This window comes from Achromobacter sp. 1014246743, assembly GCF_059760725.1.
In genome coordinates this window covers 1-56652 of sequence record NZ_JCBANA010000037.1, presented here as the reverse complement: position 1 = coordinate 56652, position 56652 = coordinate 1, and the positions used below count along the sequence as shown (strand labels likewise).

Sequence of the window (56652 nt, the reverse complement as noted above, 5' to 3'; positions counted from 1 at the left end):
GATCAGCCACGCACGCTGCTGACCGACACGACGATGCGAGACGCGCATCAGTCATTGTTGGCAACGCGCATGCGGACGTACGACATGGTGGCGGTGGCGCCCCACTATGCGCGCCTCCTGCCCGAACTCTTTTCGCTCGAATGCTGGGGCGGCGCAACCTTCGACGTCGCGCTGCGGTTTCTCAAGGAGGACCCCTGGGACCGGTTGCGAAAGCTCCGCGCCGCAATGCCCAACACACTTCTGCAGATGCTCTTGCGCGGTTCCAACGCCGTGGGGTACACGAACTACGCAGACAACGTGGTTCGCCACTTCATCCGGCAAGCCTGCAAGGAAGGCGTGGACCTGTTCCGCGTCTTCGATTCGCTGAACTGGATGGACAACATGCGGGTCGCAATGGATGCGGTGATCGAGAACGGCGCCTTATGCGAAGGAACGATCTGCTACACAGGAGACATCTTCGACGCATCCCGGCCCAAGTACGCGCTGCGTTACTACGTTGACATGGCGAAACAGCTGGAGCTCGCGGGCGCGCACATCATCGGCATCAAGGACATGGCGGGCGTTTGCCGGCCGCCCGCCGCGCGCGCGCTGGTCCGGGCGCTGAAAGAGGAAATCGGCCTGCCCATCCACTTTCATACGCACGATACGAGTGGCGGCGCGGTCGCGAGTGTGCTTGCCGCCGCCGAAGCCGGTGCAGACATCGTCGACGGCGCCATGGATGCGATGAGCGGTCTAACGTCGCAGCCCAGCTTGGGCGCCATCGTCGCCGGCCTTGCCGACACTGCGCACGACACTGGCATCTCGTACGATCGAATTGCCCCATTCTCCAGATACTGGGAAGGCGTGCGCCGATACTACGCGCCCTTCGAGGCCGATATGCGCAGCGGAACCTCTGACGTCTACCGCCACGAAATGCCCGGAGGCCAATACACCAATCTGCGCGAGCAGGCGCGTTCCATGGGATTGGAAGCGCGCTGGGACGACATCGCCCGAAGCTACGCAGAGGCGAATCTGATGTTCGGCGATATTGTCAAAGTCACGCCTTCATCCAAAGTCGTGGGCGACATGGCGTTGTTCATGGTCGCAAGCGATCTGAGCCCCTCGGACGTGCAAGACGCCGACCGAGATATATCCTTCCCTGATTCCGTAGTGTCGATGATGCGCGGAGAACTGGGTTACCCTGCAGACGGCTTCCCGCCCGCCTTGCAGCAGAGGATACTGAAAGGCAAATCGCCGATCGAAGGACGCGCTGCCGCGCATCTGCCCGAGGTCGATCTGGAAGCCGAGCGGGCGCTGGCGGCCGATGCGACGGGATTCGACATCGACGACAGCGATCTGGCGAGCTGGCTCATGTATCCCAAACTGTTTTCCGATCACATGGCGAATCGGCGCGAATTTGGTGATGTGTCGGTCATTCCGACGCCGGTCTTCTTCTACGGATTGTCCGAGCAGGACGAGCTCGCCGTGGATATCGACCAGGGCAAAACGTTGATCGTTCGCCTCTTCGGCCATTCTGACGAGAAGGACACCGCGCAAACACGGCTTTTCTTCGAACTGAACGGCCAACCGCGGCCAGTGCTGATTACGCGTGGCGGAAAGGATGCAGCCGCGGGTCAGGTCCGCGCCAAGGCACTATCCGGCAGCCGGACGCAGGTCGGTGCCCCAATGCCAGGCTCGATATCCACGATCGACGTTCGCGTCGGACAACGAGTCACCAAGGGAACGCCTTTGATCACGATCGAAGCGATGAAGATGGAGTCTGCAATTTGCGCCGAACGAGACGCGGTAGTTAGCGGTATTCTGGTCTCGGTCGGCGATCGCGTGGACGCGCAGGACTTGCTTCTGGCGTTGGAGGAGTGAGAGCCAGACTTTTTTTGTGCGTTCTCGTTCCAGCCCAGCTCTTTTGGGCTGCATGCAGCCAACTCAATGCCGCGCGCAGGTCAAACTCAACAAGCCGGCCAGTATTTTTTTTGCGCGCGGCATCTAGCGAGAGAGCCATCTGATCCGCCAGCCCGATAGGAAGGTCCGCTATGCCAAATTCGGCCCGACCGCGGGCCAATGGCAAATGCGACATGGACTGGGCCACACCGAGGTGCAAGGACCTGCGCAATCGTCCTTTTGAGCGCGGGTCAAAGGTCCTCTGCGCACTGCGCACGAACCGACATCAAGGCTCAAATTGCGCGAAATTCGGTATGGCCAGCACATGTAGGATTGCCGCTCCCCCATTCCGGCTAATAGCGCGAGTCCCTCGGCTTGCCTTTGGGGAAGTCCTTCTCCTTGCCCGCGAAGTCCGGGCGCGGCATGTGCGTGAAGTACTCGGCCACATCCACGGCGTCCTGATCGGACAGCACGCCGCCCTCGCCCCAGTTGCCATGCGTGTTCACGCCCATCGGCATGCTGTTGCGGATGAAGGCGGCGGCTTTGTAGGTTCGCGCCAGCCCCGCACCGATGTTGAAGGACTCATCGCCCCACAAGGGAGGGAACACGATATCACCCTCGCGGTCCTTCTTGCCTTCGCCATTGGCGCCGTGACAGGCCGCGCACTGCGTGGCGTACAAGCCCTTGCCGCGCACCGGGTCCGGCACGAGCTTCGTATCGATAGGCCAAGCGTTATCGATCTGCACCTTGGCACCATGCGGCACGTCCTGCGCCAACCACTTCATGTAGGCAACCATCGCCTGCATTTCCACCGAGTCCTTGGCCAGTGGCTTGCCGTTCATCGAGCGCATGAAGCAGCCGTTAATGCGGTCCTCCAGCGATACCACGCGGTTGGCGCGCGGGTTGAACTGCGGGAAGGAATTGACGGTGTTGATATAAGGCGCGCCCATCGGCTTCTTGCCCTCTTGCACGTGACAGCTGTTGCAGTTCATGCTGGCGCCCGTGTTCTGCGGCAGCAGCCGGCGCGTTTCGTTCAACAGGCGCTTGCCGTAGTTGATTTGGTCCGCATTGGGCGCCTTGGCGATCTGCGTGTCGGACGGGATCGTGTAGTCGGGCAGGCGCTTGCCGTCCCTGTCCAACACCGGGAAGGTAGAGCGGGCGGCGAACTCTGTTGGCGAGTCTGGCGCGGCGCTGGCCGCCATCCAACCGCCAGCGGCAAGAGCCACCGCCAGCACGACGGCGATTTGAGTGCGCTTATTCATGCTTGCCTCCTGCAACGATGTTGGGCTTCTTGCTGGCCAAGAATTCGCGAGTCCGCTCCACGTCGCGCTCGCCGACCGGCGGAGCCTGGTTCGTCCATGCCGTGCGGATGAAGTTGATGACGTCGGTCACGTCCTGATCGCTCAGGTGCTTGAAGCCCGGCATCGCAAACGCCATTAAATCCTGGTCGTTGGACGGCATCTTGCCGCCTTCCAGCGTGATTTGAATGATGGACTGCGGGTTCTGCGCGAAGATGGCCGAGTTGCCCGCCAGGGCCGGGAAGATGCGCGGCATTCCTAGACCGTCCGTCCGATGGCAGACCACGCATTGCTCCATGTAGATTACTGCGCCGCGTGAGGTGTAGCGGCCGTCGCGCAGGGCGGCAGTGGTGCTATCGGCCTTGGGCGGTAAGGTGACCAGCTTGCCGCTCGCGGCGGGCAATTGCTTCAGATAGGCCGCGATGCTGCGCAGGTCCCCGTCAGTGAAATAGCGGGTGCTGTGATCCACCACGTCGGCCATGGCGCCGAACGCGGCGACCTTGTCCGTGCGCCCGGTCTTCAGGAACAGAACGATGTCGTCGGCGCTCCAAGATTGCAGGCCCTGAGCCTCGCCACGCAGGCTCTTAGCGCGCCAGCCGTCAATCACAGCGCCGGTCAGGAAGGCGTCGCCGTCGGCCATGGACAGCGCCTTTTCCTGAAAGGCCAAACCGCGCGGGGTGTGACAGGCGCCGCAATGGCCCGGCCCTTCCACCAGGTAGGCGCCACGCACAAGCTTTTCGTCGGCGCCGGCCGGGGCCGCGAAATCGCGCTTGCCGGCAAACAGCAACTGCCACCAAGCCATCGGCCAGCGCATGTTCAGCGGCCATGGAATCGTGGAGTCGGCGCTGGGCTGGCTGGCGGGTTCGACCTGCGACATAAAATACGCGTATAGCGCCTGGACGTCCTTGTCCGGCATGATGGCGTACGACGGGTACGGCATGGCCGGGTAAAGGGGTGTGCCATCCTTGCGGATGCCGTACTGCACGGCGTTCTTGAAATCGGCGTAGGTGTAGGCACCGATGCCTGCCAGCTTATCGGGCGTGATGTTGGACGAATAAATGGTACCGACCGGCGTCTGCATCGCCAGGCCGCCCGCAAAGGACTTGTTGCCGGGCACGCTGTGACATGCCACGCAGTCGCCTGTGCGCGCGATGTAGGCGCCGGCTTCAACCAGTTGCCGGTCGTGGATGTCGACGACTGCCGTGGGGGCGACTTTGCGTTTCGCGGTCAAAATCTGGGCACCACCGATGGCCAAACCGGCCGCCACCAGCATGCCCACTACGACCTTGATCCCAAACTTCCTCATTACTACTCTCCATATACGCTGGGCAGCGAGCACGTCGCGGAGCTCGTACGTCCGCCCAAGCTTTTGTGGAGATTTTAAGCCTTTTAGTAATATGCTTATTACGCTAAGGAATATATTCCAAGGACATGTTTGATTTCTCGCAAGTTGGACGCAGGCGCACGACAGATGCCGACCCACGCTGGGGACGCTTCTCAACACGATACCATCTCGAGGTCGCCAGGCCTGTCGCTGACGGCCAAGCGCACCGCCGGAGCGCCCACGACATACAAATCGCTCCATCAAGCGCAGTCGCCCATCCTAGTGAACTAGCGCTTAGCAAATTTGGCTATCAACGGCCCTGAGCCGACAGTCGTCATCCCGCCCACAAGGAGAGATGCGTGGCTGGCCACCCCCGTGACCGATTCAACGGTCGACTGCGTGATGAATTCCTTAACGTGCATGAATTCATCACGCTGCAAGACCTGCAGCAAAAACTGCGAGCTTGGCAGGACGACTACAACCATCATCGACCCCACGGCTCACTCGGTCATCTGACCCCGCGTGAGTACGTTCAAAAGTGGTCAGTGCTACCAAAAGAGGCAGCCACTCTCCAGTTTTGAACTGTCCAATTTACGGGGGAAGGTCAGAAGCAGCCTTACTACATACACGGCGATGGCCCGCTCTACTTCGCCGCACTGACCGCCTGGTCGCTTGGTGCACCATTGGATGCCGCACATGGCTTTGCAATCGTGACCAACGATACGAAGGGTGAGATGGTGGACATCCACGCGAGGCGTCCGGTGGCCTTGCCGCCAGCGATCGCGCAGCGCTGGGCTGATCCAGCAATCTCGACTGCCGATGCCCGCGATCTGCTCCACGAAGGCGTACCCGAGGACGCCTTCACCTGGCATCCCGTGCGACAGGAAGTCGGCAACTCGAAGTATCAGCTGCCGGACGCCATCGCACCAATCTGATGGTCAAGACCGCGGCTGGTGGTCAAACAGGGCGAGCGCGGCTTCAAACGATGCGCGCATGCCGACCAGCCGCCCCGAGTCCCCTCGGCTGTGCCGTAGCTCGTGCTGATAGCGGCCCTCGACCCAAATGCGGCAAATGGTCCATCGAGGCGGTCCCGCCCAATAGTAATCATCCATACGCCGCAAATCTTCGGGATCGCTCATGGCCGTGGCCCGGAGTTGTCCCTTGGAAAAGGGGCTCTATGGCGCGGATGCTAGGCTTATTTAAACTGTATATTCATACAGCAGTACAGCTTCATGCCGTTCAAGCCTCCGCTTCGCATCGCCCAACTGCGCGCCAGTGACGCCGATCTCCTGGCCCTCCTGCAGGAGGTCAAGCGGTACCGCTCGTTCATATTGCGCACGCAATTGTCCGGTGGATTCAAACTGCCGTCCGGGGTGCTGGCGCCGGTTTACGACGAGTGGTTCGAGATACTGTCAGCTGAGCCCTGCGTGGCCGAGCAGGAGGAGATGGTCCGGGAGCTGCTGGAGGCCCCGGACAAACTGCGCTACGGCATGAGGCCGCGCTAAGACTACCCCGCCCAGTGCAGTGGCACCATTGATTCGAACGCCGTTTCATTGGCATACTGGACCCCCGCAACTTTTGGAGACCGAGGTCATGCTCAAGGATATCCAGAAGGAGGGCGCGGAGGCAGCCCGCAAGGGTTTGAGCCTCTTAAATTGCCCGTATCTAAAGGCGGACGCTATGCCAGGCCACTCCGGAGAAGCTCCCGGCGAGTGGCTTGAGCGAGTGAATGCCTGGGAAGAGGGCTGGAAGAGAGAGTCGGCGCAACGCGCGGCCAAACGATCCGCCAGTCCGTTTGCTGTGCCAGTCGCCAAGAGGTGACCGATCAGCTGCTTTCTGTCCAAGTAACTGGCCAGCAAAACAGCGCCCCAAATGGGGCGCTATCGTTTTGGCAGATGCTTGCAGCGCGCTTAGCGGCTAAACACCAGCCACGCCGTCGCGCAAAATGTCCCCATGGTGTTTAGCTGCTAAACGATGCCGACGTGCCGCTCCGTCGGCACGCTAGTTGCTGCGAGCTTGGGTCCAACACGAGAGGAGAATTTCATGTCGGACAATCTGCAAAATCGGGGTCCGCAGGACCGGTCGCGTATCAACGTGAACGAGGCCCACGAGCTGCGTTACTGGACCAAGGAGTTTAGCGTGACGGAAGACCAGTGGCGGAAGGTTGTACAAGCTATCGGCGTCTCCGCATCGGCCGTGCGGGAACACTGAAGAAACAAACCGGCACCAAGCGTTCCTGACAGTTGTGACGGAGCAAGAGCGTGGACAACGGCCGCAGATTCGTCGTTTATCGATCCTTCATCCGTCGCGAACGATTTGAGCTTCAGTTGGAAATCGGCGACGTCATGAAGCGGTGGACGGTAATCAACGGAGTTCCGCTCGACTCGCAGGCGAGACGCATTGCGGTGGAACAGACACCTAGTCCAGCCGTTGGAAGGAGTCGCAAAGGACGCGGTGTATTACTCCGTCGCAGCGGGGAACCGGTGCACGAGTGGGACACGGGCTGCTGGTACCCGGTGGGCGACGCCAGCGGATACGAGATGGGACATCTACGATTTACGCTTCGGGGCGCCATTTTGCGCGGTCGCTGGGCCCTCGTCCGCATGTCTGGCAGGGGGCCAGTCCTGCGGCCTCCGTGGCTGCTGATTTTCACGGCCCCTTGACGGGCAGCGGGACTGAACAATGGCGACCCGGCGGCGAATTGGGAAAGCCCGTGCGACCGGCCGCTCCGACAGCGGAGCAGCGGCCGCGGCATCAGAATTTCCCGGCCTCGAGGCAGATCTGCCACCTTCCCTAAAACCTCAACTGGCCACCTTGGTCGACGGCGTTCCCAGGCACGGAGATGATTGGCTTTACGAAGTCAAGTTTGATGGCTACCGGATGCTCGCCAGGGTCGAAGGTTCGCGGGTACAGCTGTTCACGCGAAATGGCCACGACTGGAGCGCAAAGGTTCCCCACCTGGTGGCGTCGATCCAGCAAATGCACGTTCCATCCGCGTGGATCGATGGCGAAATCGTCGTACTGGCCGATAACGGCGTGCCAAGTTTCCAGGCGCTGCAGAACGCCTTTGATGGAAAACGCACGTCGAACATCATCTACTACGCCTTCGACCTGCCTTTCATTGCCGGACGGGATATTCGCGGCGAGCCACTGCAACTACGACGTGAGCTGCTTGCCCAGCTGGTCGCGGCGGGCCAGGACGATCACATTCGGTTTAGCGAGGCATTCAGCGCTGCTCCTGCGGACCTGGTCGCATCCGCATGCCGCATGGGACTCGAGGGAATCATGGCCAAGCGCCAATCGGCTCGATATGTCTCGAGTCGCACGGACGATTGGATCAAGATCAAATGCGCCCAGCGGCAAGAGTTCGTCATCGTGGGGTACACCGCGCCAAAGGGTGGCCGCGTCGGGTTCGGCGCCCTTCTGCTCGGCGTCTACGAGGCGGCGGGAGGTCTGCGGTATGCCGGCAGCGTGGGCACGGGTTTTGACGACCGTGGTCTTTTGGATCTCCACAAAAAGCTCACCGCGCTGAACCAGAAGGCAACGCCTCTCAGCGCCGGAAAGCCGAAATCGTTGCGGGACGTGCAGTGGGTAGCGCCAGTCCTTGTGTGCGAGGTGTCGTTCGCAGAATGGACCGAGGGCGGGCATGTCCGGCACGCGACCTTCCGCGGCCTTCGAACGGACAAGCCAGCACCTGCGATTATCAGGGAGCGGGTAATGCCGGCCAGCTCGGTCGAACCGAAGACCAAGCCGCCGGCACCGGCGCCGGCACCGTCAACGCCGGCCCAGCGGCCACCATCCATGCGAACAAAGTCTGGCAAGCTATCCAATCCGGATCGCGTCATCGACCCGTCGACCGGCCTGACGAAGCTGGACCTCGCACGCTACTACGGCCTGGTGGCGCCCCTGCTCGTGACGCACTTGAAGGCCCGGCCTGTCTCCTTCGTGCGTGCGCCGGTCGGCATTCAAGGGCAGCTATTCTTTCAAAAGCACCTTGACGCCCCGATCTCGGGCGTTACCGCCTTGCCAGAGGGGCTTCATCCTGGCCACCCCGCCCTGCTCGAAGTGCCTACGCCAGCCGCAGTCATGTCGGCCGCGCAGATGAACGTGATCGAATTTCACACGTGGAACGCTGTGAAGAATGCGATCGAGAAGCCCGACAGGCTGATCCTGGACCTGGATCCCGGTGAAGGTGCGTCCTGGCCAGCAGTCCAGCAGGCTGCGCAGCTTGTGCGCGTCCTCCTGCACGGACTCGGCCTGGAGGGGTGGCTGAAGACCAGTGGTGGAAAGGCTCTCCACGTGGTGGTGCCATTGCGAAAGCAATACGACTGGAACGTTGTAAAAGGCTTTTCGGCGGCCATGGTGCGCCACCTGGCCAGGACACTTCCCCAGCTTTTCGTCGCCAAGAGCGGTCCAAGTAATCGCGTGGGCAGGATCTTCGTAGACTATCTTCGCAACGGTTTCGGCGCCACCACCGCCGCCGCATGGTCGGCACGGGCTAGACCCGGGCTGGGCGTATCTGTGCCATTGTCTTGGGATGAGCTGGGCGACGTCACTGGTGCGCGCAATGGACGATTTCAAACATCCAGAATCGGCTTGACGTGGCCAACTCAGCGTGGGACGACTACACGCCCCAAACGATTAGTAAGGCGATGAATGCGATCGGCTACAGCCCGGAGGGGACAAAGGGTTAGCTCGCCATCAGAACGCCCATGCTGCATCATTAGCACTGCTGTTTTGAGGTTCTGTATCTAATGGTTGGCTGATGGGAGCCGGTGGGTATGTGGGTGAAACTCGGGAAGCCGGTGGGCACACCCTGTGGTCAAGCGCGTGGTTAGGCGGAGCCTGTCCACCGTTTGTCCATCAGCGGTTGTCCATGGGCCGAGCGCAGCGAGCCGAGTGGTCGCGCAGCGATCATCCACATATCCACGGGGTCGATGGACGTCTTTGGACTTGATGGTTTAGCGGCTAAACACGTGGCACAACTGTCCAAGTGTGCTCTCCGCGCTTACTAATTTGGCTCTTGATCGTCTCCGTCGGGGCGGTTTGCCCCAGGGATTCGACTGACTGGCTAATTTGCGGGCGGAGCACCTGTCTGATTTCGGCTAGAAGCGGTCTCTTATCGGCCATCTACCGCCGTTGGCCGCTGGCCACATAGAGACACTCAGACTGAGGCCTCCCTCGGACAACGGACGTTCACATGCCCACGGGATAAGCCGCACGTCATCAGCGAAGGCTGCCGGTGGCTCATTGATTTCAACGGTATCCGATGTATGCGGCTGAACAGGCACCAGGGCACATCGTGGTTCTACTGCCCGTTGACGTCTTTAGATAGCTTAAGATGCGCTTTTTTACCCTTCGAGGCGCTATGTCAGAACTTGCATCCCAGTCGACGTCGATCCAGTCCGTGTACGCGATGTTTCGCGAGGACAAGCTGTTCGTGAATCGTCGCTATCAGCGAAAACTGGTTTGGACGCTGGAAGAAAAACAGCGCCTCGTGGAGTCGATCGTAAAGCGGTATCCGATTCCCGCGATCCTGATCGCCGAGCGGAAATCTGGAGATGGCTATGAAATCATCGACGGTCTCCAGCGGTTACATGCAATTGTCTCGTTTATTGAAACCGGATTCTCAACGCTGGATGGTAATTATTTTGACGTGAAGCATTTTCCGACCGCAAAGGCCCATGCTGACGCTGGTCTGTTTTCCATCGCCGACAGTCAAAACTGGATTAGCCAAAAGGATGTAAGCGCCGTTCTCGACTACACGCTTGCACTTTCGGTCATGAGAAATGCGACTGACGACGAGGTGAATGATGTCTTCGGACGCATCAATACTTACGGACATCGTTTGAGCGACCAGGAACGCCGCCAGGCTGGCGTCGAAAACGAGTTCTCAAAGATGGTTCGACTGATGGCCTGCAGTGTGCGCGGCGACGCCTCTGCAGACATACTCCCTCTTAAGTCGATGCCGAGTATCAGCATCGACCTACCCATGGTGAAGCACGGTTACGAGGTCAAGGCTGACGAAGTAGTGTGGGTCGAGCAAGGCGTGCTTCGCTCAACAGACCTGCGGGATAGCATGGACGAGCAATGCATCGCTGACATCGCAACATGCATTGTTGGCGGTCAACTGGTTGAACGCTCGAAGGATGCGCTAGATGCGGTTTACGACTCGACAACCGCCGAGAGCGAGAGGGTGAACAACGCGCTTGAGGTATACGGAGCCGACAAGTTTTCCCAAGAATTTAAGTTCTGTCTCGACCAAATACTCACCGTTTGTAATGCGGACGGCCCGGCAAAGCTCCGAAACATTATCTTTACGAAGGGAACCACCAACGCCTTCCCAGCGGTTTTCGCGATTATCCTCATTGCTTTTCACGAGTTGACCGTGAAAGACGGCATGATCATCTCCGATCAGTCGGCTGTAAAGAAGGCTCTTACGGGGCTGTACAATCGCATCGACACAAGTCGAGCCGCTACCTCGCCGGCCGAACGGCGTAAAAATATCGACACGGTCAAGGGCCTGATTGCCGGCGGCTTCATCAAGGCTGACGTGGTCAAACTGATTTACGGCAACCACGCGACAGTGGATATCGAGTCAACCATCCGCCGATCGGAAATCGAGCTGTCTGACTATGAATTGAAGCAGGGCATGTTAATGCTCAGCATTGACCGCAAAATTGATAACGCGTTGATTGAGAAAGTGCTCAAAACCTTGTGTGCCATCGCCAACAACGGCCCGCAGCGCGATGGGAAGGTTTTGGTTGGAGTAACCGACAAAGACGCCGACGCGGCAAGGGTCAAACAGTTAGACGGCATCGAACCAAAAAAAGTCGGTAAGCGCTATGTAGTCGGCGTAGCGCGAGAAGCAAAAGTGCTTGGGCTGTCCCTCGAAGACTACTATACAAAGTGGAAGGACGCGGTAAAAAAATCGCCGTTGTCCCCAGCTCTTCGCGACTCAATTCTTTCGCACATCGACTACAACTCGTTCTACGGGCTGGGGGTGATCGTATTCACGGTGCCGCCGCAGAAAGAGCTCTCGTACTATGGCGAAGATGTCTACTGGCGCAACGGCGACTCGACTGAGATCGCAACGACCGCCAAGCAAGTGGCGGGGCTTGCACAACGCTTCTGATTCGTCACAATCGAAGGCAGTTGGGGCAATAAGACCCGGACGAACTGGGAGTCAAGGCCCCCTGTTTTTTATTGGCCCTATCCGACTGAAGGTGGCATGCGTGTCGAGCAGCAATCGGGCTGCCAATATCGCAGAAGTAGGAAGCGAGAGCTTGAACGACAGCAACGGGCCGTCCCCGGCCCTTCGGCAACGGCGGCTCGCGGCCACGAACGATCAGTCGGCCCGGGGGGAATCCAGCCGCGCCTCTGCGCTATCTTCTCGAAGATAGTCTTGGTCACTTCCTTTACTGCTGGCGCCACATAGGTGCCGAAAGTTGACAGAGAGATAGAAGACAATGAGCGAATGGGAACGCATATTCGGCGCGGGCGTCTCCGCCGAAGCTGTCATCAGTGGGATCAACGCTTCGTGGAGCAGGGAAGAGAGGGAAGCAGCCAAAGAGGCGAAGCAGAAGCGGTTCCTGGCTTCGATGGCGTATGGGGGAGATGAGAGCGCGAAGGCAGCGCTCCTCAAAGAGCTCAAAGACGCTTCCATATCGGACCACTTGCCTGTCGCAGACCGAAACGTCGCAACCCTCCTTCGTTCGCCGGCAGGTGATTTCTCCACGCTGGTCGCACGCTACCGGATCCCAGAGCCACTTGCTGCGCTAATAGACGAGATTTTCGTGTCGATCAGGCAATCAGAGTGGACCGAACAGAAGGGGTATCTTCAGGCCTTGGACTGGCTCATCAAGTGCTTCGATGCAATCAAACCCGGCGTGGATCTACGCTTCATCGTCGCTCGGTTCGCGGCGTCAACGGCTGCAACCGGAATGGCTTGCATGAGAAAGAAACAAGACCTGGCGTGTTTACGCGTCGCGCAACCTGCCTTTGATATTCTCTGCGCGCGTGCAAGAGGCGTCCTGGTGCCAAAGACAATGGTCGCTTTAGCGATACGGGCCATTGAAACCGCCTTAGGGGGCACCCTTGAAGACCCGTATGCGTTCCAGCCATATTCCGAGCTCGGCCGCCATCGTGGTGCACTCGCAACAATGGCTTTTGCTCTGGCCGAGATGCCAATCACAGCGGCGACCATTGCGGCTGAGACAGATTTTTCACCGAGAATTACTGGCGATATTTCGAAATACACCTTCTGGCACTTGCATTCGCAGGAGCTGCTGAAGTTACTTGAGGAGGCACCCAGTACGCGTCTCGCGGTCATCAACCTTGATAATACTGGCGAAACACTAGATAGCTTGTTCCATGTTGCGGGGTAGCGGACGACTCTTTAATCTACCGTGCCGAATTTCGGGACGATTTCATCGGGGTAATCCCCCCGCAAAAGTGATGAGGTCAGAAGTAGAATTTTCTCGTTGAGGAGTTCTACCGCATGAAGAAGTCGAGATTTACGGATGCTATCGGTATGTCGCCAAGACGGACGCCGAGAACGAGGAGATCGCCAACTGGCTGCTACGTCTGACAGACAACCACCGCAACTGGGGCTTTGGTCTGTGCTTCCTGTATCTGCGCAATGTTCGAGGCTTCGGCTGGAACCATAAGCGTGTGTACCGGATCTATCGCGAGCTCGAACTGAACCTGCGGATCAAGCCGCGTAAACGGCTAATTCGGCAGACGCCCGAGCCACTGACCGTGCCGACCAACGTGAACCAGGTATGGTCGATGGACTTCATGCATGACCAGCTTGCCGATGGGCGCAGCATCCGCGTGTTCAACGTGATCGACGACTTCAACCGCGAAGCGCTGGGCATTGAGGTTGACTTCTCGCTGCCATCCGAGTGCGTGATCCGCACGCTCAAGCAGATCATCGGCTGGCGGGGAAAGCCCTTGGCCATTCGGTGCGATAACGGGCCCGAATACCTGAGCGCGGCAATTGTCGACTGGGCCGGGGCATGGGGCATAAAGCTCGAATATATCCAGCCGGGCAAGCCACAACAGAATGCCTACGTCGAACGGTTCAACAGGACCGTGCGCTACGAATGGCTGTCCCAATATCACTGGGAAGATCTGGAACACGTACAGCGCGTCGCCACACAATGGATGTGGTCCTACAATCACGAGCGCCCAAATATGGCTCTGGGCGGATTTACCCCAAAACAGCGGTTAGCCATGGCCGCGTAGCGTTCCTACTTCTGCCAATCGCTAAAAATGGGGGGATTACCGTAGATATCTGCTCAGGGTCGGAAGTCGCCTGTCGCGCGTCGGAGGGCGGCGACCGGCCAGAAACCGACCATCGCCTAATATCGTCACACAGGCTCAAAAATAAAACGCGAAAGGGATTTGTATGAGTAATCCATGGTGCTATCTGCTGCGCAGATACGGCGAGGAAATAGGAATGCCAACGCGGGACGAGATCGCGGTAGCCGTAAGAGAGCTATACGAAGAAACCTTGCTGGGCATGACTGAAGGCGACTACGAAGAACACGGGGATGGCTCGCTGCGATACGGCTATGACGAAGGGCCAATGTACGAGCTTCAAATTACACGTGGTGGGATTGCACGCTTGACCGAGTGGGCCGATCAGGAGTACGAGACGGAATTGTGCCCAATGAGAGAGGTTGAAGCGCTTCCGCAGGAGAAAGCAGTCCTGTTATGGGAACTCCTAGCTTCGGGAGAAATCGAGGCGGTTCGCTCTCACTTCCAGGTGGCTAAGCGGCCACTATGAGTCGTCATTGGCCAGTCATCAAGGGCGCCTCACGGCCAGAAGCGGCCGTTCCGTGCCTATCTCGTTAGTGCCAAAAGTGAAAGCCACAACTAATCTCGGTCGCCTGCGGGGTGTTTGACAGGAGCTGAAGCAAGACAATTGGATCGTGGCCACGGTGCGCAACGACCATGACTGGCGTGCATCGCCCCCTCATGTCTGTCCTTGGCGACGGGTACCTCCTGCGTGCGATGGTGCACCCGTATTAGCCACCGGGTCACAGGTCTCCTGCCCCAGCCGGTTCACCTCGGGTAGACCGCCTCGCTGCTCGCGCTGCCCGCGCCACCGGGGGGCAGCAGCAGGCAAACATTTCGGAACGTCAATCAAACGCGCTGCTGCCGCACCCACTGCTGCACGCTTTGACGCTGCCACTGCTGGGCGGCATAGACTTTGAGGCGTTCAGGGACGGCGTCACCGTTCATGATCAAGCGGTGGAGCATCAGCGCCAGTTCGGTATCCACGATGCACCAGCTGCCAAAAAGGTTTGCAGCCCGCGCGGGCAGCAGTTGCTCGGCCACCTGGAACAGTTTGTCAGCAGCTTCGCGCGCGGCGGCGCTCAAGGGCGTCTCCGTAGGTTGGATGAACACAGTGTCCATTCCGCGCTCGTTGCGAATAGGCATAAGATCGCTGCGCAGCCAGGCCTGGACCTGTCGGGCACGGGCGCGCAATTTTGCGTCTTGTGGGTAGACTGCAGCATACGCGGGCGGTGCGAAAACGTCTTCCAGATATTCGCTGATGGCGCTGGACTCCGACAAAGTGAAACCCTCGTGCACCAGCATGGGCACCCGGGCCGTCAGGGACTGCTGACGATACGCGGCTTGCAGGTGTTGCCGAGCAGCCAGGTCAACACGTTCGGTGGAGAACGCAATGCCTTTCTCAAGCAAGGTGACGTACACGGAGAGCGCGTAGGGGCTGGTGAACTGGTGGTCAACAAATAGGGTCGGCATGTTCTGCGGCACGGGAGGATTCCAAAGATAAATCGTAGGTGAAGTCTATGGGTGCGGCCGGCGTGCGCAAAACGATTTATCTTTGACACCCTTGCCAAATAAATTCACATAAACCCATGTCAGATCTACAACGGTTGCCCAATCTGCTGGCCTTGCGCGCCTTTGAGGCCGCCGCCCGGCATCAAAACTTTTCCCGCGCCGCCGATGAAATCCACGTCACCCACGGTGCGGTCAGCCACCAAGTCAGGGCGTTAGAGCAAGACCTGGGTGTCGCCCTGTTTACCCGTCATGGCAAGCGTTTAACGATCACCCAGCAAGGTGCGCAGTTCGCGCAAACGGTGCGCAACGCATTGCAGGACATCGTGCAGGCGACCCAAGCGATACGCGAAGAGACCCGGCAAAAGCGAATCACGGTGTCGTCCATCCCTTCGTTTGCCGCACGCTGGCTGGCTCCGCGCCTTGGCAAATTTATTGAACAGAACCCGTGCACAGAGTTGGTTTTGCAGACCAGCGGACAGCTGCAGGACTTGGTGCGCGACGGTATTGATGTGGGCATACGTTTTGGCCAGGGTCAATACCCCGGCTTGGCGGTGGAGCGCCTGATGGGCGACGCGTACTACCCGGTTGCAAGCCCTGGCTACAACCAGGGGCGTCTGCCGAGCACCCCACGGCAGCTCAAACCAGCGCAACTTCTGCGCTCGGATGAGCCCTGGCTGCCTTGGTTTCAGGCAGCGAATCTGAAGCTTGCCGAGCCCACCGGAGGCGTTCGCTTTCAAGATCTGTCGATGCTGATCCGTTCGGCCGTGGCAGGGAACGGCATTGCGCTGGTGCGGCATGTGGTGGCGATGCAGGAGATTGCCTCGGGTGAGCTGGTGCGGCTGTTTGACGTGGCGGTCAAAAGCCCATCGCACTACTATCTCGCCTGTCCGCCGGAAGCACTACACAAACCCCACGTACAGGCGTTTCGGCAATGGTTGATGGAGGAAATCGCGATCTTCAAGACGCAGACTGGCCAAGCGGTGGATTGAACAGGGCGGTTGAGAACTACCATCCGTTTTCGGCACGTGCCCATTAATATCGGTTGATCGCATGTATCGCCCACCGCTTTCCAAGAGGATCCAACGTGTTTTCACATATTTTCGTGAGTGTGACTGACTTCGAGCGATCGCTGCGTTTTTATCGCGCTGTCCTGGAGTGTCTTGGGGTGGAGATGCGCTTTTGCGACGCCGACATACCCTGGGCTGGCTGGCATGACACACGCGGCACACGCCCCTTTTTCGTAATCAGCAGACCATACAACGGCCTACCGCAGCACCCGGGAAATGGACAGATGATTGCCTTTGCTGCAAAGTCTCGGGCAGTCGTTGATGCGGCCCATCGAATCGCGTTGGAGAACGGCGGAACCTGCGAAGGCCAACCCGGCGTACGACCGCAATACCACGCCAATTACTATGGCGCCTATTTCCGCGATCCAGACGGAAACAAGTACGGTGTCGCTTGCCATTGCCCGGAGACGGCAGATTACTGAGTATCGGCCAGGTAGCAATTCAAGAGGCAGCTTCCGCCCGACGTTGTGAGAAAAGGCGAGATTCCAGAGCAAACCGGAGTTTTGATTCGTCCTGGCCGGCGAGCGGTCGCTTGCGGCCAAGACGAGCCATTCCTAGCTTAGAAGTCTATACTCGGCGCCCCGCCAATTTGCGTAATAAGCCAGGGCCCATGAAAGCAAGAGAATTACTCATCGCTACGCTAGGAACGTTGGTTTTGACCCAACCGTCACCATCCTTCGCTCAAAACATCAACGGGAAGACCCTCTACACGCAGAGATGCGCGATGTGCCACGGTGCAGATATCAAGGGCACAGGGCCATTGGCTAAGAAAAGCAACCCTCCCACGCCTGACCTCACAACTGCTGCGTTCAAGAAGCGGCTCAATGATTATCCTGGCGTCATTGTCTCGTCGGTAATACTTCGTCCGAACGGAGACCTGATTCCGAGAACGTTGAGAGAGAACGGCGTAAAGCTGGCGCCGCACTCCTGGACCGTTCAGGATTTTCGCGATTTGAACAAGTACATGAGCGAGGTGATTTCCAAGAGCCGATAACGGCGCGTTGACCGCCTGACCGCTTCGGGTCGAGGCTGTGTGAAAACTCTTTGACGCCGCTACGGAGATCTAGATAGAGTTTGGTATCTCGATCCCGGGAGTCGACATGCCCCGATTCATCGAAGGTCAGGACCGGCAGCAGGTAGCGTTGATCCCGGAATGCCTGGATGACTTCATCGCCAACGACAACCCGGTGCGCATAATCGACGCATTCGTCGACGAGCTCAACTTGGAATCGCTGGGATTTGAGAAGGCGGCGCCAGCAGCTACCGGCCGCCCGTCGTATCACCCGGCCGTGCTGCTGAAGATCTATATCTACGGCTACTTGAATCGGGTCCAGTCCAGTCGTCGACTCGAGCGAGAGTGCCAACGCAACGTCGAACTGATGTGGCTCGTCGGCCGTCTGGCGCCAGACTTCAAGACCATCGCCGATTTTCGCCGTGACAATGGCTCGGGCATTCGCAACGTTTGCCGGCGGTTTGTTGCCGTATGCCGAGATCTCAAGCTATTCAGCCAAGCCCTGGTTGCCGTTGATGGAAGCAAGTTCAAGGCAGTCAACACGCGCGACAAGAACTTCACGGCTGCCAAGATAGACAAACGTCAGCAGCAGATTGAGGAGAGCATCCATCGCTATCTGGCGGCGCTCGACACAGCCGACCGAACGCAACCTGTCGAGATCGAGGCCAGGACCAATCGGCTCAATGACAAGATCGAACGTCTGCGCAAACAAATGCGCACGCTTGATGACGTCAAGGAGAAGCTCAAAGACAGTCCAGACGGTCAACTGTCGGTGACCGACCCGGATGCCCGCTCGATGGCCACCAGCGGCCGGGGCTCGGGGATGGTCGGCTACAACGTGCAGATGGTTGTCGAAGCCAAGCACCATCTGATCGTCGCGCACGAAGTGACGAACCGAGGACACGACAGGGACTCATTGGCATCGATGACACAAGCCGCGCGGCAGGCGATGGGCAAGAAGCGACTGCGTGCGATTGCCGATCGCGGCTACTACAGCGCGCCTCAGATCAAGGCATGTGCAGAGACAGGTATTGATGCGATCTTGCCCAAGCCGACGACTTCCAATGCCAAGGCCGAAGGCCGCTTCGACCGTTCGGACTTCATTTACATCGCGAAGGACGACGAGTACCAGTGCCCTGCGGGCCAGCGCGCCATCCATCGGTTTACGCGGGAGGAGAATGGTCTTCAATTGCGACGCTACTGGAGTAGTGCCTGCCCACAATGCGCGATGAAGGAGCGATGCACACCTAGCGCGTATCGGCGCATCAGTCGATGGGAGCATGAGGCCGTGCTTGAGGCGGCGCAGCGCCGTCTAGACCGAATGCCAGATGCGATGAAGGTGCGGCGGCGCACGGTGGAACATGTGTTCGGCACGTTCAAGCATTGGATGGGCTATACGCACTTCCTAACTCGTCGCTTGGGCAATGTAAGCACGGAAATGAGCTTGAATGTACTGGCCTATAACCTCAAGCGGGTCCTGCGCATCCTGGGCTTCCAGCAAACGATGAAAGCGATGCTGTCGATGGGGGGATGAGCCCTTCTTGTGACCAATAACGTACCTCAGGCCCTATCCGGGCCGACCAAACGGCTTTGAGTGAGCCCTGCATCGAAAAATGAAGTGAATACCGCCCAAGTTGATGCGGTCCAGGCGATTGCGCTGTGGCAGTCAGGACGAAAAGCGTTTCCACACAGCCTCGGTCGACAACGGTCATTCCTAACGGGTGGCCGAGCCGGCCAAGTGCAACCTGACACAGGACGCACGATGAACGCGACCACCTCTCTCTCGCCGGGCTCGATCCTTGCCGGGCCTTGATAGTTGGCGGGCGCCGCTGCGCCGCCCATTACCACCATGGAATATTCCGGCCAATCATCTATGCTGAATGACCATCCAGAAACCGCTCGGCATCCAACGCCGCCATCGACCCGAAGCCGGCGGAGGTAATCGCCTGACGGTAGTGCTGGTCGGCCACGTCCCCAGCGGCGAAGACGCCCTCAATGGATGTCTGAGTCGCATTGCCGCGCAGGCCAGAGCTGATTTCCAAGTATCCGTTGTTCATGGCCAATTGGCCGTCAAACAAGCTGGTATTAGGACTGTGGCCAATCGCCACGAAGAGCCCATGAGCGTCGATATCGCGACTACTGCCATCCTGCACAGATTTGATGCGAACTCCCGTCACACCCGCGTCGTTGCCAAGCACTTCGCTAACCTCGTGGTTCCACACCATCTCTACCTTGCCTTCGACGACTTTCTTGAGTAGCTTGTTCTGAGTAATCTTCTCCGCCTTGAGCCTGTCGCGTCGGTGTACCAGGTAGACCTTACGGGCGATGTTGGCCAAGTACAGCGCTTCTTCGACCGCCGTGTTGCCACCGCCTACTACCACCACGTCTTGCCCGCGATAGAAGAACCCATCGCACGTCGCGCAGGCCGAAACGCCGCGCCCCATGAATGCCTCCTCCGACGGGAGGCCCAGATACTTGGCGGTCGCGCCGGTAGATATGATCAGCGCATCAGCGGTGTACTCGCCGCTGTCGCCTGTAAGCTTGAACGGGCGCTGTGCCAAATCCGCGGTATGGATGTGGTCAAAGACCACCTCGGTCTCAAAGCGCTCGGCATGGCTTTGCATACGGGCCATCAGATCCGGACCCGTCAGGCCATGCATATCGCCAGGCCAATTGTCGACCTCGGTGGTGGTCGTCAACTGCCCGCCCGGCTGCAAGCCCGTAATCAGCAGTGGCTTCAGGTTGGCACGGGCCGCGTAGACCGCAGCAGTCCAGCCTGCGGGACCCGAGCCCAAAATAATCAGCTTTCGATGGTTCTTCATACCGTCGTTCATGATGAGTCCTTTCTCCTGAGTTCGTATTTGCGCAAGGGGCCAGTCCGTTTCCAATCGGCGTTTCTGACGGATCAGCCCCGCAGCCCATGAACTGCCCAGGCAATCAGCCGGGACGACCGCTTCCCCCCCTATCAGTCCTCGCACCACCGGTATAGGTCAACGCGCCCAGCACGATCGCAACTAGCAAGAGCGCGGGCACGTCACCCAACATATGCCCCATGTGCGACCCAGGGCTGTAGGACTGAACCGCCATGATCAAGCCGTGCACGACACTCGACCATATCGCGAAGTCGATCAGCGACCGATTCGCCATCGGATCGCGTGAAGCGCGGATCAGCAACACCCCGAGCGTTGCGTACATGCCCACAATCATCATGAAGTAGTGAGAAGAGGCAGGCGGCCCTTCATGCCACATCCATCCCGACGGCCATACGACCGCCAGCGGATAAATCAAGCAAAATATGACCCCGATAACAAGAAGGGCGATCTTCAGAAGTTTCAAACGGGACGTCGACATTTTTTTCTCCGGTAGCCGAGCGTATTAACTCACTCGGGTTTTAAGATCCATTCACGCGGCAGGGCATACGCCCGATTACGCTTAAGAAACCAAGGCGTAAGCCTCTTGCTGCTCCTGACTGAACTTTGTCTGCACCCAGCGTGAGATCTCACGTGCGGACAAATTTCCCAGGAACCGGCCAAGTTCCCGGCCGTACTCGCCATACAACACGATCATCGGCACAGCTGCGACCTTCAACGAGTTCAGCAGTTGGGAATCCGTGGCAGCATTGACTTTCACAACTCGAACCTGCCCGCCAAAATCTTCAGCAGCCTTTTCAACTGCGGGCCCCATCGTCGTGCACGGGGGGCACCACGGCGCTCCGATGTAAAGCAAAATCGGAACGTTGCTCGAGCGTGCCAAACGGTTAAATGCCGTGGCATCCAGCTCCTCTACTTTCCCGACCCAAGATGGCACGGTCATGTTCATCGCCTCACCTTTTCAACTGGCAGCTGGCCTCGCTGAGGCCGGCCGCCTGGCTATGTGACTAACGCGTCTTATACGAATGCAGCCAGTTCCGCACGCAACGCCTGCTTCGGCATCGCTCCGAGGAGCTCCTTGGCGACATTCCCGTCCACGAAGACCTTTAATGCCGGGATGGACCGTACGCCATATCGCCGCGCCAGTTCGGGATGCTCGTCGATGTCAACCTTGACCACCTGCAGCTTGCCAGCGAGTTCGTCGGAAAGCTCCTCCAATGAAGGGGCGATGGCTCGGCAAGGCGGACACCAAGGCGCCCAGAAATCGACCAAGACCGGCGTCTTGCTCTGAATGACATCAACTTCGAAATCACTAGTGGTGGTGTTACGGGTAGCCATTTGGAACCTCCATAAAACGCGATTGCTTAATGCACTGATTAGTTGATTGCAGCGAGACTTCCGCTGGACTCGAAAGTCGGGTAATCGGTGTAGCCCTTGGCTCCAATCACCCCGTAGAACGTGGACCGGTCAGCCTCTGCGAGTGGCCACCCGTTCTTCATGCGCTCCACCAGATCGGGGTTAGCGATGTATGCCGTGCCGAACGCGATCAAATCAAGCTCTCCTTTTGCAAGCTCAGCGTCGGCCAGATCCTTGGTAAAACCACCAGCGCCGATCAGAGTGCCCTGGTACGCCTTGCGGAAGGCGGCACCAAAGCCAGCGGGCGTGCCCGCGGCCGAAATAGTCGTCTGATAGTTCAGGTGGACAAATGCCAAAGTTCTATCGTTCAAAGCTGCAGCCATGCTGGCCCACGCTTCTTCCTCGCCGTCAAAGGCCTCCATGTCATAGATACGGCCGAACGGTGAGACACGCACACCCACCTTTTCACCACCGATCGCGTCCGCCAGTGCATCAAGCGTCTCCAGCAAGAAGCGTTGACGATTGGCGATCGAGCCGCCGTATTTATCGGTGCGGGTGTTCATTGCGCTACTCAGGAACTGATCAAACAAGAAGGCGTTGGCCGCCATCACTTCGACCCCATCAAAGCCTGCATCCATGGCGCATCGAGCAGAGGCAACAAAGTCCTGGATGACGCGACCCACTTCGTCTGTGGAAAGCGCGCGCGGCTTGCTGGGCAAAACCGGACCTTCTTTGCCCGGCTCTACCCATGCATAAACCATGGTCGACGTCGCCGGCACCTCGCCTGAAGACACCGGCGCGCCATTGCCCGGCTGAGTGGAATAGTGAGACAGACGGCCTACGTGCCAAAGCTGAGCGAAGATCTTGCCGCCCTTCGCATGCACAGCGTCAGTCACCTTGCGCCATCCTTGGACCTGCTCGTCGGTGTACAAGCCGGGCGTATACAAATAGCCGCGGCCTTCCTCGGAAACTGGCAGACCTTCCGTAATAATCAAGCCCGCCGACGCGCGCTGTGCGTAGTAGAGAGCAGTCAGGTCATCAGGGATGTTCTCGGGCGTCCGAGTCCGTGTCATCGGCGCCATGACGACACGGTTGGCCAGTTGCAGACCGGACAGGTCGTAGGCGGTAAAAAGTTTGCTCATGATGCGTTTCTCGATTGGGATGCAACCCCGTTCGGAGCTGCTGGTTGCAATGCGTGTGTGATGCAGTCCGGCCTTAGCCTTCCAAGACTTCCAGCGTGGAGACGACCCGAATGGCCTTGGAGAAGTTGGCGCGGTTTACCGACGTCTTGCTCACCACATCGTGAAGTTCCTCCAGGCGTTCGCGCGGGGCGTCGGCGTGCAGGCGAACGACATAGCTCACTTCGTCATAGCCGGGGTTCACGGTTTCGTCCAACCCGAGGAACCCGCGCAGATCCAGCTCGCCTTCGGTCTCAATCTCCAGGCTGTGCACCGTGATTCCCATCGCCGCGGCGTTGACCACGTAGCCGACCGTCAAGCAGGCATTAAGCGCTGCCATCAACAGTTCTTGCGGATTAGGCGCGGAGTTCTGACCGAGCAATTCGTTCGGTTCATCAGCCGCGATTTCGAAGTTGCGTTCGTACTTCACTCCACTGAGCGAATAGTGGCTTACCGTTGCGACTGAGCGGGTCTGGCCGGCCCATTTCGTCTTGACGTTGAAGCGGGCATTCCGCTTTGAAGCATCCTCGGCTATGCCTTTTGCGAACTGCTGAAGCGCGGCGACATCGATACCATTGGGCATGTTGGTCATTTCAATATTCCTTTCTGATTACGCGTATGTACGCAAGAGGTCGCGCGGTGCCGGATGGCGCCGTTTGATCCAGTTGATTGATGCGATAAGTTCAAGTGGTGAATTAGTGGGAACAGCCATCAATGCCGCAGCTCCCACCTTCTGCGGCACCGGTAATTTCTTCGGCCGCCTCGCGCGCGGCATCTAGAATTGCTCGCTCGAAAACACTGACGTCTCGCGCACCCGACACAAAGACGCTGTCGTTGAATAGGAACAACGGCACACCATTGGCAATGCGGCTCGCCCTACTCTCGTCACGTTGAATTTCGGCGGCGATACGCGCGGATTCGAGGTCAAATGACGTGTCGGTAACGCCAACTTCTTTGGCCAAAGCAATCAGCACATCCCGATCAAAAATATCGAGTCCGTCTGTTGTGCCAGCCTTGTACAGGCGCTCCATCAACCGCTGCGCGAGTAGTGGATCGCCAATGTTCTTGAGCAGCGCATGCGCTTTAGTCGTGTCTCCAAAACGCATGGCGTCGAAGTTGTAGACGAGGCCTTCCATAAGACCATTGGCGCTGACCGCCTCCATCATCCGATCCGCAGCAGCGGCTCCGCCAAGCTTCTGCTGCAGGGCGGTCTTGTAGTCCATCGGAAGCACGCCCTTGGCAAGACGGTAGGCACGGTTGCTCACCTCGACCTGGACCTGGCCGGCCAACGACACAACCGCCTTTTCAAAACGCTTTTTTGCAATCCAGCACCACGGACATACAAAGTCAGACCATACTTCCACGTTCACAGTTTTCATTGATATTTCCGTCCTACCAAACGACAACCCTACCATGTAGTAGGTAGGCTAATAGGTTAAAAAAATGGCTGCATTTATCCCTCCAGGGGTCGACGCAGCATTCTCAAGCGTGTTGGGCTATCACTTGAATCACACTTAGGTTCAGCGGCGCGTCTTCCCTGGTGGCCCAGTTGATGAAGCAGGAACCTTCCAGAAGGCTCAGCAGTAAAAACGCCTTTTCCTTGGCTCCGCTGCCCTGCGGAATTTCTCCAAGATTGATGCCCTCCTTCAGTATCCTGGCCAGCCAAGTCAACTGCATGTCAAAGAACCGATGCGTCAGCCGCTGCAGATTCGGCGGCAATGCAGACACCTCGGCCGCAAGCGCCCCGCAAAGAGGTAGCAGGCCGCCATCGGTACTGGACCTGAAAATTTGAAAAAAGCTCTCCAGACGGCCCATAACGTGGCGATGCTGAGTCTGTATCCGTTCGAGCTCGGTGCTTACGCGGGCAATGTAGGTCTCGACGATCACTTCGCCCAGGTCTTCCTTAGTGGGGAAATGATGGTGGATGCTCGCCTTGCGAATGCCTACCGCGTCAGCAAGATCAGCGTAGCTGAACGCGGTATAGCCTCGGGTACGCATTAGGGCTTCTGCGGTCTGAAGCAAAGCCTCTCGTGTGCCGGTAGCCATATCCTTGCCTTTTTCGGTCCTAGTATTTTTGAATTCTACCTACCAGTTGGTAGGCTGTCAACACATTGTGGGTGGAAAAACCACGTTCCGTCCCAGCGCCTGATGTGACCCGCAAATAATTCATAGCACACCAGCATTCTTTGAAGAGCTGCGCATTCTGCACATGATCCAATAGTTTCATCAGCGCAACAGATGCAGCGCGGTCCTGACGGCCGGCTTATGTCGCAGTTCGACAACCTGCGGCCAGGCGCGCCCACATCGGCGCCCGTACTTGCCAATGAAGCGCCTTTGATATTTGGATTCAGCGTTGGAGCAATCATGAAAGTACAGCCGGACCGCGCACGTCAATTCTGCACAAATGTCCTATTGGCCCTGGACACTCCAGAGTCGACTGCTCGCACCATCTCGTCTCACTTGGTGGAGGCGGACATGAAGAATGTGCGATCGCACGGAATGATTCGTCTCGTGCGCTATGCCGAGCAGATTGAAAGCGGCTACATCGACAACAAGGCTCCGATAGATATTCGCCAGGTCGCGCCTGGGATGCTCCATATCGATGCAAACAGGAACTGGGGGATTGTTGCATTGGACGCCATGGTGCCCGAGCTTGAGAAAGTAGCCCGGGAAAATGGAGTCGCCGCCGGGGCGTTGGTCAACTGCGCGCATACCGGAAGAATCGGCGCGTTCAGCGAAGCACTGGCGCGCCGGTTCATGTGGGGCATGGTCTTCGGCGGCGGTGCGAATCGGCACCTGCACGAGGTCGCCCCGCATGGCGGCGCCAAAGGGGTGTTCGATACAAACCCGTACGCCTTTAGCTTGCCGATGACGAGAGACAGCATGGCAAGCGCTGACTTCGCCACCGCAGCAACGGCGCAGGGCAAGGTGCTGGTCTATCGCACGAATCAAAAGCCGTTGCCACCGGGCTGGATTATCGACAAGACCGGCAAGCCGTCCGTGAATCCTGAGGACTTGTATGACGGTGGCGCATTGCTGACGTCAGGAGAGCAGAAGGGATCAGCCATGGCACTTATTGCCGAACTATTCGGAGAGGCCGTCCTAGGCACTCCCCATGAACTTAACTGGTTCGTCATTGCTGTCGACCTGAGCCGCTTCACCGACCAATCGGCATATTTTTCGCAAGCGCTCTCTCTTCAGGCCAAGATCGAAGATTGCCCACCTGCCGCAGGCGTCGACAAAGTCCGATGGCCGGGTCAGCCTGAAGTCGAAAGCGAAACTACCGCTTCGAGCGATGGCATTGAGTACTCATCGTTAGAACTTGATCGGCTGGCAACGCTCGGAAGCCGACTCAACATCGTGTTGTGAGTGTCGTTGTTCCAACCTGGTGCATGCACCAGGACTACCTGCGGTGACGCAGATAAACAGGGGAAAAATATGAAATCCATCAACAAGAAACTCGTTGGCTTCGCCCTCGCGACGCTTATGGTTGGCCCCGTCTCGTACGCACAGTCTGCCGACACTCTTTCCAAAGCCAAGACGGCTGGTTTCATCGTGCTTGGGGTAAAGGAAAACACAATACCCATGACCTACCGAGTGGGGAGCGGATACACGGGCATGCAGACGGAGCTGTGCGAAAAGTTCGTAGCCAGCGCGTTGCCCGGTGTAAAGGTCCGCTATATGAGCGTCACCGCGCAGAACCGCATCCCTCTTCTTCAGAACGGCACCGTCGACATCGTGTGCGATGCGGCCACGAACACCGAAGCGCGAGGGGAACAGGTGGCATTCTCCTACACGGACTACGTATCACTTGTCCGATACGCAGTTAAAAAGGAATCGGGCATCAAGGCCGTCGAAGATCTCAAGGGTAAGACCGTCGCAACGTCGGTTGGCACTACCGTCGTGCAAAACCTTCGAGCGCTTAATAGCAGCAGGAACCTCGACATGAACCTGGTGTTGACCAAAGACCACGCCGAAGGGTTTCTGTTGTTGCAGTCCGGGCGTGCGGACGCGTACGTGATGGACGACAACACCTTGGCCGGCAACATTGCGAACATGGCCAAGCCGGAACTGTACGAAATCGTCGGCAGTCCGCTCAGCACCGAACCCCTAGCCCTGATGGTTCGCAAGGATGACCCCGAAATCAAGAAGGCCCTGAACACTTATGTTGCTGCGTCGATGAAGTCCGGCGACATGGAGAAGCTCTACAACCGTTGGTTCATGAGCCCAATTCCGCCGCGCAACACCGCCATCAATCTTCCAATGAGTCCGGCTACGCGAGCGGCTTACGAACAACCCAACGATCGCCCTGCCGAATCTTACGTCGCCAAGTGATTTCAGCAATGAGATCCATGTAAAGGCAAGGTGAATCATGCAAGCGTGGCATTGGGAAGTATTTTTAAAAGACCCCGGCGGCAACTACGGATCGTATCTCCAATGGTTGCTTTCGGCTTGGGGTTGGACGATTTCCGTGGCGGTATGCGCCATGGGGATCGCGCTGGTGATCGGGACAATTGTGGGCATCTTGCGCAGCGTCCAGAATCGCTTGTGGGCCGGGGTGAGCCAGGCATGGATCGAACTATTCAGGAATATCCCGCTCATACTCCAGGTTTTCCTGTGGTACCAGGTCATGCCGGTTCTGGTTCCCGAGCTGCGCCGTACTTCCGGCTTTGTTCTCGTCATCGTTGCGCTCGGTCTGTACACATCATCGCGGATCGCGACCCAGGTTTTCTCCGGGATTCGCGCTGTGGCTGTTGGACAGAAGTCAGCGGCTACTGCATTGGGTTTGACGCAGCTCCAAAGCTACCGGTACGTCATCCTGCCGGTTTCATTTCGGGTCATTCTGCCCGTACTGACGACCGAGATGATGAGCGTGGTCAAGAACTCGTCTGTGGCGTTCGCGGTATCCGTTGGGGAACTGACGATGTTCGCGTTGCAGGCGCAAGAAGAAACGGCTCGAGGCACTGAAATCTACTTGGCCGTTACCGGGCTCTATGCACTCAGCGCAATCATCGTAAACCGGCTGATGCTCCTGATTCAGGCCAAAGTAGAAGTTCCTGGCGTGGCATCCGGGTCGCGTCGCATGAAGGAATCGCGATGCTAAACATCGATCTGAGCTTTTTTACCTGGCAGTACTTCAGCGAGTATGTGCTACCCGGCATCTATTTCAGCTTGGCGCTCACTGTGGTCGCCGCAATTGGCGGCCTGTTCTTCGGTGTCGTGCTGGCGCTAATGCGACTATCACCGTCAAGGCTCCTGGCTGGCATTGCCGGCACCTACGTCGACACGATGCGCAGCATCCCTCTTGTGATGGTGTTGCTGTGGTTTTTCCTTCTGGTGCCGCCAGCGGCGTTTGATTCGCTGGGCAGTTTCGCCTCTCAGCATCGATCAGAGGGATCGGCGTTCATCACATTCATCGCGTTCGAAGCCGCGTTGTACTGCGAAGTAATACGCGCGGGCATCCTTTCCGTTCCGGCGGGGCAGCGGCAGGCAGGACAAGCGCTGGGTATGTCGTACTTGAGAACGATGCAAGCGATTGTCTTGCCGCAGGCGCTCCGACGCATGTACCCCGTGCTATTGACACAGACGATCATCCTTTTCCAGGACACGTCACTTGTCTACGCGATCGGTGCGTACGACATGCTCAAGGGCTTCGAGACCGCGGGCAGCAACCTTGGGCGTCCTGTGGAAGCTTACATCGCAGCAGCCTTGATGTACTTCGTCATTTGCTTCTCATTTTCGCGCCTGGTGCAAAGACGCTTTTCCGCTGCCGGCGCGCCAGCCCCCGTTCGATCTATTTTTTCTCCGAAGCCGAAAAGCGTATGAATCACCAATATGTTCAAAGCGGGACTGTCGATCGCAAGGAGACGCCGCAAGGCGCCCGAGTCGCGTATAGCCGCAAACTAGAGTCTTGCCTAAGCCTCGATGACTTTGAGCTCGCGGCAAAACGACATCTGCCTACGCCCTTCTACCAGTATGTCTCCGGAGGCACCGAAACGAACCAGTCGCTACGCTCGAACCGTTCCGTCTTTTCGGACTTCGAACTGGTGCCTCGGTTTATGGTCGGCGTGGACAACGTCGACACCAGCGTAGATCTGCTCGGCCATCGGTATAGCCTTCCATTCGGCATCGCACCCATGGGAGTAGCTGCGCTTTGGGCCTATAGGGGCGACACGGTTCTGGCTTCGGCCGCTGCCGTCGAGAACATCCCGATGATGCTTAGCGGTGCTTCGCTCATACCATTAGAAGACGTGCGGCAGGCTAACCAGCGCGCGTGGTTCCAGATGTTCTTCCCAAGTGAGGATGCGGGGATCGTGGCCCTCACCGAGCGCGTCAGGGCCGCTGGCTACGAAACGCTGGTCATCACCGTGGATTGTCCCGTGAATGGAAACCGCGAGAACAATGCACGTGCGGGCTTTTCAACGCCTGTACGCCCAAGTCTACGCCTGGCATGGCAAGGAATTACCCATCCGCGTTGGACGGCTGGTACGTTTCTTCGTACGCTTTTCACACACGGGATGCCGCATTTCGAGAACAACCACGCTCATCGCGGCGTGCCAATTTTCTCTGCCTCCGCACAGCGAGACCTGAGCGCCGCCGCGCACGCTGATTGGAGGCAGGTCAAATTGGTACGCGAGCTGTGGAAGGGCAAACTAATCATCAAGGGACTTTTGGATCCTCGCGATGCGGCGATGGCGGCCGCCTGCGGAGCGGACGGCGTCGTCGTTTCCAACCACGGGGGCCGTCAACTGGACGGCGCCGCAGCTCCGCTGCGGGTGCTTCCCGGCATCGTCGCAGCTTGTCCCGGTATCCCGGTCATGCTGGATAGCGGAGTCCGCAGAGGCACTGACGTAATCAAAGCACTCGCGCTTGGCGCAAAGTTTGTGTTCGTTGGCCGTCCCTTTGCCTATGCCGCGTCTGTGGGTGGGCGGGAAGGTGTGCTTCGCGCCATCCAACTTCTAAAAGAAGAAGTCCAACGTGATATGGCGCTTGCTGGCCGCCGGTCTGTCGGTGACATCGACAAATCGGTACTGTATCCGCTACGTGGCTACAGCCATCAAGTTTGATCGACATTTGGAATGAGATCTACCCTGCTATGACGACGGTTATCGGCATTGAAAACGTATCGAAGTGGTATGGCACTACGCGGGTGCTAAATGGTTGCTCCACCACTATCGAAAAAGGCGAAGTGGTGGTGGTATGCGGCCCGTCCGGTTCGGGAAAGTCGACGTTGATCAAGACGATCAACGCGCTGGAGCCTATTCAAGAAGGCACGATCACGGTCTGTGGCGTCAGTCTGCAGAACTCGTCAACGGACCTTTCCGCACTACGCTCGAAGGTGGGCATGGTGTTTCAGAACTTTGAACTTTTCCCCCATTTGACGGTGGTGGAGAACCTGACCCTGGCTCAGGAAAAGGTGCTTAAGCGCGATAACGCCACTGCGACCACGCGCGGGCTGAAGATGCTTGATCGCGTCGGACTCATCCAGCACAAGGACAAGTACCCCAGCCAGTTGTCCGGCGGTCAACAACAACGCGTGGCCATAGCTCGTGCACTGAGCATGGACCCCGTGGTGATGCTCTTCGATGAACCCACCTCCGCCCTAGATCCGGAAATGGTCAACGAGGTTCTCGATGTGATGGTCTCCCTTGCACAGGAAGGGATGACAATGGTGGTCGTCACCCACGAAATGGGGTTCGCACGGCGAGTTGCCGATCGGATAATCTTTATGGATGTCGGCGGCATGATCCTGGAAGACTGCAGTAAGGGCGATTTTTTCAGTTCGACAGGAACCCGCAACAAAAGGGTAAGCCTGTTCCTTGAACAAATCTTGCCTCACTAAAGCCGACACGCGAGTGCTCGGTACGGCTATGAAGTTGGCACACCGCCCCGGCCACTGCTGAAAGATAAATATCTTTGGTTTGAGCCGGAGCGCTTCCATGAAGAGCGGCTCGAGCGTAGAGTGGTCCAATGACCACTTTTCCAATTCGTTTTGCAGCTTGGAGTGCAACGAATGATCCAATACCTGCAGACGTTCGTGGCGGTGGCCCGACTCGGAAGTTTTTCAGCAGCAGGCGACCGACTCGGATTGTCACAGTCCGCGGTCAGCACGCAGATGCGCAAGCTCGAAGAGTCAATTGGCAACGAGCTCTTTGACCGGCAACGACGAGGCACCGTCCTGACTCACGCGGGCCGCCGTGCTCTTACCGTTGCCGAACGCATAGTTGGTCTCTACGACGACATGCGAAATGGTCTTGAGGACGCATTGCTAAGCGGTACCTTGCGAGCGGGCTCGATCATGACGGGACTGCTAGGAGAGGTCATAGACGCTGTGGTGGAGTTTCGAAAGCGTTATCCCAACACAGACGTCCATCTGACCCCCGGCTCATCGGCGGAGCTTTTGGCAATGGTCGAAAAGCACATTCTTGACTGCGCGCTCATCGTAAAGCCGCCCTTTCCGGTGCACGGCTTACTCTCATGGCGCCCCGTGCGGAATGAACCCTATGTTCTGTGGGTGCCTCAGTGGAGAAAGGACAGTGATGTAGGCGAACTGTTGGCAACACAGCCGTTCATTCGCTATGACCGCCGATCACATGGCGGCGCGTCAATCGATCATTTTCTTAAACAGCGCAAGCACTCCGTCAAGGAATTCATGGAAGTGGATTCGGTGGAAACCATTGCGATGCTAGTGGCTAGAGGGCTGGGCGTCGCCATTCTTCCGAGCACGCCTTCGCTAAAAAAGCTTGGGCTTGAGATCAGGGAAATATCCTTAGGCGAGCATACGTTCTTCCGCCAAATTGGTCTGATCGAACGCCTAGACAACCCACGCGCTCATCTCAATAATGAGTTTTTCGACTCGCTACTGGCCACAAGTCCCGAATAACGGCGTCCAACGAAGTTCGCCGCATCTCCCGCCTGTGCTTTGCGAAAGGCTCACAGGGTATTCTTGCACCTACGGATAACGTGCCTCGACATGAAGTTCTTCCGCCGCGCCTGGCCGTTCGAATTGTGTCCGGCTGCCAATCGCGAACGATAGCTATAAAGAACTAACTTCCGCTTAACAAAATTGATTAAGACGAACCGGCGGCTGCCAAGGGCAGCGTCAGGCGGCACGCCAACCCACCATCGGGTGCGGGCAGCAGTTGCAGCAGGCCGCCATGCTGTTTGGCGATCGCAGCCACGATGGAGAGACCCAGCCCGCTGCCTGATGTGTGTCGGACACCACGCCAGAATGGCTCCACGGCTCGCTCGCACTGATCTGCGCTGAGGCCGGGTCCGCGGTCGCGCACAGAAATCTCGAGCGAGGAGGCAGAAGGCTTCAAGGTCACGTCGATCGTCTGGTCGGCCGGCGAGTAGGCCAGCGCATTGTCCAGCAGATTGCGCACGGCGCTGACCAGCAATGTGTCGGAAAGTGCGACGTGTATCGATTCGGACGGTGAGGCTAGCGTGATACGTGCGGTCGGAAGAGCTTTGATCAGCGGCTTCAGGACCACCACCGCATCGCAATGCAGGCCGTCTCCGAATACCTGTTCCGTACTGTTTTCCACGCGGGCGAGCAGGAGCAGTTGCTCCAGCAGGCGCTCCAACCGCGCTGTGCCCAGTAGTGCGTGATCCAGCGACTGGCGCCACAGTGCCGATTCCGTGGGTGCTGGCAAACGGGCCAGCACCTGCAGGTGGGTCTTGACGGCCGTCACCGGCGTGCGCATCTCGTGGGCGGCGTTGTCTGAAAAGCGGCGTTCGCGCTCAAGCGCCTGTTCCATGCTTCGCAGCAATTGGGTGATTGTTTGAGCGAACGGCCGCAGCTCCTTGGGAATGCGCCGATAACGCAATTGCAGCTCGGCCAGCGGCCTGCCCTGCGCGAGCGAGCGGCGCAACCACTCCATCGGAGCCAGCCCGCGACCGATACCTAGCCATAGCAGCAAAAGGCCTGCCAGCAAACCCGCCGCCAACGGCACCAACGCGGTCAATGCGATTTCGGTGCGTAGCGCAGTCCGCATGTCCATCCGGTCTGCGGTGGCAACGCGTAAGTCGCCCTCCTCCATTACATACGTGCGCCAAGCGACACCATGCTGGATGAGCGAACCAAAGCCGGCCGAAGCATCGCGCAACTCCGGCCCGCCATCCACGCGGGCGATCGTTCGCGAAAGGACTTCCCCGCGCCACTGGCTGACTTCGCAAGCCACGCCATCGCGCGCGAGGACGTCCAATGGGCCTTCGGGCATGCCGAAAGGGGCGCCCGCACCCACAGGTATTTGCGAAATCAGCCGGGCAACCATGGATGCGGAAGATGCCAGTCGCGCATCAAGCGCGTCATCGACCTTGGTCGTGGCGCGCTCGAACATCCAGAGCGTCATCATGCCGCCCAATAGGATCCAGACGCCTCCCAGGAGCAGCAGCAGTCGAATGCGCAGACTCACGGGAGCTGGCTTCCCAGCCGGTACCCGAGACCGCGCACGGTCTCGATCACGTTCATCCCGAGCTTGCGCCGTAGCTTGTGGATATGGACATTGACGGCGTTGCTTTCCGCACGGTCACCCGATCTATAAAGGTTATCGCGCAGTTGATCCGCGGTCAGAACTCGTCCCGGGTGCTGCAGCAACACCTTGAGCAACCCAAGCTCGCGCCGCGACAGCGTGACCGGCTGCCCTTCGAGGCGGACCTCGTCGGAAGATAAATTGACCGTGAGCGGGCCGTGCTGGATGTGGTCGGCGCTGTAGCCGGCCGCACGCCGCATTATCGCCTGCAGGCGCGCAGCCAACTCGTCTAGATCGAAGGGTTTGAGCTGGTAATCGTCGGCGCCGTTCCGGAGAGCATCCACACGTTGCGTCACGCTGTCGCGCGCCGTGAGCACGAGGATCGGAAGATGTTCGCGCCGTGCCCGCCATCGCGCAAGTAGCGACATGCCATCTCCATCCGGCAGGCCCAGATCCAGCACGCAGGCACTCGGGTGGGACGTGCGAAGCGCGAGGTCGGCCTGGCCCAGCGTGCACACGCTATCCACGATGAAGCCGTGCAGGCCGAGCCCAACCTCGATCCCTGCCGCCACGGATGCGTCGTCCTCAACCAACAAGATTCGCACGATTGATCCTTCCAGCCAAAACACGCATAATTATTTTAAATAATAAGCTTATTTCCTAAGGTAATTTAGCATGGCGACTGCGTTATGGCTTGGCTTGTGCATAGGTGCCTCCCTTGGGCTCACCGGCGCCGGGGGAGGCATTCTCGCGGTGCCAGCTCTCATGTTCGGACTGCATATGTCTTTGGCGCAAGCTGCGCCAGTGGCTCTGATCGCCGTGGGCGCGGCCTCGGCCGTGGGCGCCATCCAGGGCCTGCGTAGCGGCCTGGTGCGCTACAAGGCCGCACTCCTGATGGCAATCACCGGCGCCATCACCGCACCACTGGGGCTAGCGCTGGCGCGACAGATTCCTGCCTCGTGGCTCAGCCTGGGGTTCGCAGCCGTCATGATGCTCGTGGCCGTACGCATGGCACGCCAGTCACGTCCCGCGAGTGCCGCTCTGGCGCCAGCGGCCGATCGCACCAAGGCCTGCCGTCTTTCCGCCGAGACCGGCCGGTTCATCTGGACCGGCCGCACCGCGGCCACGTTGGGGTCGATAGGGGCCGTGGCGGGCATCTGCACCGGCATGTTGGGCGTGGGTGGAGGCTTCATCATCGTGCCGGCGCTCACGTATTTCAGCAACGCCCGCATGCACAACATCGTGTCCACCTCCTTGATGGTCATCGCCTTGGTCTCAGCAGTCACGGTGGGCTCCGCTGTGATGCGTGGCCTTTCCTTGACCGACGCGCAATGGCTGTTCATCGCTGCCGCGACCGTGGGCATGATGCTCGGCCGGATGGCGGCACCGCTCGTGCCACAACCGGTGTTACAGCGGGTGTTCGCCGCTGTGTGCGTCGCCGTCGCTGGCGTTCTCGTCCTGCGCACTTGATCCTCCCCCATGGCGCTCGCCCGTGCTTGCGCCGATCCCTTCTGGACCTCTCTCATGAATGTACTGATCCACGCACCCACGTCCGCCGCGCTTGAGCGTGCGCGCAACAATGTGCTCAATCTACGCAAGGCTCGACCCGACGCGCAGATCCGTCTGGTGCTTAACGGCTCGGCGGTTGCCGCCGCGCTCGACGGCGAATCTCATGACGCGGACGCTGTCACGTGGCTGTGTCCTAACACCCTGGCGCGCACCGAGCGCGTGGCACGAGAGCCGATGGCGGTGTTGTCCGAAGCGGCCATCGTTCTGCTGGCTCAATGGCAAAGCGAAGGTTGGTCATACGTCCGCGCCTGACCCCGCAGTGTTAATGCTCTGATAATCCGCGCGCTGCACTATCTGGTACATGACGAAATCACGCGTTATCCGGGCGCTCGCGCGCCGATGGCTTCCTTGGCTTGCGGTTCTAACTTTGGCCACGTTCGCGACATCGGCCTTCTCGCAGAACGAATTTCTCGACCCTGAAGAGGCGTTCCGTCTGGAGTCGTCGCGCGGCGCGGGGGACGAAGTCGTGCTGAACTGGCAGATTGCCGAAGGCTATTACCTTTATCGCGAGCGTATCGAAGCACAGCGCATGCCGCAGGCAACGTCGGCTTCCCTGCAAACGCCGCCAGGCGAAAGCAAGGACGACCCAAATTTCGGCGTGATGGAGGTCTACCACGGCCAGGCTCGAGCAGTGCTCGCACCCGCAGGGAACGGCATCTTGCGTGTCACTTGGCAAGGCTGCGCGGATGCCGGTCTCTGCTATCCCCCTCAGACGCGCGACATCGACATAAGCCGCCTATCGGCGACTAGCGGCACTAGCCCGGCCCCCGCGCTGGACGCGAACAGCGATGTGAGCATCCGGCATGCGCTCGACAACCATAGTCTGGGCTGGAGCCTGGCAGTTTTTCTTGTGTTGGGCCTGGGGCTGGCTTTCACGCCCTGCGTGCTGCCGATGCTGCCCATCGTCTCCTCCCTGGTCGTCGGCGCGCGGGCGTCCCCAAGGCGTGGCTTGATACTGAGCTTGGCCTTTGTCCTTCCCATGGCCGCCACGTATGCCGCCATGGGAGTGGCGGCGGCGTTGGCCGGTGCCAGCCTTCAAGCCTCCTTGCAAAACCCCTACATGCTTGGCCTGCTGGGGACGGTGTTCGTCACGCTCGCCTTCGCCATGTTTGGCTTCTACAACCTGCAACTGCCCGCGTCGTTGCGCGATAGACTGGATCGAGCGGGCCGGCGTCAACAAGGCGGTACCTTGTTGAGTTCGGCGGTGATGGGGATAGTTTCTGCATTGCTCGTCGGCCCCTGCATGACGGCGCCGCTGGCTGGCACGCTGCTGTACATCGCCGAAAGCGGAGACCTCGTACGTGGTGCGGCGATTCTTTTTGCGCTGGGCTTAGGAATGGGATTGCCAATGCTCGCCGTCGGCGCCTTGGGCCCGCGTCTCCTGCCCCGCCCTGGCCTGTGGATGGAGCGTGTGAAAGCGGTATTCGGGTTCCTGTTGCTCGGCACCGCGGTACTGATGCTGGAACGCATACTTCCGCCTCCGGTGAGCCTGGCCCTGTGGGGTGGCCTGGCCATTGCGATCGCCAGTGCTCTTGCCATCTGGGCCTGGCAAGCACGGACATCAGCAGCCTATCTGGCACTGTTGCTCAGCGTTTCGATTCCCATGATGACCTGGGGACTCGCCATGCAACTGGGGGCCGCGGCGGGGCAGGCCGACCCCGTGCGTCCGTTGGCGTTCCTGGTGGCCGGCAACGTGAATACCCCTGGCACACCTGCCGAAACCGATGGCTTCATCACCGTGGATGCACCGGATGCCATGGCGGCGGCGCTCAGCAGCGCGCAAGCTGCGGGCAAACCCGTCTTCCTCGACTTCTCGGCGCAATGGTGCGTGTCCTGCAAGAAAATTGAACGGGAGGTCTATCCCCTACCCGAGGTCCGCGCAGCGCTATCGTCGTTCGAGCTAATTCGCATGGACCTAACCCGCAGCACGCCGGACCAATTGGCGCTACTGCGCCAGCTACAAGTGCCCGGGCCGCCGAGTGCCTTGTTCTTCGGCGCCGATGGACGCGAGCGGCGTGCGCAGCGGCTGACCGGCGAGTTTGACGCCTCGGCGTTGCTCCGCCAGCAGCGTCTCGCGCTGGAGGCGCCATGAGCGGCATGCTTTCTGTAGGACCGTTAGTGTTGCCCTTGACACTGGTGGCGTTCATCGCAAGCGTACTGATGGGTCAAGGGGTGGCGGCATGGTTAGCTATGCGGCGCGACCCCGACACGCAACTTCCGATGGGCCGGGTGTTGTTAACTGGCATCCTGGCCTCGCGCGCAGCATTTGTCGCTCAGCAGTTCGACGCGTACTCCGCCGATCCCGTCTCGATCCTTGACATTCGCGACGGCGGCTGGAATGCCACCGCCGGTTTTGCCGCGGCATGGGCCTACGCCGTATGGCTGAGCGGGCATCGCAGCAGTTGGAAGGCACCCATGCTGACAGGAATCGCGGTGGCAACGCTGGTCTGGGCGGGAGCTCACTGGGTGGCTGCAGCCACCGGATCGGGCGAACCGCGCGCGTCCCTGCCCGAAACCACGTTCCGAACGCTGGAGGGAGAGCCGAGATCGCTGCAAGCCTTTCAAGGCAAGCCGGTCGTGCTCAATCTCTGGGCCAGCTGGTGCCCGCCCTGCAGGCGCGAAATGCCAGTTTTCGCCCAAGCGCAGGCCGCCCATCCGGAGATCACATTTGTTTTCCTGAATCAAGGCGAGCGCACCGCGGTAGTGCAGCAGTTTCTCGCACAGCAGGGTCTGGCGCTGGAAAACGTCCTCCTCGACGTCGACACCCAGGCCGCCACCGTGTTCGGTCATCGCGCATTACCCGCCACCTTGTTCTTCGACGCTTTCGGCCGGCACGTCGACACCCGGCAGGGAGAACTCTCACGAGCCACGCTCGCACAGCGCCTTGCGCTCATAAGCCACGCCCCTGCTCCTCACACCTCTAAGGAAATGCTCCCTTGACTGACTCGCTTCCGCTTACCGCTCGTACCGGATCGTTCCCACGCAGCTTCGGCGCTTCAGTGATCGCGGCATTGATGCTGTCGCTTAATTCTCCCGCTTCCGCCTCCGATCTCCCTCACGCGTTGCGGGCGTTGCAGGCCGAAGGTCTGGAGGTTCTAGGCCCTTTACAGACTCCCGCAGGGGTCCAGGGTTGGGCGGCGCGGGCGGGCAACCGTCCTGTCGCGCTCTACGCCGTGCCCGGGGGCCAATACGTGATCGCGGGCACGCTACTCGACAAGGACGGCAACGATCTGACTCGCGGTCCACTGCAATCGGCAACGGCCCCGGCCATATCTAGCGACGTCTGGAAGCAGCTGGAAAGTTCGACATGGCTGGCCGACGGCAAGCCAGATGCAGGCCGCACCGTCTATGTCTTTACGGATCCCAATTGCCCGTACTGCGCCAAGTCCTGGGCGGACGCTCGACCCTGGGTCGACGCGGGACATGTGCAATTGCGTCACGTCGTAGTCGGAATGTTGACGCCGACAAGCCCCGGCATGGCGGCCGCCTTGTTGTCAGCTCAGGATCCAGCAAAGGCCTTGCACGATTACGAGGCCAGGCAGTCGGCTGGCGTGGCAGCGCAGATGGCAACGGGGCGACTCCGACCGGTCAACGATGAGATGCTTAAACCACTGGACCCCATCCCGTCGGAAATCGAGGGGAAGCTATTGGCCAATATGGCGCTCATGCAGGCGCTGTCACTGCGAGCGACGCCTGCCTTCGTGTGGCGCGACGCGAATGGCGAGGTACATCAGCGCACAGGTATGCCGCCTAGCGAAATCGAGAAGGTGCTGGGCAAACGACCGTGACCGATATCAATCACGTCTCGTGCCCGTCGCTGGCGCCGGGCCATAATGAGGCGAGCTGAATGAAGATGCTTGAAGAGGCACTGCATACAGCGGTGCGCAGGTTTGGCGCACGTGCATTGGCAGCTAATGCTGCGCAGTTCACGCGGTCGCCAGAAGACATATGGTGCGAGGCCCGCGAGATGCGCGACACATTGGAGGCCGGCGCCGCTCAGCGAACCCGAACCGCTTTCGAAGAACGATTGATGATGGGCGAGGCACGGATGGGGCGAAGTGGAGCTTTTCGGTTACGGCCGGGAAACAACGAAGACGCCAAAGCTCCATCATTCACCTATCCATGGATTCTTGTCCCAGGAACGCGGACCGCCGCATCTGCCAGAGCATCCAGGCGACTCCCAGCCCCACGGCCATCGCACCGACCCAGGCGGTACTGCTCAGGCCCATCATTTCCAGACTGACACCGCCCAGCAGCGAACCCAGCGCGATACCGCCATTGAAGCCTGCGATGTTCAGGCCGGCGGCCACTGCCGGCGCTCGCGGCGCGTGGATGTGCGACAGCCCGATCACCCGTGCTTGCAAGGCCGGCACCGCCGCATAGGTCAACGCACCCAGCAGGCCCGTCAGCAGCACCATCCACGGCAATGACCGCGCCGATGCCCAAATCGCCAGCAGCACCACGGCCAGGCCAACCAGTACGATCATCACGCTGCGATCCGCACCCTTGCGGTCGGTCAGGCGCCCGCCCCAGATGTTGCCGATGGCTGCCATCACGCCGTAGCCCAGCATCAACAGACTTGCCGTGCTTTCGCTGATGCACGTCACTTGCAACAGGATTGGCGAAATATAGGTGTAGAGCGCGAATGACCCTGCATACGCCAACACGGTGATGCCGGCTCCGGCCAGCAGGCGCGGATTGAACATGGCTTTCAAGCCGTCCATCGCGTTGGCCTGCGCCGAGGTATCGTTCCGATCCCTCGGCATCAGAGCCAACAGACCCAGGAAGCCAATCGCTCCACTGGCGGCCACGGCCATGAAGATGACCTGCCAACTCAATACACTGCCCAGATAGGTACCGAGCGGTACTCCCAGAGCCAGGGCCAACGTCAAGCCGCCGAAGACCACGGCCACCGCCGCGCCTGCCCGATGCAGACCCACCAGTTGAGTTGCCACGCTGGAGGCTACGGCGAGAAATACCCCATGTCCCAGGCCCGACGCGAAACGGGCCACCAGCATGGGCGTCAGTGCATCGGACAGGCTGACTACTGCGTTGCCCAGCGTGAACAGCCCCATTGCCACCAACAATAGCCGCTTGCGCGGCCAGCGGGTCGCCAGCGCGGTCAGGCCCGGCGCACCAATTACGGCGCCCAGCGCATAAGCCGTAACTGCCATGCCGACCTGGCTTACGCTGGCATGCAGATCCGCGGAAATAGTAGACACCAGGCCGATGGTCACGAACTCAGTAAAGCCTAAGGCGAACGCGCAAAGCGCGAAGATGTAGATGACGAAAGGCATACGCGAGTTCATGGTTCAGGCTCGCTTCTCAGATGTCGTCGCCAATAGGGGCAGCATCGCTTCGGCGACGCCCTTGGCCGAAGCGGGGTTCTGGCCTGTCACCAGCCGCTCGCTCACCACCACCTGCGCCTGGAAGTTCGGCCCGGGCACATGGCGGGCACCGCGTTCCCGCAGGGCATCTGCCAACAGAAATGGCACCGTGTCGTACAGGCCGACCGCGCGTTCTTCGTCGTTGGTGAAGGCCGACACGTCTTTGCCCGCGACCAGATGGATGCCATCGGAGAGCCTGAGGTTCACCAGCCCGGCCGGGCCGTGGCAGACCGCCGCGACCACGCCGCCACGTTGGTAGATGCGCGAAGCGATGGCCGCCAGTTCGGCGTTGTCTGGGAAGTCCCACATCGTCGCGTGGCCGCCGGCGTAGAAGATCGCGGCATAGACGTCTGGATCGACCTGGGACGGCGCCAGCGTGGTTTCGGTGGCTCCGCGCAGCACCGCATCGTTCCAGAACGCGGCGTTGACCGGATCGTCCAAATCGAGTCCATCGACGTGCGTCTTGCCGCCCTTGGGGCTCACGAAATCGATCGAATAGCCAGCGTCGGCAAGCACGCAGTGCGGATGCGCGACCTCGGACAGGTAGAAACCGCCGGGCGCTGCGCCTTTTGCGTTGGGTGGCCCCTTGCGATCGTGGCTGGTCAGGACGAAAAGAATGCGTTGGGCCATCAGAGGCTCCTGCAAGCGAAGTAGGGAGCCCATTCTGGTTAATCGGGTATATCCTTTAAATGACCAAAATGGACAAACACTTTCCCGGGAATGATCCAAATGGCCTTGCGTAACCTTGATGACCTGGCGGTATTCGTGCATGTGGTGGAACGCCAGAGCTTTTCCGCCGCCGCACGCGACCTGCACCTCGCGCCCAAGACAGTCAGTAAGCAGATCGCCCGGTTGGAGCAAGCGCTGGGCACCACGCTATTCGAGCGCAACACCCGCAACCTGCGTATCAACGACGAAGGCCGTGCCATCGCCGAACGGGCGCGAGCCGCGCTGGCGGTGCTGGAAGAAATGCAGGAACTGGCGACTGGCGGCAGCCATGAACTGAGCGGCACCATTCGCCTGACGGCGCCCACGCCGTTCGGCCGCAAGTTCGTGGCCCCCGCGATCCACGACTTCTGCCGCCTGCATCCCAGGGTCGGTTTCGACCTGCGCCTGTCTGATCAGGTGCAGGATCTGTACAGCGGCGACCTCGACTTGGCGATCCGCATGGGCGAGCTAGCCGATTCGCGTTTGGTGGCGCGGCGCGTGGCCGACAACCGACGCATCTTGGCGGCGTCTCCTGCCTACCTGAAAGCGCATGGACAACCCGCGCTGCCGGAAGAACTGGAGCGGCACAACTGCCTAGTGTTCGCCTATCCGGGGTTGCTGCAAAGCACCTGGCCGCTGCGCAAGGGCCGCCGGGAGAAGCCTGTCGTAGTCAGCGGCACGCTGTGCAGTGACAGCGGTGACGTGCTGCATGCCTGGTGTCTGGCCGGGCTGGGTATCTCGCTGCGCGAAACCTGGGACATCCACGAGGAACTGCGTGACGGGCGACTGGTGCGCGTGTTGCCGGACTGGGAAGCTATGCCCTCGAAGATCAGTATCGTGCGGGCACGGCGAGAGCCAGTGCCGCGTCGGCTGACGGCATTCAGCGATTTTTTGTTTGATCGCTGGCAACCAGCACCGTGGGATCATTGATCTCATTCCCCGCTGCTGGCTGATCCCAAACATCTCTACCGGCTGCTGAGCTTCATAGAAAATATCGTTGAGCGTACCTTTACGCTTGATGTGCTCGAATCCGCTTGCCAAGGGTGCATGCCAGCGATAAGGATTTTGCCACGGGTGCAGGTTCTGGCTGAGGCGCTCGGACCTCTGCAACTCAAGATTCAGGTTCCAGGTGTGCGTGCGGAAGTATCGCCGACTCCCGCATCGCCTTCTCAAAGACTGATACCTCTTGCGCGCCTGATAGAACGATCTTGTCGTTGAAGACGAAGAGCGGGAGGCCGGCGGCCAAGAGCTTGGCATCGTGTTCATCTCGTGCAACTGAAGCCAGATGCCGTGCGTCGAAGCTGAACTCATGCAGGGCCAAACCCTGCCCTATGGCGAGCGCTGAGAGCACGCGTCTATCGAATATGTCTTTGCCTTCTGCCGTGCAGGCATGGAAAATTATTCCGATCAACTGCTGACGCTTTTCGAACGAATCGATGCTCTTGACCATGGCGTGGGCGTCCGTTGTGTCGCCAAACCGCATCTTGTCGAAGCGAAAGTCCAGCCCTTCCCGACTGCCGGTTTCTTTAACGGCCGCCATCAGTCGATCAGCAGCCGCAGCATTGCCCAACCTTCGGATAAGAGCCATCGTGAAGCCCTCCGCGGGTACGCCTTTAGCCATTCGATACGATCGGATATCAACCACAACCTCTATTTCACCCGCCAAGTTGCGCGCGGCCTCACCTATACGGTTTGTTGCGATCCTGCACCAGGGGCAGACAAAGTCTAACCAAACTACTACGCGTACGCTCTTCATGCATCTCTCTCTCGCAGCGTGAGCACCTACCGTCTTGCGAATCGCCTCCACCAACTAGATGGTAGATAAATCAAGGGGGAAAAGAAGCCGCCCTGTTAGGGGCGGCTTCGCCTCTTGCTTGGGAACGTATTAGGGTTGCTCAATGATCGAGAGAACAGCGGACTCGTCGAGAACTTGCTTCCCCTTAGTCGCCCAGTTGACGAAACTGGCTCCCTCCAGAAGGCTTAGGATCAGGAAAGCCTTCTGCTTGGCTCCCCGACCTGTCGGGATCTCTCCGTCGGCCATACCCTCTTCCAACGTCGTCCGAAGCCAATTCAACTGCAAATCGAAAAATCGCTGCGTGAGCTTTTGCAGCTCCACAGGCAGCACCTTCATTTCTGCGGCAAGTGCGCCACACATAGGAAGTAAACCGCGATTGCTACTTGCTTGGAACAGCGAAAAGTACGCAGCCACCTTATCGGCAACAGTTGAATGCTGCTGCTCGATACGTCGAAAACCGGAGCGCACCCGCTCGATATATTCCTCTACGATCGCGACACCGAGGTCCTCTTTCGTGGGGAAGTGGTGATGGATACTCGCCTTCCTGATGCCGATGTCCTCGGCCAGATCAGCATAGCTGAAGGCGGCGTACCCCTTAGTGCGCATCAGATTCTCAGCAGATCGTACCAGCGCTTCTCGCGTTCCAATTACCATGTCTATTCCTAATCGCCGTGATCACTCCGCGGCGGAAAACTCCTCGTAAGCGTCGAGGGCACGAGAAGAGTATACGTACGCCGCGCCCGCATTCAAGGCAATTGCTGTGCCCAACGCCGCGGCAACTTCCTCCTTAGTCGCACCGGCCTTCTTTGCCGCGACCGCGTGGGCTGCAATACAACCATCGCAACGCGTAGTGACAGCGACCGCCAGCGCAATCAGCTCATGGGTCTTGGCATCCAACACGCTGTCTTTCCGGGTCGCAACGTCCAGCTGGTGCAGAGCTCCCGCGACTGGCGCATTTGCCTTGGAGAATGCACCGACACGCTTGATCAGCGACACCAACTTACCGTTCCACTTCTTTTCCATATCTATCTGCCTTTTCGTAGTTAAGCGCACTTTTCAAGCGTTCTTACGAGCCGCCATGACACCGCCATCCACGTCCCACGTGGCGCCCGTGACCCAGGATGCCTTGTCCGAAAGCAGGAAGATGATCGCTTCAGCAACGTCCCGCGGCGTCCCGTTGCGGCCCAGTGGATGGAAGTTATTGAAGTCCTTCAATGCGCCATCCAGCTTCTCGGTAGGAATGAATCGCTCGAAAATTCGCGTCTCAACGATGGCCGGGCTTACGGAGTTAACGCGAATGTTGTGTTCCGCCAGTTCCGCGGCTACGTGCGTCGTAAGCGCGTCCAGGCCTCGCTTGGCCATGGAATAGGCGGATGCCGGAATTGACTGGACAGCTTGTCTGGCAGCAACGGCGGTCACATTAACGAACGAGCCGGGCCGCTTGCGGGCTACCAACGAGGCTGCCACCTGGCGCGTAATGAAAAATAGCGAACGATTCAAATCAAGAAAGCTGTCGTAGTCAGCCGGCGAATGCTCGAGAAACGCCTTGGGGTAGTAGATCCCCGCAGAGTTCACCAGCAGATCAATGTCATCGTGTTCCGCCGCCAATTTTTGAATGAGCGCTTTGACGCTTTCGAAATCGGAGAGGTTTGCCGTCAACGCCGCAGCCTTGCCTGCACCGGTGATCGCCTCAAGCTTCTGACGCGCTTCTTCCGCCTTTTCAGGGCGGCTACCCACGAGTACGACAGATCCGCCTTGTTCGGCGACCATGCGAGCGGATTCGAATCCAATTCCGCTCGTGCCACCGACCGCCAAAAGCTTGCGGCCCTCAAATTGTTTGGTTTCCATATCACGTCCTTTCAAGAGTGTTTTCCCTACCAACTAGTAGGCAGGTTAAATGGACGGATTTCTGTTGTCAAGAGGTATCGCAACAACGCGACAAGGGATGCGTGCGGCAGTGAAGCCGATGTTCTGAACGCATCAACGCATGCGTTTGGCACAAGGTTTCGCGATGTGAATTGAACATTGGACGCCTAGAAACCCCGCCTTCTATCCTGCAAGCATCCCTTCAAGCACCACCTTTGAGTGAAGCATCCAAACATGACTCTCTCCGCGCACGGCATCTACACCGCACTCGTCACCCCGTTTACGAAAGCGGACACGTTTGACGAGCCCGCCTTCCGCAGGCTCATCGACTTCCAAATCGAGTCCGGCATTTCCGGCCTGCTCGTCGTCGGAGGCGCTGGCGAGTATGTGAGCCTTACACCTTCGGAGCGCAAGCGAGTTGTTGAAGTTGCTGTAGAGCATGTGAAGGGACGCGTTCCCGTGGTCGTGGGCGCCCTGTCGCCAGGAACAAGGGAGGTGCAAGATGTGGTCCGCCACGCGGCCGACGCAGGCGCTAACGCGGCTCTTGTTCTGCCCCCCTATTACGTCAAAACCACCGCCGCGGGGATTTTTGAGCATTTCTCGCGCGTAGCGGACACCGCGCCAATCTCGATCGTTGCCTATAACAACCCTGGCAGGACAGGCGTCAATCTGGATATCTCGGCGCTGGAGAAAATTGCGACGCTTCCTTCGGTTGTGGCGCTGAAAGAGTGCGAGCGCGACTTAGCCGTCGTCGCAGCGAAGATTCGCGCGTTGGGACAGAGGATGGATGTGCTTTCCGGGGACGATGACCTCGGATTCCCGACTTTTTTACTTGGTAGCCCCGGCGGCATCTTCATGTCGTCCAATATCATCCCGGCCGAGCATGTTGAACTGTTCAACACCGTGGCACAGGAAAACGTGACGCACGCTCGGAGCATTCATTACGCGATCCTCCCGCTTATCGAGGCGCTGTACACCGCTAACCACCCTGCGCCGTTGAAGGACGCCATGGCGCTGATCGGGCATCCCGTCGGGCCTGCAAGGTCGCCGTTGCAAGGAGCGTCGGCCGAAACGCTAGATCGCGTTGCTGCTGCCTTGGTGCATATCTCTGCCAGTATTCACGCATAGGTCCATCAGGGCAGACGCTGCCACTCCTGGCTAGGCAGCGCTACAATTGCGCGGTCGCTGTGACGGAACCTTCGTCGCAGTGCCGCGCTGCCCTTGCCCAGGAGCTTTACCGTGGACACCAGATGGCTTCAAGACTTTCTCGTGCTGGCTGAAGTCAAGAGCTTCACAAAAGCTGCCGATATCCGAAATCTTTCGCAGGCCGCTTTCAGTAGGCGCATCCAGGCAATTGAGCAATGGCTCGGTACACAGTTGATCGACCGAAACGCATTCCCCACCGCTCTGACTGCGGCGGGCGAGCGATTTCGCGAGACCGCGACGGACGTCGTCAACAGGCTTGCCGCGTCGCGCTCACAGCTTCGATCCAGCTCTGACCGCAACCATGTCCGAATTGCACTGCCGCATGCGCTGGCCACTACCCGCCTGCACGAATGGTGGAAGATCTGGTCGAAGGGGCATGACCTCAGTTGCAGCCTTGAGCTGGGCAACATACACGACACCGTGTCATCACTTACCAGCGGTTCCGCAGACTTACTCGTCTGTTTCGAACACACGGAACTACCCATCCGATTGCGTGAAGACCGCTACGAGAAACTCCATCTTGGCACCGAGCGCGTGAAGCCCTACGCGTCGCCTCTTGAAGTCGATGCCGGTCGCATCGCCTTCCCCGGCGATGACGATCTACCCGTGCCCCTGCTCACCTATTCACCGACCACCTTGTTTTCACGAGTGGTGGAAATCTCGAAACGGGACAATCCTTCAATCACGGGCTACTCGGTCTTCGAATCGGAGTCCTCCGACGTGCTGGGGGACCTTGCTTCCAGCGGATATGGCGTTGTCTGGCTTGCCGACAGCTCATTTCGGCAGGGCCGCGAATGGAACCTCGTGCCGGTTGGAGCAGGAAGATGGGACGTGCAAATATCCATCAATGCCTATAAAGCGCGAGACACTCGCCGGCCTGGACTTGAAGACCTTTGGAACGCGATTCGGAACTCAAGCGCAGTAACCGCTTAAGGCTAAGGGCGGGTACTCACGGCGGCCAAGATGGACTCGAAGGTGTCGTTCGTTTGGCGTATGGAAGATGTCGACGTCGGGTCGATCCACAGATAGCTGTAGTAGTACATGCCTAACAATGCCTTCAGTCGAAAACGGGAATATGGAACGAAGACGCCAGTCTTCTCTCCCTCAATTAAGGTTTCCTTCCAGATCCGCTCGTAGGCAGCATGTAGCGCAAGAATCCCCTGGCGCCGGTCCTCAGCCAGGGAAATCGTCTCGCGAAAGCACACGGCAAGTTCGTCTCGATGCGCACCGATCACCGAGATAAGCTCGCTGCCCAATCTACGCAACCGCAGAGCGGGATCAGGCTCCTCTGCTTTGGAGAGCTTCGCCAGGTGCAGCAGCTTCGTCATGTACTGGCGACAGATCTCTTCCAGCAGATCATCTTTGCTAGTGAAGTAGTGATAGAAGGCACCCCGGCTCAGCTCAAGGGCGGCGCACAGCTCATTCATTCCGACCGCGTGAAATCCCCGCCTTGCGTACAGGGCGGCAGCGCCCTTGAGGATGCGGTCGCGATTAGCAGGATGTTCGTCAGTTTTTTTGCTGGTCACTGCCTATTTCACCCATGTTAGACGTGAGAAAGATAAGGCAATTGTATCTTCCGCAGTACTAGGCTCCATTTTCAATTCCCTGTATGCTTGTCAAAAAACAGACCGACCGATCGGTCTGCTCCACCAAGCAACCATGACGGCTGCACGAAAGCACCAGTGGGAGGAAGCATGGACAGTTCCGAAGAAGAGAAAAAGGACGCACTTAATCCATTCGTTGGCGGGGCGGGTGGCCGACGGCAGTTCCTGACCCGGGGCACCGCTATAGCAACATCCTTGGCAACGCTAGGGTTAGCAGACTCGGCTTTGGCACAAACGGCACCATCAATTACGGCAGCACCCGCCAACGACAACCTGCCACCCAATGTGCCGAAATGGACCAAGTCGCTGGGCGCACCTACTGCAACGCCTTACGGCGTACCTTCAAAATTCGAGACCAAGGCAATAAGAAACTTGTACCCCGGGCTGAAAGAGCCGATGTCCGCCTACAGCACCACGCCTTTGCAGGAGCTGGACGGCATCATCACCCCTAACGGTCTGTTCTATGAGCGACATCACGCGGGCGTGCCGGAGATCGACCCGCAACAGCACCGGTTGATGATTCACGGTCTGGTTAAGAATTCCATGATCTTTGACATGGCGGAACTGCGGCAGTTTCCTAGTGAAAGCCAAATCTACTTTTTAGAATGCTCAGGCAATCCCAGTTTTCTGCCGCCGTACGGAAAAACCGCCGCTGAAGTCACTGGTTTGGTCAGCTGCGCGCAATGGACGGGCGTGCGTCTGAAAACGCTGCTGGATCACGCGGGGCTTGATCCAAGGGCAAAGTGGATTGTGGCCGAAGGCGCCGACGGGGCGGGCATGACGCGAAGCATCCCCATAGAGAAGTGCCTGGATGATGTGCTCGTGGCCTTTAGTCAAAACGGCGAACGGTTGCGGCCCGAACAGGGCTACCCGATAAGGCTATTCGTGCCAGGCTTTGAGGGAAACATGAGCATTAAATGGCTCAGGCGTCTGCATGTCACTGATCAGCCCGGGCACACAAGGGAAGAAACCGCCAAGTACACCGACCTGATGGCTGATGGGCGAGCGCGAGAGTTTTCCTTCGTGATGGAGTGCAAGTCCATCATCACATTTCCCTCCGGCACACAACGGTTGACGCGCAAAGGAACGCACGAGATGCGCGGCATCGCCTGGAGCGGCCGGGGCAAGATCACGGGTGTCGATGTCTCGATCGACGGGGGCAATAACTGGTCCACTGCAATCTTGCAAGAGCCAGTCCTATCCAAGGCGCTTACTTCGTTTCGGGCGCCGTTCGACTGGGATGGAAAGGAACTGATGCTGATGAGCAGGGCAATCGACGAGACTGGCTATGTACAGCCAACGTTAGCTCAACTCATCGCGGTGCGAGGAAAGTTCTCCTTCTACCACAACAATGCAATACAACCCTGGCGCATTTCCGCAAGCGGGGAGGTCACAAATGGCCGCGCATAATGCAATCACAAGCATCGTCGCCCTTTGTGTGAGCGCGCTAATCGCGCCCGCTTTTGGACAGGACAGCTTAGAGGGCCTGGGTCGACACCTCACCAAAGAAGAACTTGCAGGTTGGAACATCGACATCCTGCCTGACGGCACGGGTTTGCCTCCGGGCCAAGGAACGGTTCTGCAAGGCCAAGCCGTATACCAGGCGCAATGCCTGGCGTGCCATGGAGCAAATCTTGAAGGCGGTCTTGGGCCAGCTTTGGCCGGCGGCGTCGGCAGTTTGACGACCGACAAGCCGCTCAAGACGATCGGCAGCTATTGGCCATATTCCACCACACTGTTCGACTACATCCGCCGCGCGATGCCGTTCCAGGCGCCTCAATCACTTTCAAATGAAGACGTATACAGCGTCACAGCATATCTGTTGCACAAGAACGATATCCTGCCCGCGACGGCAACGCTGGGCGCCGGCAACCTGGCCAGCATCAAGATGCCTAACCGCGGCAATTTCTATGTCGACGACCGCCCAGACGTCAAAGTGGACAGATGCATGACGGACTGCCTTTCCAAATAGAACCGCCACCATTGCTTCACACGACGCATCATTTGCACACGACACCCCAAGTCAAGAGGATTGCCACAGTGAGTATCAACGCCGCCATGTCAGCAAGGGAACTTCAGAACGTAGTTGAGCAATACGATTTTGATGAAGTCGTCGACCGCAAGAATAGCAACTCGATGAAGTGGGGAGGGATGCAGCAATTCTTGTCTGAGGATGAAGCCAAGACCGAGCCGCTACCCATGTGGGTTGCCGACTCAGACTTCAAAGCGCCCAGGCCTGTGCTGGACGCCCTGCACCAGGCGGTCGAACATGGCGTGTTCGGCTACCCCAATGGCGCCCCGAGGTCATATCTTGAGGCAGTCATCAACTGGCAGGGCAAACGATTTGGTTGGAATGTGGAGACGGGATGGATCGTTCAAACGCCGGGCATCATCACGTCGATAAAGATCGCCGTACAGGCCTTTTCTGCGCCCGGCGATTCGGTGCTTATCCAGCCGCCGGTTTACGCGCATTTCCATGACGACGTGCTGCTTAACGGGCGCCTGCTCACTTATGCCCCGCTGAGTCGCTCAGATTCCGGATACGTGTTCGACGAGAAAGTCTTTGAAGCCGCAATCCAGGACAACACAAAGATATTTATCCTAAGTAATCCACACAATCCTACCGGAAATGTGTGGAGCGAAGCCGACCTCCGTACGATGGGAGAGATTTGCTTGCGGCGTGGGGTGCTGGTGATCGCTGACGAAATCCATCAAGACTTGATCATGAATCCCGCCAAGGCCCACACGCCGTTTGCGTCGCTGAGTCCCGCCTTTGCCCAACAGAGCATTACCTGCACCGCGCCCAGCAAGACCTTCAACCTCCCGGGCCTGCAAAGCGCAAATCTGTTCATACCGAATGCCAAGCTGCGGGCTGAATTCATCAGGCAATACGATCGGAATATGTTTCCGCTGGTCAACACGCTTGGCATGGTTGCCGCTGAAGCGGCCTATACGCACGGCGAACCCTGGCTTGAACAGATGCTCGCGTACGTCCGCCGCAATCAGCAGCACTTTGCACATCAGGTCAACAACTCAACCTCGAAGGTCAAGGTGCTGCCTGCGGATTCCCTTTATCTAGCGTGGATGGACTGCCGGGAGACAGGCATGACAGCCGAAGAACTGAACAGGTACATGCTGATCAAGGCAAGGCTGTGGTTGGACAAGGGGCAAAAGTTCGGCGTTGAAGGGCATGGCTATATGCGCGTAAACCTCGGGTGCCCACGTTCTACTGTCGACGAGGCAATCAGACGTTTGAAATCCGCGCTGGAAAGCCTCTAGGTGCTTCGAGCAGCGTCACAACGTCGCGAGCCTGAGGTTTGCGCGGGACAGATCCGAAATCTTGCTGCATCCCATCAGCTTCATGCCCCGTTCAATTTCATTACGAAGCACGCCAAGCGCACGCTCGACGCCCGCCTGCCCTGCCGCCGCCAAGGGGAAGAGGTAGTACCGTCCGATTCCGACAGCCTTGGCCCCCATGGACAAGGCTTTCAGCACGTGCGTACCTCGCTGAATTCCGCCATCCATCATGATGTCGATTTCGCCTCCGACCGCATCCAAGATCTCTGCGAGTTGGTCGAACGCCGTGCGCGATCCATCCAGCTGCCGTCCCCCGTGGTTGGACAAAATTATCCCGGTACAACCGATATCCACGGCACGCCTGGCATCAGCCGCGGACATGATCCCTTTGAGGCAAAAAGGCCCTGCCCATTCAGTCACCATATCCGCGACGTCATCCCATGTCATTGAAGGATCCAGCATGTCGGTAAAGTAGCGGCCGATCGACATTGCGCCCTTGCCCATGTCGACATGGCCATCCAACTGCGGCAAGCGGAAGCGTTCATGAAGCAAGTAGTTCATGGCCCAGGCGGGTTTTGCCGCGAATTGCGAAATGCCGGCCAAGTTCAGCTTGAAAGGTATGGAGAAGCCGGTGCGCAAGTCGCGTTCGCGATTGCCTCCCGTAATACTGTCCACGGTCAGCATCATGACGTTAACGCCAGCCTCTTTTGCCCGTAACATCATCGCCCGATTTAGCGCGCGGTCTTTGTGGAAATAGAACTGGTACACCTGGGGACCACTATGGCGTTTCCGAATTTCTTCAAGACTCGCCGTTCCCAGCGAGGAAACGCCGAACATGGTTCCAAACTTTGAGGCGGCAGCGGCGACGGCGAACTCGCCGGTGTGGTGGAACAAACGTTGCAACGCGGTCGGCGAGCAATACACCGGCATGTCAATTGACTGGCCCATTATTTGGACCGACAGATCCACATCCCTCACGCCACGGAGAACGTTGGGGACCAAGTCAAAGCGATCGAAGGACGCACTGTTACGGCGCAACGTAGCCTCGTCGTCTGCCCCTCCGTCGATGTAGTTGAAAATCGGGCCGGGTAGACGACGCTGGGCCAGCGTCCGGAAGTCGTGATAGTTGTGGCAATGCTGCAAACGCATCGTTGTTTTCCAAGAGAGCATGCGCGGCCGCGCTCACCCGCGGCCGCGCACATACCGACAATTTGCAATCAGCTCGTTCAGTGACTCTGGATGTAAACCGCGTGCGTTTCCATGTACTCGTACAACCCATGCTTGCCGTCCGCGCCACCGATCCCCGACTTCCGGCGACCCGCATGGAAGCCCTGCATCGCTTCGAAGTGCTCCCGGTTCACATAGGTCTCACCAAATTTCAGATCCCGGCAAGCGCGAAGGGCTGCATCAATGTCCTGCGTGAAGATGGACGAGGTCAGCCCGTACTCGGAATCGTTAGAAAAGTGAATGGCTTCGTCCAGACTGTCGACCACTTGAATGGGCAGTACCGGACCGAACGTTTCCTTGCGCATGATGTCCATCTCATGGTGGCAATCCACCAAGACCGTGGGCTCATAGTGAAAGCCTTTGCCTCGGTCCGCAACGCTTCCTCCCACTACCAACTTTGCACCCTGGTTGACGGCAAGGTCCACAGCCCCCTTCACCTTTTCCAGCCCCGTCGTGGCTCATGTGGGGCGCAATGCCGGCCTTTTACTGCGAACTTTTTCCTGAACAGCTGCGCTACACAGGGATCTCCCTCGGCAGTCAAGCCGCCACCATCATTGGCGGACTTGTTCCCTTGTTCGCGACTGCAGTCCTGCCTACGTACGGCACATGGCCGATCTCTGCGTTGGTCGCGGTTTCAGCAGCGCTGGAACTATGGTCTCTGATGCGCGTGGCTTCCGATCGCGCCGTTCGCCATAGGTTCGCGCAAGCGCGTGTCTGACGCTTGCCCTGAATGAGCGGGTTGGGGCGCTACGGCTCAGGCCATGCGTAGCGCCTCAACGCATTTTGATGGTTTCCCTGCGGCCGACCTAGCGAATGTCATCTAGCTCTCTTCTCGCGTTTCTCCTGGTCATCGCCATCGCCAGTTACCTGCAGGCGCTGACTGGATTCGCGCTGGGCTTGTTCGCCTTGGGCGGCGTCATCGCATTGAATATCAGTTCAATCGCCACGGCATCGATGGTCATTAATGTGCTGATGGTCGTGAACGTCACCCTTGCCCTGCGCGGATATTGGTCAGAGATTCACAAGCGCCTGTTTTGGTTGACGCTAGCGGGCTTGATTCCCGGCGCCTTTCTGGGCATCTTCCTGCTTCAACATCTGGAAGACCGCTACGCTGATTTGCTGCAAATGATCTTGGGCATCCTAATCCTGGTGGCTGGAGCGACCATGGCCATGCTTGCACAAGTTCGACCGGTCATCTCCAGCGCCCCGGGTTTTGTGCTGACGGGGATCCTGGGTGGAGTATGCGGCGGCATGTACAGCATTCCCGGACCGCCGGTTGTGTACCTGTTCTATCGCCAACCGTTACCTCTGGACACCGTTAGGTCTACCCTTCTGGCGGCGTTCGGCACGTTGTCCGTTGTCCGACTCATCTTGCTAACCATGCAGGGCGAAGTCACAGCGGACGTGCTCGAGCTTTCCATGTTTGCAGTGCCGGTCGTTATCGTCGTGACAGCATTGGCACCCTACATGCCGCTGCGCGTTCCAGATCAAGCCGTTAGACGCATCGCGTTCGTGCTGCTGGGACTCTTGGGCTTGGCCATCGTCGGCAGTGCTGGACTGAGGTAGCGCGGTCAGTAAAAGCCCCATTTGTGCCCCACTACGCGCTACGCTATAAGTCAATATTGCGGCTTGCGCGCGTCCTGAGCCTTGACCAAAAGGCCATGCAGCCGCGTTTAGCACTATCTCGGGCATGGAGACACTATGGCGCCGACCACCACTTACCGGGAACGCCCTTCGTTTACATCGGAAGACCTCACGGCAGACGGGTTGGCCGCGGCGATTGCGGCCGATCACGCTTTGATCGGTTACGCCGTTGCTTCCGTCGAAAATACATACGAATTGGTGGAGGGGTCCGGTAGCGCGGTCGCTGTCGTGAACCGGGACGGAACGATCCTGTTTTCACGCAGCGATCCTGGCCTTTGCGACATCGAGGGGCGGTCCATCTTCGAGCCTGGCACGTGCTGGCGTGAATCCTGTAGAGGCACTAATGCAATAAGCTGCGCGCTATCGCAACGCGAAGGCGTCTGTATCCGTGGCGAAGACCACCAGACGTCGGACTATCACGAGTACTGTACCTTTGCAGCGCCGATTTTCGGCGCGCAAGGTGAAGTCGTTGGTTTACTCGCCGTGCTGACCAAGTGCGGCGCCGCGCAGTTGCATACGCTTGGATTCATCAAAACGATCGCTATCTTGGTCGAGAACCGCATGTTGGCCGGCGAAATGCCTGACCGGTTGACGCTGTTTTTCCACACCAATCCCAGCAACGTGGGGACCATCAAGCAGTGCATCGCGGCCTTCGACGCGCAAGGCATTCTAGTGGGAACGAACTCGACAGCTCGGTCATTTTTCAAGATCGTGAGTCCGCACACGCAGCTCACATTCGGCATGCTGTTCAGTCTGCCGTTCCAAGACCTGAAAAAAATGTGGACGCAAGAACGCACCGATTCGTTTTCCCTTTCGTTGTGGGACGGTCGTTCGGTCAATGTTGCACTCAATCGAAGGGTGTGCACGGCGCACGGGCCGGGAGTGAAAGATAAGAACGCGTCCGAACATGAGGGCAACCCAGTCCGAGCGCCTGGCAGGGCCAAAAAGCTCGAGTTTTCCGAACTTCTCTTGGAAGACCTGGACATCGGGGACGCGCAAGTACACCGCGCCATCGAAAAGGCGTCGCGGATCATAGGCCTTGATCTTCCCCTGATGGTTGAAGGCGAGTCCGGCGTCGGCAAAGAGATGTTCACGCGGGCATTCCACAATAGCGGCCCCCGACGCGCAGGCCCCTTTGTCGCAGTCAATTGCGCTGCGATTCCCGAGCAGCTCATCGAGTCTGAACTCTTCGGATACGAAGAAGGTGCGTTCACCGGCGCACGACGACGCGGTCAACAGGGACGGATAGCCCAGGCCAACGGAGGAACACTGTTCCTCGATGAAATTGGAGATATGCCGCTGCCGCTCCAAGGACGTCTGTTGAGAGTCCTACAAGATCGTCAGGTATTTCCTCTGGGCAGCGGACGTGCCGTGCCTGTGAACTTCTCGATCATCTGCGCCACCCACAGAGACTTGAAGCAGGAAATTCGAGAACACCGGTTTCGGGAAGATCTCTATTACCGTCTTAACGGACTGAGAATTGTGCTTCCGGCCTTGCGCATGCGCACGGATCTCTTTGAACTTGTCCAGCTGTTGGCAGCGGCCGAGGGAAATGGTCGTGAAGTCACGGTTTCCGATGATGTGATGGAGATATTCAGAAAGGCCACGTGGCCAGGAAACATCCGGCAGCTGCAGATGACACTACGCACGGCGATTGCACTTGCAGCGGGCGCCGATGTCGTACGCAAGGAACATTTGCCCGACGAATTTCTTTCGGAGACGTTGACTGGAGCGCACAAGATTGACGTTGTGATGCCCGCGGCTGAGTCGAGCCCGATGATGGGCGATGGTAGTTTGGCCAAGGTTCAGTCCCTGGCGATCCGACGGGCTGTCGAGCAGGCAAACGGCAATATTTCAGAGGCTGCGCGGATATTGGGTGTGAATCGGAAGACCATATATAGAAGGATGGCGATTCCCGACGGCGAGTGATGCGCCCAGAAACTGTTGCGCGGCGCGTCTTGCGGTCCGAGTTCATTGCCTGTGCATTCTTTCCTGGAAAACCCTTGAACTCGGGCGGCGCTTTGTTCCCTTACGTCAAGTGAGATCCTAGGTCCCATACCGTCACCCACGCTTCGAACGGCAGTAGGCCAAAACAAAGCGGTTGAAGAACTGCCGCTCTCGGCCAACTCCGGCCGTTCGGCCGTGCTGCGACGATCGTCGACAATAGGGGTTTCAATCGAAAATTAACTCGAGAAGCTATGCCAGTTTATGAAATGCGCAGTGACACGATTCGGCCTTTACAGGAAGTCACGTTTTCTAGCCTCGGTTTGCATGAGCGGGCCGACATTCAGCGCCTTTTACGCGAATGCATCGACGTCATCTCACCGGACACGTTGGTTATTTCTGAAGAATTCAATAGTTGGTCTGAAGGCAACCGGCGAATCGATCTGCTCGGGGTCCACAAGACGGGCGATCTGGTGGTTATTGAGCTAAAGCGAGACGATGCAGGCCACATGGAACTACAAGCGCTCCGCTACGCTGCGATGGTGTCAACAATGACACTTGCGCAGGCTATTGACACGTACCAGACCTATCTGAGCTCCCGTGGGATTCCTGGCGACGGAGCCGAACGGAAGATTGCCGACTTTCTTGAAATCGACGCGAAATTCGGCGAATCCGTGCGCATAGTTTTGGCTGCGTCGACGTTCCACAAGGAGATCACATCGACCGTCCTTTGGCTCAACGATAGGGGCCTCAACATTTCATGCGCCCGACTGACGCCATACAGCAATGACGGCAAGGTCTTCCTCGACGTCGATCGCTTTATACCGCTACCAGGAGCGGAGGAGTATCAAATCGCTGTCAGAAACAAGGTGGCTGTTGAAAGAATAGCTGAAAGCGAGCGGGTTGCACGCAATCTCGCAAAGTACTCTCTTCACACATCGTTCAAAGACTTCGATTCCTTGAGTAAACGAGATTTAATCTTTAACGTTGTGAAGATCGCGCTCGAATTGAACGTTGGGGTTCAGCAGATTCAAGAAGCAATACCCTGGAAGCGGGACCTCTTCGTGTCTGCGAAAGGCTCGCTTCCGATAGATGAATTCCTCCGACAGGAAGGGCCAAGGGCTACAGCTGC

At 58.6% G+C, this 56652-nt stretch carries 57 protein-coding genes and 2 pseudogenes (1 of these 59 only partly in view); 37 read left to right on the top strand and 22 right to left on the bottom strand.

Annotated elements, in window-relative coordinates; all coding sequences use genetic code 11:
* Nucleotides 1-1860, top strand: partial view of a pyruvate carboxylase gene (locus AC6LJ2_RS16995; protein WP_054457898.1) — the 3' portion only. The gene continues 1593 nt to the left of window position 1, outside the view; 1860 of the gene's 3453 nt are visible here — the last part of the coding sequence; its start codon lies off the left edge, out of view; the stop codon is at nt 1858-1860.
* Nucleotides 1861-2231: 371 nt separating this feature from the next.
* Here AC6LJ2_RS16995 and AC6LJ2_RS16990 read toward each other — a convergent pair whose 3' ends face one another.
* On the bottom strand, nt 2232-3140 hold the full coding sequence (locus tag AC6LJ2_RS16990) for a c-type cytochrome (protein ID WP_054457899.1): 909 nt from the start codon (nt 3138-3140) through the stop codon (nt 2232-2234).
* The gene (locus AC6LJ2_RS16985; protein WP_054457900.1) at nt 3133-4482 is read right to left on the bottom strand and encodes a c-type cytochrome; all 1350 of its coding nucleotides are present in this window, start codon (nt 4480-4482) and stop codon (nt 3133-3135) included. The genes AC6LJ2_RS16990 and AC6LJ2_RS16985 overlap by 8 nt, the downstream gene beginning before the upstream one ends.
* A gap of 377 nt (nt 4483-4859) precedes the next feature.
* Here AC6LJ2_RS16985 and AC6LJ2_RS16980 point away from each other — a divergent pair, with 377 nt between their 5' ends.
* The 11 genes and pseudogenes from AC6LJ2_RS16980 to AC6LJ2_RS16930 all read left to right on the top strand — a co-directional run bounded on the left by AC6LJ2_RS16980 (nt 4860) and on the right by AC6LJ2_RS16930 (nt 14293).
* Nucleotides 4860-5081: an integrase core domain-containing protein gene (locus AC6LJ2_RS16980; RefSeq protein WP_082401256.1), complete on the top strand. Its 222-nt coding sequence runs from the start codon at nt 4860-4862 to the stop codon at nt 5079-5081.
* Between the two features lie 30 nt (nt 5082-5111).
* Nucleotides 5112-5435: pseudogene (locus tag AC6LJ2_RS16975) on the top strand (SOS response-associated peptidase family protein); the annotation flags it as partial.
* A 297-nt stretch (nt 5436-5732) separates the two neighbouring features.
* Nucleotides 5733-6005, top strand: a complete 273-nt coding sequence (locus AC6LJ2_RS16970; protein ID WP_054457912.1) for a hypothetical protein — start codon at nt 5733-5735, stop codon at nt 6003-6005.
* Nucleotides 6006-6093: 88 nt separating this feature from the next.
* Nucleotides 6094-6321 carry a CrpP-related protein gene (locus AC6LJ2_RS16965; protein WP_054457913.1) on the top strand — a complete coding sequence of 76 codons (228 nt, stop codon included), beginning with the start codon at nt 6094-6096 and terminating at the stop codon, nt 6319-6321.
* A gap of 222 nt (nt 6322-6543) precedes the next feature.
* Entirely contained in the window at nt 6544-6711 is a 168-nt protein-coding gene (locus AC6LJ2_RS16960; protein ID WP_082401259.1) for a DUF3606 domain-containing protein, read from the top strand.
* A gap of 134 nt (nt 6712-6845) precedes the next feature.
* On the top strand, nt 6846-7163 hold the full coding sequence (locus AC6LJ2_RS16955; RefSeq protein WP_258956305.1) for a DNA polymerase ligase N-terminal domain-containing protein: 318 nt from the start codon (nt 6846-6848) through the stop codon (nt 7161-7163).
* A 19-nt stretch (nt 7164-7182) separates the two neighbouring features.
* Nucleotides 7183-9156, top strand: coding sequence for a DNA ligase D (gene ligD / locus AC6LJ2_RS16950; RefSeq protein WP_258956300.1), 1974 nt, complete (start codon nt 7183-7185; stop codon nt 9154-9156).
* A gap of 712 nt (nt 9157-9868) precedes the next feature.
* Complete coding sequence (locus AC6LJ2_RS16945) at nt 9869-11635, top strand: GmrSD restriction endonuclease domain-containing protein (protein ID WP_054457915.1); 1767 nt, start codon at nt 9869-9871, stop codon at nt 11633-11635.
* A 334-nt stretch (nt 11636-11969) separates the two neighbouring features.
* On the top strand, nt 11970-12887 hold the full coding sequence (locus AC6LJ2_RS16940) for a hypothetical protein (RefSeq protein WP_054457916.1): 918 nt from the start codon (nt 11970-11972) through the stop codon (nt 12885-12887).
* A 136-nt stretch (nt 12888-13023) separates the two neighbouring features.
* Nucleotides 13024-13749, top strand: a pseudogene (locus tag AC6LJ2_RS16935) (IS3 family transposase); the annotation flags it as partial.
* 163 nt (nt 13750-13912) lie between these two features.
* On the top strand, nt 13913-14293 hold the full coding sequence (locus AC6LJ2_RS16930; protein WP_156337449.1) for a hypothetical protein: 381 nt from the start codon (nt 13913-13915) through the stop codon (nt 14291-14293).
* A 359-nt stretch (nt 14294-14652) separates the two neighbouring features.
* On the opposite strand, the gene yfcF is transcribed toward AC6LJ2_RS16930, so the two are convergent.
* Nucleotides 14653-15276, bottom strand: a complete 624-nt coding sequence (gene yfcF, locus AC6LJ2_RS16925) for a glutathione transferase (protein WP_054457919.1) — start codon at nt 15274-15276, stop codon at nt 14653-14655.
* A 116-nt stretch (nt 15277-15392) separates the two neighbouring features.
* Between yfcF and gcvA the strand changes: the two genes are divergently transcribed.
* The 4 genes from gcvA to AC6LJ2_RS16905 all read left to right on the top strand — a co-directional run bounded on the left by gcvA (nt 15393) and on the right by AC6LJ2_RS16905 (nt 18928).
* The gene (gcvA, locus tag AC6LJ2_RS16920; protein WP_054457920.1) at nt 15393-16304 is read left to right on the top strand and encodes a transcriptional regulator GcvA; all 912 of its coding nucleotides are present in this window, start codon (nt 15393-15395) and stop codon (nt 16302-16304) included.
* 95 nt (nt 16305-16399) lie between these two features.
* Nucleotides 16400-16804, top strand: a complete 405-nt coding sequence (locus AC6LJ2_RS16915; RefSeq protein WP_082401260.1) for a VOC family protein — start codon at nt 16400-16402, stop codon at nt 16802-16804.
* A 188-nt stretch (nt 16805-16992) separates the two neighbouring features.
* Entirely contained in the window at nt 16993-17376 is a 384-nt protein-coding gene (locus tag AC6LJ2_RS16910; RefSeq protein WP_082401261.1) for a c-type cytochrome, read from the top strand.
* 106 nt (nt 17377-17482) lie between these two features.
* Nucleotides 17483-18928 carry an IS1182 family transposase gene (locus AC6LJ2_RS16905; protein WP_498151780.1) on the top strand — a complete coding sequence of 482 codons (1446 nt, stop codon included), beginning with the start codon at nt 17483-17485 and terminating at the stop codon, nt 18926-18928.
* 337 nt (nt 18929-19265) lie between these two features.
* Here AC6LJ2_RS16905 and trxB read toward each other — a convergent pair whose 3' ends face one another.
* The 8 genes from trxB to AC6LJ2_RS16865 all read right to left on the bottom strand — a co-directional run bounded on the left by trxB (nt 19266) and on the right by AC6LJ2_RS16865 (nt 24844).
* A complete protein-coding gene (trxB, locus tag AC6LJ2_RS16900) occupies nt 19266-20228 on the bottom strand; it encodes a thioredoxin-disulfide reductase (RefSeq protein ID WP_054457922.1) in 963 nt (320 codons plus the stop codon).
* A gap of 103 nt (nt 20229-20331) precedes the next feature.
* Nucleotides 20332-20745: a DUF6632 domain-containing protein gene (locus AC6LJ2_RS16895; RefSeq protein ID WP_054457923.1), complete on the bottom strand. Its 414-nt coding sequence runs from the start codon at nt 20743-20745 to the stop codon at nt 20332-20334.
* 81 nt (nt 20746-20826) lie between these two features.
* Nucleotides 20827-21213 carry a thioredoxin family protein gene (locus tag AC6LJ2_RS16890; protein WP_220389118.1) on the bottom strand — a complete coding sequence of 129 codons (387 nt, stop codon included), beginning with the start codon at nt 21211-21213 and terminating at the stop codon, nt 20827-20829.
* Between the two features lie 68 nt (nt 21214-21281).
* Nucleotides 21282-21602 carry a thioredoxin gene (gene trxA / locus AC6LJ2_RS16885; protein ID WP_054457924.1) on the bottom strand — a complete coding sequence of 107 codons (321 nt, stop codon included), beginning with the start codon at nt 21600-21602 and terminating at the stop codon, nt 21282-21284.
* Between the two features lie 38 nt (nt 21603-21640).
* Nucleotides 21641-22762 carry an alkene reductase gene (locus tag AC6LJ2_RS16880; protein ID WP_054457925.1) on the bottom strand — a complete coding sequence of 374 codons (1122 nt, stop codon included), beginning with the start codon at nt 22760-22762 and terminating at the stop codon, nt 21641-21643.
* Nucleotides 22763-22835: 73 nt separating this feature from the next.
* The gene (locus AC6LJ2_RS16875; protein ID WP_054457926.1) at nt 22836-23390 is read right to left on the bottom strand and encodes an OsmC family protein; all 555 of its coding nucleotides are present in this window, start codon (nt 23388-23390) and stop codon (nt 22836-22838) included.
* A 103-nt stretch (nt 23391-23493) separates the two neighbouring features.
* Nucleotides 23494-24177 carry a DsbA family oxidoreductase gene (locus tag AC6LJ2_RS16870; protein ID WP_054457927.1) on the bottom strand — a complete coding sequence of 228 codons (684 nt, stop codon included), beginning with the start codon at nt 24175-24177 and terminating at the stop codon, nt 23494-23496.
* A 103-nt stretch (nt 24178-24280) separates the two neighbouring features.
* Nucleotides 24281-24844 carry a TetR/AcrR family transcriptional regulator gene (locus AC6LJ2_RS16865; protein WP_498151779.1) on the bottom strand — a complete coding sequence of 188 codons (564 nt, stop codon included), beginning with the start codon at nt 24842-24844 and terminating at the stop codon, nt 24281-24283.
* A 219-nt stretch (nt 24845-25063) separates the two neighbouring features.
* Between AC6LJ2_RS16865 and AC6LJ2_RS16860 the strand changes: the two genes are divergently transcribed.
* The 7 genes from AC6LJ2_RS16860 to AC6LJ2_RS16830 all read left to right on the top strand — a co-directional run bounded on the left by AC6LJ2_RS16860 (nt 25064) and on the right by AC6LJ2_RS16830 (nt 31682).
* Nucleotides 25064-26167, top strand: a complete 1104-nt coding sequence (locus AC6LJ2_RS16860; RefSeq protein WP_498151778.1) for an Ldh family oxidoreductase — start codon at nt 25064-25066, stop codon at nt 26165-26167.
* Between the two features lie 69 nt (nt 26168-26236).
* Nucleotides 26237-27133, top strand: a complete 897-nt coding sequence (locus AC6LJ2_RS16855) for a transporter substrate-binding domain-containing protein (RefSeq protein ID WP_054457930.1) — start codon at nt 26237-26239, stop codon at nt 27131-27133.
* A gap of 37 nt (nt 27134-27170) precedes the next feature.
* Nucleotides 27171-27902 (top strand): amino acid ABC transporter permease, encoded by a 732-nt coding sequence (locus tag AC6LJ2_RS16850; protein ID WP_054457931.1) that lies wholly within the window; start codon nt 27171-27173, stop codon nt 27900-27902.
* The gene (locus AC6LJ2_RS16845) at nt 27896-28624 is read left to right on the top strand and encodes an amino acid ABC transporter permease (protein WP_082401264.1); all 729 of its coding nucleotides are present in this window, start codon (nt 27896-27898) and stop codon (nt 28622-28624) included. The genes AC6LJ2_RS16850 and AC6LJ2_RS16845 overlap by 7 nt, the downstream gene beginning before the upstream one ends.
* Nucleotides 28621-29865: an alpha-hydroxy acid oxidase gene (locus tag AC6LJ2_RS16840; protein ID WP_054457932.1), complete on the top strand. Its 1245-nt coding sequence runs from the start codon at nt 28621-28623 to the stop codon at nt 29863-29865. Before AC6LJ2_RS16845 ends, AC6LJ2_RS16840 begins: the two co-directional genes overlap by 4 nt.
* 29 nt (nt 29866-29894) lie before the next feature.
* Nucleotides 29895-30641: an amino acid ABC transporter ATP-binding protein gene (locus AC6LJ2_RS16835; RefSeq protein WP_054457933.1), complete on the top strand. Its 747-nt coding sequence runs from the start codon at nt 29895-29897 to the stop codon at nt 30639-30641.
* A gap of 171 nt (nt 30642-30812) precedes the next feature.
* Nucleotides 30813-31682, top strand: a complete 870-nt coding sequence (locus AC6LJ2_RS16830) for a LysR family transcriptional regulator (RefSeq protein WP_054457934.1) — start codon at nt 30813-30815, stop codon at nt 31680-31682.
* Nucleotides 31683-31869: 187 nt separating this feature from the next.
* On the opposite strand, the gene AC6LJ2_RS16825 is transcribed toward AC6LJ2_RS16830, so the two are convergent.
* Nucleotides 31870-33216, bottom strand: a complete 1347-nt coding sequence (locus tag AC6LJ2_RS16825) for a sensor histidine kinase (RefSeq protein ID WP_054457935.1) — start codon at nt 33214-33216, stop codon at nt 31870-31872.
* Nucleotides 33213-33878: a winged helix-turn-helix domain-containing protein gene (locus AC6LJ2_RS16820; protein ID WP_054457961.1), complete on the bottom strand. Its 666-nt coding sequence runs from the start codon at nt 33876-33878 to the stop codon at nt 33213-33215. Before AC6LJ2_RS16820 ends, AC6LJ2_RS16825 begins: the two co-directional genes overlap by 4 nt.
* A gap of 70 nt (nt 33879-33948) precedes the next feature.
* Between AC6LJ2_RS16820 and AC6LJ2_RS16815 the strand changes: the two genes are divergently transcribed.
* Genes AC6LJ2_RS16815 through dsbG form a run of 5 tightly spaced genes read left to right on the top strand, consistent with a single transcriptional unit; the run spans nt 33949 to nt 38630 of the window.
* Entirely contained in the window at nt 33949-34743 is a 795-nt protein-coding gene (locus tag AC6LJ2_RS16815) for a sulfite exporter TauE/SafE family protein (RefSeq protein ID WP_054457936.1), read from the top strand.
* Nucleotides 34744-34797: 54 nt separating this feature from the next.
* A complete protein-coding gene (locus tag AC6LJ2_RS16810; protein ID WP_054457962.1) occupies nt 34798-35094 on the top strand; it encodes a DsrE family protein in 297 nt (98 codons plus the stop codon).
* A 49-nt stretch (nt 35095-35143) separates the two neighbouring features.
* Nucleotides 35144-36934, top strand: coding sequence for a protein-disulfide reductase DsbD (gene dsbD, locus AC6LJ2_RS16805; protein ID WP_054457937.1), 1791 nt, complete (start codon nt 35144-35146; stop codon nt 36932-36934).
* Nucleotides 36931-37782 carry a TlpA family protein disulfide reductase gene (locus AC6LJ2_RS16800; protein WP_054457938.1) on the top strand — a complete coding sequence of 284 codons (852 nt, stop codon included), beginning with the start codon at nt 36931-36933 and terminating at the stop codon, nt 37780-37782. Before dsbD ends, AC6LJ2_RS16800 begins: the two co-directional genes overlap by 4 nt.
* Complete coding sequence (dsbG, locus tag AC6LJ2_RS16795; RefSeq protein ID WP_054457939.1) at nt 37779-38630, top strand: thiol:disulfide interchange protein DsbG; 852 nt, start codon at nt 37779-37781, stop codon at nt 38628-38630. The genes AC6LJ2_RS16800 and dsbG overlap by 4 nt, the downstream gene beginning before the upstream one ends.
* A gap of 324 nt (nt 38631-38954) precedes the next feature.
* Here the strand turns inward: dsbG and AC6LJ2_RS16790 are convergent, their stop codons facing one another.
* Both AC6LJ2_RS16790 and AC6LJ2_RS16785 read right to left on the bottom strand, forming a co-directional pair.
* A complete protein-coding gene (locus tag AC6LJ2_RS16790) occupies nt 38955-40139 on the bottom strand; it encodes an MFS transporter (protein WP_258956301.1) in 1185 nt (394 codons plus the stop codon).
* A gap of 15 nt (nt 40140-40154) precedes the next feature.
* Nucleotides 40155-40859, bottom strand: coding sequence for a type 1 glutamine amidotransferase domain-containing protein (locus AC6LJ2_RS16785; protein ID WP_054457941.1), 705 nt, complete (start codon nt 40857-40859; stop codon nt 40155-40157).
* 99 nt (nt 40860-40958) lie between these two features.
* Between AC6LJ2_RS16785 and AC6LJ2_RS16780 the strand changes: the two genes are divergently transcribed.
* Complete coding sequence (locus tag AC6LJ2_RS16780; protein ID WP_498151777.1) at nt 40959-41867, top strand: LysR family transcriptional regulator; 909 nt, start codon at nt 40959-40961, stop codon at nt 41865-41867.
* Nucleotides 41868-42048: 181 nt separating this feature from the next.
* On the opposite strand, the gene AC6LJ2_RS16775 is transcribed toward AC6LJ2_RS16780, so the two are convergent.
* From AC6LJ2_RS16775 to AC6LJ2_RS16760, 4 genes are all read right to left on the bottom strand, one after another.
* Nucleotides 42049-42693 carry a DsbA family protein gene (locus AC6LJ2_RS16775; RefSeq protein WP_156337450.1) on the bottom strand — a complete coding sequence of 215 codons (645 nt, stop codon included), beginning with the start codon at nt 42691-42693 and terminating at the stop codon, nt 42049-42051.
* A 129-nt stretch (nt 42694-42822) separates the two neighbouring features.
* On the bottom strand, nt 42823-43386 hold the full coding sequence (locus AC6LJ2_RS16770) for a TetR/AcrR family transcriptional regulator (RefSeq protein WP_054457943.1): 564 nt from the start codon (nt 43384-43386) through the stop codon (nt 42823-42825).
* 21 nt (nt 43387-43407) lie between these two features.
* A complete protein-coding gene (locus AC6LJ2_RS16765) occupies nt 43408-43755 on the bottom strand; it encodes a carboxymuconolactone decarboxylase family protein (protein ID WP_054457944.1) in 348 nt (115 codons plus the stop codon).
* Between the two features lie 33 nt (nt 43756-43788).
* Entirely contained in the window at nt 43789-44580 is a 792-nt protein-coding gene (locus AC6LJ2_RS16760) for an SDR family NAD(P)-dependent oxidoreductase (protein ID WP_054457945.1), read from the bottom strand.
* 252 nt (nt 44581-44832) lie between these two features.
* On the opposite strand from AC6LJ2_RS16760, the gene dapA reads away from it, so the two are divergent.
* Both dapA and AC6LJ2_RS16750 read left to right on the top strand, forming a co-directional pair.
* A complete protein-coding gene (gene dapA, locus AC6LJ2_RS16755) occupies nt 44833-45726 on the top strand; it encodes a 4-hydroxy-tetrahydrodipicolinate synthase (protein ID WP_054457946.1) in 894 nt (297 codons plus the stop codon).
* A gap of 111 nt (nt 45727-45837) precedes the next feature.
* Nucleotides 45838-46737, top strand: a complete 900-nt coding sequence (locus tag AC6LJ2_RS16750) for a LysR family transcriptional regulator (protein WP_054457947.1) — start codon at nt 45838-45840, stop codon at nt 46735-46737.
* A 2-nt stretch (nt 46738-46739) separates the two neighbouring features.
* Here the strand turns inward: AC6LJ2_RS16750 and AC6LJ2_RS16745 are convergent, their stop codons facing one another.
* Nucleotides 46740-47330 carry a TetR/AcrR family transcriptional regulator gene (locus AC6LJ2_RS16745; protein WP_054457948.1) on the bottom strand — a complete coding sequence of 197 codons (591 nt, stop codon included), beginning with the start codon at nt 47328-47330 and terminating at the stop codon, nt 46740-46742.
* Between the two features lie 168 nt (nt 47331-47498).
* Between AC6LJ2_RS16745 and soxC the strand changes: the two genes are divergently transcribed.
* The 3 genes from soxC to AC6LJ2_RS16730 all read left to right on the top strand — a co-directional run bounded on the left by soxC (nt 47499) and on the right by AC6LJ2_RS16730 (nt 50687).
* Nucleotides 47499-48818, top strand: a complete 1320-nt coding sequence (soxC, locus tag AC6LJ2_RS16740) for a sulfite dehydrogenase (protein ID WP_082401265.1) — start codon at nt 47499-47501, stop codon at nt 48816-48818.
* Entirely contained in the window at nt 48805-49380 is a 576-nt protein-coding gene (locus AC6LJ2_RS16735; RefSeq protein ID WP_498151776.1) for a c-type cytochrome, read from the top strand. Before soxC ends, AC6LJ2_RS16735 begins: the two co-directional genes overlap by 14 nt.
* 86 nt (nt 49381-49466) lie before the next feature.
* Nucleotides 49467-50687: a MalY/PatB family protein gene (locus tag AC6LJ2_RS16730; protein WP_498151781.1), complete on the top strand. Its 1221-nt coding sequence runs from the start codon at nt 49467-49469 to the stop codon at nt 50685-50687.
* A gap of 15 nt (nt 50688-50702) precedes the next feature.
* On the opposite strand, the gene AC6LJ2_RS16725 is transcribed toward AC6LJ2_RS16730, so the two are convergent.
* Both AC6LJ2_RS16725 and AC6LJ2_RS16720 read right to left on the bottom strand, forming a co-directional pair.
* The gene (locus AC6LJ2_RS16725; RefSeq protein ID WP_200221986.1) at nt 50703-51854 is read right to left on the bottom strand and encodes an alpha-hydroxy acid oxidase; all 1152 of its coding nucleotides are present in this window, start codon (nt 51852-51854) and stop codon (nt 50703-50705) included.
* 77 nt (nt 51855-51931) lie between these two features.
* Entirely contained in the window at nt 51932-52369 is a 438-nt protein-coding gene (locus tag AC6LJ2_RS16720; protein WP_498151775.1) for an aldehyde dehydrogenase family protein, read from the bottom strand.
* Nucleotides 52370-52745: 376 nt separating this feature from the next.
* Between AC6LJ2_RS16720 and AC6LJ2_RS16715 the strand changes: the two genes are divergently transcribed.
* The 3 genes from AC6LJ2_RS16715 to AC6LJ2_RS16705 form a co-directional block, all read left to right on the top strand.
* On the top strand, nt 52746-53498 hold the full coding sequence (locus AC6LJ2_RS16715) for a sulfite exporter TauE/SafE family protein (RefSeq protein ID WP_200221990.1): 753 nt from the start codon (nt 52746-52748) through the stop codon (nt 53496-53498).
* A 135-nt stretch (nt 53499-53633) separates the two neighbouring features.
* Entirely contained in the window at nt 53634-55505 is a 1872-nt protein-coding gene (locus AC6LJ2_RS16710; RefSeq protein ID WP_498151774.1) for a sigma-54-dependent Fis family transcriptional regulator, read from the top strand.
* Between the two features lie 269 nt (nt 55506-55774).
* The coding region (locus AC6LJ2_RS16705; RefSeq protein ID WP_498151773.1) for an oxidoreductase at nt 55775-56652 on the top strand (878 nt) is incomplete at its 3' end.

Coding starts and splice junctions, on each gene's coding strand:
- AC6LJ2_RS16770 (WP_054457943.1), bottom strand. CDS start 43,386: ATGGTAATTGGAACGCGAGAAGCGCTGGTACGATCTGCTGAGAATCTG.
- AC6LJ2_RS16865 (WP_498151779.1), bottom strand. CDS start 24,844: ATGGCTACCGGCACACGAGAGGCTTTGCTTCAGACCGCAGAAGCCCTA.
- AC6LJ2_RS16730 (WP_498151781.1), top strand. CDS start 49,467: ATGTCAGCAAGGGAACTTCAGAACGTAGTTGAGCAATACGATTTTGAT.
- yfcF (WP_054457919.1), bottom strand. CDS start 15,276: ATGCCGACCCTATTTGTTGACCACCAGTTCACCAGCCCCTACGCGCTC.
- AC6LJ2_RS16870 (WP_054457927.1), bottom strand. CDS start 24,177: ATGAAAACTGTGAACGTGGAAGTATGGTCTGACTTTGTATGTCCGTGG.
- AC6LJ2_RS16855 (WP_054457930.1), top strand. CDS start 26,237: ATGAAATCCATCAACAAGAAACTCGTTGGCTTCGCCCTCGCGACGCTT.
- AC6LJ2_RS16785 (WP_054457941.1), bottom strand. CDS start 40,859: ATGGCCCAACGCATTCTTTTCGTCCTGACCAGCCACGATCGCAAGGGG.
- AC6LJ2_RS16780 (WP_498151777.1), top strand. CDS start 40,959: ATGGCCTTGCGTAACCTTGATGACCTGGCGGTATTCGTGCATGTGGTG.
- AC6LJ2_RS16710 (WP_498151774.1), top strand. CDS start 53,634: ATGGCGCCGACCACCACTTACCGGGAACGCCCTTCGTTTACATCGGAA.
- AC6LJ2_RS16830 (WP_054457934.1), top strand. CDS start 30,813: ATGATCCAATACCTGCAGACGTTCGTGGCGGTGGCCCGACTCGGAAGT.
- AC6LJ2_RS16905 (WP_498151780.1), top strand. CDS start 17,483: ATGCCCCGATTCATCGAAGGTCAGGACCGGCAGCAGGTAGCGTTGATC.
- AC6LJ2_RS16970 (WP_054457912.1), top strand. CDS start 5,733: ATGCCGTTCAAGCCTCCGCTTCGCATCGCCCAACTGCGCGCCAGTGAC.
- trxB (WP_054457922.1), bottom strand. CDS start 20,228: ATGAACGACGGTATGAAGAACCATCGAAAGCTGATTATTTTGGGCTCG.
- AC6LJ2_RS16850 (WP_054457931.1), top strand. CDS start 27,171: ATGCAAGCGTGGCATTGGGAAGTATTTTTAAAAGACCCCGGCGGCAAC.
- AC6LJ2_RS16800 (WP_054457938.1), top strand. CDS start 36,931: ATGAGCGGCATGCTTTCTGTAGGACCGTTAGTGTTGCCCTTGACACTG.
- AC6LJ2_RS16815 (WP_054457936.1), top strand. CDS start 33,949: ATGGCGACTGCGTTATGGCTTGGCTTGTGCATAGGTGCCTCCCTTGGG.
- AC6LJ2_RS16835 (WP_054457933.1), top strand. CDS start 29,895: ATGACGACGGTTATCGGCATTGAAAACGTATCGAAGTGGTATGGCACT.
- trxA (WP_054457924.1), bottom strand. CDS start 21,602: ATGGCTACCCGTAACACCACCACTAGTGATTTCGAAGTTGATGTCATT.
- soxC (WP_082401265.1), top strand. CDS start 47,499: ATGGACAGTTCCGAAGAAGAGAAAAAGGACGCACTTAATCCATTCGTT.
- dapA (WP_054457946.1), top strand. CDS start 44,833: ATGACTCTCTCCGCGCACGGCATCTACACCGCACTCGTCACCCCGTTT.
- AC6LJ2_RS16775 (WP_156337450.1), bottom strand. CDS start 42,693: ATGAAGAGCGTACGCGTAGTAGTTTGGTTAGACTTTGTCTGCCCCTGG.
- AC6LJ2_RS16985 (WP_054457900.1), bottom strand. CDS start 4,482: ATGAGGAAGTTTGGGATCAAGGTCGTAGTGGGCATGCTGGTGGCGGCC.
- AC6LJ2_RS16880 (WP_054457925.1), bottom strand. CDS start 22,762: ATGAGCAAACTTTTTACCGCCTACGACCTGTCCGGTCTGCAACTGGCC.
- AC6LJ2_RS16790 (WP_258956301.1), bottom strand. CDS start 40,139: ATGCCTTTCGTCATCTACATCTTCGCGCTTTGCGCGTTCGCCTTAGGC.
- gcvA (WP_054457920.1), top strand. CDS start 15,393: ATGTCAGATCTACAACGGTTGCCCAATCTGCTGGCCTTGCGCGCCTTT.
- AC6LJ2_RS16890 (WP_220389118.1), bottom strand. CDS start 21,213: ATGAACATGACCGTGCCATCTTGGGTCGGGAAAGTAGAGGAGCTGGAT.
- AC6LJ2_RS16735 (WP_498151776.1), top strand. CDS start 48,805: ATGGCCGCGCATAATGCAATCACAAGCATCGTCGCCCTTTGTGTGAGC.
- dsbD (WP_054457937.1), top strand. CDS start 35,144: ATGACGAAATCACGCGTTATCCGGGCGCTCGCGCGCCGATGGCTTCCT.
- AC6LJ2_RS16945 (WP_054457915.1), top strand. CDS start 9,869: ATGTCAGAACTTGCATCCCAGTCGACGTCGATCCAGTCCGTGTACGCG.
- AC6LJ2_RS16725 (WP_200221986.1), bottom strand. CDS start 51,854: ATGCGTTTGCAGCATTGCCACAACTATCACGACTTCCGGACGCTGGCC.
- AC6LJ2_RS16840 (WP_054457932.1), top strand. CDS start 28,621: ATGAATCACCAATATGTTCAAAGCGGGACTGTCGATCGCAAGGAGACG.
- ligD (WP_258956300.1), top strand. CDS start 7,183: ATGGCGACCCGGCGGCGAATTGGGAAAGCCCGTGCGACCGGCCGCTCC.
- AC6LJ2_RS16765 (WP_054457944.1), bottom strand. CDS start 43,755: ATGGAAAAGAAGTGGAACGGTAAGTTGGTGTCGCTGATCAAGCGTGTC.
- AC6LJ2_RS16845 (WP_082401264.1), top strand. CDS start 27,896: ATGCTAAACATCGATCTGAGCTTTTTTACCTGGCAGTACTTCAGCGAG.
- AC6LJ2_RS16990 (WP_054457899.1), bottom strand. CDS start 3,140: ATGAATAAGCGCACTCAAATCGCCGTCGTGCTGGCGGTGGCTCTTGCC.
- AC6LJ2_RS16910 (WP_082401261.1), top strand. CDS start 16,993: ATGAAAGCAAGAGAATTACTCATCGCTACGCTAGGAACGTTGGTTTTG.
- AC6LJ2_RS16930 (WP_156337449.1), top strand. CDS start 13,913: ATGAGTAATCCATGGTGCTATCTGCTGCGCAGATACGGCGAGGAAATA.
- AC6LJ2_RS16965 (WP_054457913.1), top strand. CDS start 6,094: ATGCTCAAGGATATCCAGAAGGAGGGCGCGGAGGCAGCCCGCAAGGGT.
- AC6LJ2_RS16760 (WP_054457945.1), bottom strand. CDS start 44,580: ATGGAAACCAAACAATTTGAGGGCCGCAAGCTTTTGGCGGTCGGTGGC.
- AC6LJ2_RS16810 (WP_054457962.1), top strand. CDS start 34,798: ATGAATGTACTGATCCACGCACCCACGTCCGCCGCGCTTGAGCGTGCG.
- AC6LJ2_RS16715 (WP_200221990.1), top strand. CDS start 52,746: ATGTCATCTAGCTCTCTTCTCGCGTTTCTCCTGGTCATCGCCATCGCC.
- AC6LJ2_RS16860 (WP_498151778.1), top strand. CDS start 25,064: ATGTCGCAGTTCGACAACCTGCGGCCAGGCGCGCCCACATCGGCGCCC.
- AC6LJ2_RS16875 (WP_054457926.1), bottom strand. CDS start 23,390: ATGACCAACATGCCCAATGGTATCGATGTCGCCGCGCTTCAGCAGTTC.
- AC6LJ2_RS16955 (WP_258956305.1), top strand. CDS start 6,846: ATGAAGCGGTGGACGGTAATCAACGGAGTTCCGCTCGACTCGCAGGCG.
- AC6LJ2_RS16960 (WP_082401259.1), top strand. CDS start 6,544: ATGTCGGACAATCTGCAAAATCGGGGTCCGCAGGACCGGTCGCGTATC.
- AC6LJ2_RS16895 (WP_054457923.1), bottom strand. CDS start 20,745: ATGTCGACGTCCCGTTTGAAACTTCTGAAGATCGCCCTTCTTGTTATC.
- AC6LJ2_RS16940 (WP_054457916.1), top strand. CDS start 11,970: ATGAGCGAATGGGAACGCATATTCGGCGCGGGCGTCTCCGCCGAAGCT.